Origin of the sequence: Streptococcus mitis subsp. hohhotensis (assembly GCF_000722775.1) — a bacterium.
Classification (GTDB): domain Bacteria; phylum Bacillota; class Bacilli; order Lactobacillales; family Streptococcaceae; genus Streptococcus; species Streptococcus carlssonii.
Genome location: NZ_JPFZ01000014.1, coordinates 1 through 54,745, shown reverse-complemented (window position 1 = coordinate 54,745; position 54,745 = coordinate 1). Strand labels below are relative to the sequence as shown.

40 protein-coding genes and 3 pseudogenes are annotated in these 54,745 nt (G+C 39.2%); 38 read left to right on the top strand and 5 right to left on the bottom strand.

Features of this window, described 5'->3' with window-relative positions; genetic code table 11:
• The coding region (locus tag SK608_RS10005; RefSeq protein ID WP_033678734.1) for an ABC transporter permease at positions 1-1,645 on the top strand (1,645 nt) is incomplete at its 5' end.
• Positions 1,646-1,751: 106 nt separating this feature from the next.
• Here SK608_RS10005 and SK608_RS10000 read toward each other — a convergent pair.
• The 3 genes from SK608_RS10000 to hslO are packed head-to-tail and all read right to left on the bottom strand — an operon-like array spanning position 1,752 to position 4,144.
• Positions 1,752-2,303 (bottom strand): cysteine hydrolase family protein, encoded by a 552-nt coding sequence (locus SK608_RS10000; protein ID WP_033678732.1) that lies wholly within the window; start codon positions 2,301-2,303, stop codon positions 1,752-1,754.
• 1 nt (position 2,304) lies between these two features.
• Positions 2,305-3,285 (bottom strand): tRNA dihydrouridine synthase DusB, encoded by a 981-nt coding sequence (gene dusB, locus SK608_RS09995; protein ID WP_033678731.1) that lies wholly within the window; start codon positions 3,283-3,285, stop codon positions 2,305-2,307.
• Positions 3,272-4,144, bottom strand: coding sequence for an Hsp33 family molecular chaperone HslO (hslO, locus tag SK608_RS09990; RefSeq protein ID WP_033678729.1), 873 nt, complete (start codon positions 4,142-4,144; stop codon positions 3,272-3,274). Before hslO ends, dusB begins: the two co-directional genes overlap by 14 nt.
• Positions 4,145-4,308: 164 nt before the next feature.
• Here hslO and SK608_RS09985 point away from each other — a divergent pair, with 164 nt between their 5' ends.
• From SK608_RS09985 to adcA, 16 genes are all read left to right on the top strand, one after another.
• Positions 4,309-5,736, top strand: coding sequence for an AcpB/EbpR/MafR family transcriptional regulator (locus SK608_RS09985; RefSeq protein WP_033678727.1), 1,428 nt, complete (start codon positions 4,309-4,311; stop codon positions 5,734-5,736).
• A 159-nt stretch (positions 5,737-5,895) separates the two neighbouring features.
• On the top strand, positions 5,896-7,404 hold the full coding sequence (gene glpK / locus SK608_RS09980; RefSeq protein WP_000076788.1) for a glycerol kinase GlpK: 1,509 nt from the start codon (positions 5,896-5,898) through the stop codon (positions 7,402-7,404).
• A gap of 41 nt (positions 7,405-7,445) precedes the next feature.
• Positions 7,446-9,272, top strand: a complete 1,827-nt coding sequence (gene glpO, locus SK608_RS09975; protein WP_033678724.1) for a type 1 glycerol-3-phosphate oxidase — start codon at positions 7,446-7,448, stop codon at positions 9,270-9,272.
• A gap of 69 nt (positions 9,273-9,341) precedes the next feature.
• Entirely contained in the window at positions 9,342-10,046 is a 705-nt protein-coding gene (locus SK608_RS09970) for an MIP/aquaporin family protein (RefSeq protein ID WP_000980823.1), read from the top strand.
• Between the two features lie 145 nt (positions 10,047-10,191).
• Positions 10,192-11,055, top strand: a complete 864-nt coding sequence (locus SK608_RS09965) for a helix-turn-helix domain-containing protein (protein WP_033678723.1) — start codon at positions 10,192-10,194, stop codon at positions 11,053-11,055.
• Positions 11,056-11,412: 357 nt separating this feature from the next.
• Positions 11,413-12,990, top strand: coding sequence for an ATP-binding cassette domain-containing protein (locus tag SK608_RS09960; RefSeq protein ID WP_000670463.1), 1,578 nt, complete (start codon positions 11,413-11,415; stop codon positions 12,988-12,990).
• 210 nt (positions 12,991-13,200) lie between these two features.
• The gene (locus SK608_RS09955; protein WP_033678721.1) at positions 13,201-14,379 is read left to right on the top strand and encodes a ryptide export MFS transporter; all 1,179 of its coding nucleotides are present in this window, start codon (positions 13,201-13,203) and stop codon (positions 14,377-14,379) included.
• A 368-nt stretch (positions 14,380-14,747) separates the two neighbouring features.
• Positions 14,748-14,879 (top strand): teichoic acid D-Ala incorporation-associated protein DltX, encoded by a 132-nt coding sequence (locus SK608_RS09950; RefSeq protein WP_000813667.1) that lies wholly within the window; start codon positions 14,748-14,750, stop codon positions 14,877-14,879.
• A 20-nt stretch (positions 14,880-14,899) separates the two neighbouring features.
• A complete protein-coding gene (gene dltA / locus SK608_RS09945; RefSeq protein WP_033678719.1) occupies positions 14,900-16,450 on the top strand; it encodes a D-alanine--poly(phosphoribitol) ligase subunit DltA in 1,551 nt (516 codons plus the stop codon).
• The gene (gene dltB, locus SK608_RS09940; RefSeq protein WP_033678717.1) at positions 16,447-17,691 is read left to right on the top strand and encodes a D-alanyl-lipoteichoic acid biosynthesis protein DltB; all 1,245 of its coding nucleotides are present in this window, start codon (positions 16,447-16,449) and stop codon (positions 17,689-17,691) included. The genes dltA and dltB overlap by 4 nt, the downstream gene beginning before the upstream one ends.
• Before the next feature lie 13 nt (positions 17,692-17,704).
• The gene (gene dltC / locus SK608_RS09935) at positions 17,705-17,944 is read left to right on the top strand and encodes a D-alanine--poly(phosphoribitol) ligase subunit DltC (protein WP_000351967.1); all 240 of its coding nucleotides are present in this window, start codon (positions 17,705-17,707) and stop codon (positions 17,942-17,944) included.
• The gene (dltD, locus tag SK608_RS09930) at positions 17,937-19,205 is read left to right on the top strand and encodes a D-alanyl-lipoteichoic acid biosynthesis protein DltD (RefSeq protein WP_033678715.1); all 1,269 of its coding nucleotides are present in this window, start codon (positions 17,937-17,939) and stop codon (positions 19,203-19,205) included. Before dltC ends, dltD begins: the two co-directional genes overlap by 8 nt.
• A 152-nt stretch (positions 19,206-19,357) precedes the next feature.
• Positions 19,358-19,798, top strand: a complete 441-nt coding sequence (adcR, locus tag SK608_RS09925) for a zinc-dependent transcriptional regulator AdcR (protein ID WP_001249312.1) — start codon at positions 19,358-19,360, stop codon at positions 19,796-19,798.
• Entirely contained in the window at positions 19,798-20,502 is a 705-nt protein-coding gene (locus SK608_RS09920; RefSeq protein ID WP_033678712.1) for a metal ABC transporter ATP-binding protein, read from the top strand. Before adcR ends, SK608_RS09920 begins: the two co-directional genes overlap by 1 nt.
• Positions 20,495-21,301: a metal ABC transporter permease gene (locus SK608_RS09915; protein ID WP_000950030.1), complete on the top strand. Its 807-nt coding sequence runs from the start codon at positions 20,495-20,497 to the stop codon at positions 21,299-21,301. Before SK608_RS09920 ends, SK608_RS09915 begins: the two co-directional genes overlap by 8 nt.
• A 9-nt stretch (positions 21,302-21,310) precedes the next feature.
• A complete protein-coding gene (gene adcA, locus SK608_RS09910; RefSeq protein WP_033678711.1) occupies positions 21,311-22,816 on the top strand; it encodes a zinc ABC transporter substrate-binding lipoprotein AdcA in 1,506 nt (501 codons plus the stop codon).
• A 1,514-nt stretch (positions 22,817-24,330) separates the two neighbouring features.
• Here adcA and SK608_RS09905 read toward each other — a convergent pair.
• Positions 24,331-25,104, bottom strand: a complete 774-nt coding sequence (locus tag SK608_RS09905; RefSeq protein WP_033678709.1) for a DeoR/GlpR family DNA-binding transcription regulator — start codon at positions 25,102-25,104, stop codon at positions 24,331-24,333.
• Positions 25,105-25,279: 175 nt separating this feature from the next.
• On the opposite strand from SK608_RS09905, the gene SK608_RS09900 reads away from it, so the two are divergent.
• The 19 genes and pseudogenes from SK608_RS09900 to SK608_RS12005 form a co-directional block, all read left to right on the top strand.
• On the top strand, positions 25,280-26,683 hold the full coding sequence (locus SK608_RS09900) for a rhamnulokinase (protein WP_033678707.1): 1,404 nt from the start codon (positions 25,280-25,282) through the stop codon (positions 26,681-26,683).
• Between the two features lie 114 nt (positions 26,684-26,797).
• Positions 26,798-27,436 (top strand): L-fuculose-phosphate aldolase, encoded by a 639-nt coding sequence (locus SK608_RS09895; protein ID WP_033678705.1) that lies wholly within the window; start codon positions 26,798-26,800, stop codon positions 27,434-27,436.
• Between the two features lie 11 nt (positions 27,437-27,447).
• Positions 27,448-27,888, top strand: coding sequence for an RbsD/FucU family protein (locus SK608_RS09890; protein ID WP_000912113.1), 441 nt, complete (start codon positions 27,448-27,450; stop codon positions 27,886-27,888).
• Entirely contained in the window at positions 27,881-28,312 is a 432-nt protein-coding gene (locus SK608_RS09885) for a PTS sugar transporter subunit IIA (RefSeq protein ID WP_033678738.1), read from the top strand. Before SK608_RS09890 ends, SK608_RS09885 begins: the two co-directional genes overlap by 8 nt.
• Entirely contained in the window at positions 28,303-28,773 is a 471-nt protein-coding gene (locus SK608_RS09880) for a PTS sugar transporter subunit IIB (protein ID WP_033678702.1), read from the top strand. Before SK608_RS09885 ends, SK608_RS09880 begins: the two co-directional genes overlap by 10 nt.
• Before the next feature lie 24 nt (positions 28,774-28,797).
• A complete protein-coding gene (locus tag SK608_RS09875; protein ID WP_033678700.1) occupies positions 28,798-29,571 on the top strand; it encodes a PTS mannose/fructose/sorbose/N-acetylgalactosamine transporter subunit IIC in 774 nt (257 codons plus the stop codon).
• Positions 29,568-30,368, top strand: a complete 801-nt coding sequence (locus tag SK608_RS09870; RefSeq protein WP_000981723.1) for a PTS system mannose/fructose/sorbose family transporter subunit IID — start codon at positions 29,568-29,570, stop codon at positions 30,366-30,368. Before SK608_RS09875 ends, SK608_RS09870 begins: the two co-directional genes overlap by 4 nt.
• A gap of 57 nt (positions 30,369-30,425) precedes the next feature.
• Entirely contained in the window at positions 30,426-32,720 is a 2,295-nt protein-coding gene (locus SK608_RS09865) for a glycoside hydrolase family 95 protein (RefSeq protein ID WP_033678699.1), read from the top strand.
• 9 nt (positions 32,721-32,729) lie between these two features.
• On the top strand, positions 32,730-35,846 hold the full coding sequence (locus SK608_RS09860; RefSeq protein WP_033678697.1) for a glycosyl hydrolase family 98 C-terminal domain-containing protein: 3,117 nt from the start codon (positions 32,730-32,732) through the stop codon (positions 35,844-35,846).
• 57 nt (positions 35,847-35,903) lie between these two features.
• Positions 35,904-37,670, top strand: a complete 1,767-nt coding sequence (locus tag SK608_RS09855) for an L-fucose isomerase (RefSeq protein ID WP_033678695.1) — start codon at positions 35,904-35,906, stop codon at positions 37,668-37,670.
• 145 nt (positions 37,671-37,815) lie between these two features.
• Complete coding sequence (locus SK608_RS09850) at positions 37,816-38,967, top strand: iron-containing alcohol dehydrogenase (RefSeq protein ID WP_033678693.1); 1,152 nt, start codon at positions 37,816-37,818, stop codon at positions 38,965-38,967.
• 149 nt (positions 38,968-39,116) lie between these two features.
• Positions 39,117-40,001, top strand: coding sequence for an SPFH domain-containing protein (locus SK608_RS09845; protein ID WP_004237018.1), 885 nt, complete (start codon positions 39,117-39,119; stop codon positions 39,999-40,001).
• Positions 40,002-40,290: 289 nt separating this feature from the next.
• A complete protein-coding gene (locus tag SK608_RS09840) occupies positions 40,291-44,079 on the top strand; it encodes a glycoside hydrolase family 2 TIM barrel-domain containing protein (protein WP_050489940.1) in 3,789 nt (1,262 codons plus the stop codon).
• A 1-nt stretch (position 44,080) separates the two neighbouring features.
• The gene (locus SK608_RS09835) at positions 44,081-45,769 is read left to right on the top strand and encodes an alpha-L-fucosidase (protein WP_033678691.1); all 1,689 of its coding nucleotides are present in this window, start codon (positions 44,081-44,083) and stop codon (positions 45,767-45,769) included.
• 100 nt (positions 45,770-45,869) lie between these two features.
• A complete protein-coding gene (locus SK608_RS09830; RefSeq protein ID WP_033678689.1) occupies positions 45,870-46,760 on the top strand; it encodes an Rpn family recombination-promoting nuclease/putative transposase in 891 nt (296 codons plus the stop codon).
• Positions 46,747-47,211: pseudogene (locus tag SK608_RS11525) on the top strand (Rpn family recombination-promoting nuclease/putative transposase); the annotation flags it as partial. The gene SK608_RS09830 and the pseudogene SK608_RS11525, both read left to right, overlap by 14 nt.
• A 416-nt stretch (positions 47,212-47,627) precedes the next feature.
• A complete protein-coding gene (locus tag SK608_RS09820; protein WP_033678685.1) occupies positions 47,628-51,179 on the top strand; it encodes a sialoglycan-binding domain-containing protein in 3,552 nt (1,183 codons plus the stop codon).
• Positions 51,167-51,664, top strand: a complete 498-nt coding sequence (locus SK608_RS12010) for a DUF1542 domain-containing protein (RefSeq protein WP_350353735.1) — start codon at positions 51,167-51,169, stop codon at positions 51,662-51,664. The genes SK608_RS09820 and SK608_RS12010 overlap by 13 nt, the downstream gene beginning before the upstream one ends.
• A 5-nt stretch (positions 51,665-51,669) precedes the next feature.
• A pseudogene (locus SK608_RS12005) lies at positions 51,670-51,957 on the top strand (DUF1542 domain-containing protein); the annotation flags it as partial.
• A gap of 251 nt (positions 51,958-52,208) precedes the next feature.
• Here the strand turns inward: SK608_RS12005 and SK608_RS11845 are convergent.
• Entirely contained in the window at positions 52,209-52,358 is a 150-nt protein-coding gene (locus SK608_RS11845) for a hypothetical protein (RefSeq protein WP_160165263.1), read from the bottom strand.
• Here SK608_RS11845 and SK608_RS12000 point away from each other — a divergent pair.
• Together SK608_RS12000 and SK608_RS09805 are read left to right on the top strand one after the other, a co-directional pair.
• Positions 52,297-53,007 (top strand): annotated as a pseudogene (locus tag SK608_RS12000) (DUF1542 domain-containing protein); the annotation flags it as partial. The gene SK608_RS11845 and the pseudogene SK608_RS12000 overlap by 62 nt on opposite strands.
• A gap of 324 nt (positions 53,008-53,331) precedes the next feature.
• On the top strand, positions 53,332-54,745 hold a 1,414-nt coding region (locus tag SK608_RS09805), incomplete at its 3' end, for a DUF1542 domain-containing protein (RefSeq protein WP_033678681.1).

The following is a 54,745-nucleotide window of genomic DNA, read 5'->3' as shown; positions in this document are numbered from 1 at the left end:
TGCCTTAGAAATTTATGGCTCTAAGATAGATTTGCGAGGAGATTTAGAGTCTATTTTTGGGGGCGATTTAATTTCTTATCAAGATCAAAAAAGTTTAACTGAAATATCAGAAGCTACCGATCGAGTTGGGCAAATTAGAAACTTATCTTACTTATTTTCTTTTATCTTTATTTTGTTAGCTATTTTGGCTATGTTTACAACCATTCAGCGTTTGATTGATGGCCAAACAAAAGAGATTGCTGTATTAAAGGCTTTAGGTTTTTCAAATCAGGCTATCAGTTTACATTATATTTTATTTGGCTTAGTAGTAAGTTTATTAGGAAGTTTTGCAGGCTTTGCTATTTCTCCCTTGATGTCATGGTTTGTACTAGAAACTCAAAAGTCAATGTTTACACTTCCAAATTGGCAAATCTCTTATTCATCTTCATCAATAGTCGTTGGTATTGTAGTCATTATTATTTGTGTTTTAGCTGCCTATTTAGCTTCTAGAGAGTCAGCTAGAGGCTTACCAGCAATATTTTTAAGAGGTAAAGAAAAAGTTGCTAAATCTGTCTTTGTAGAAAGATTTTCCTCTATCTGGCAACGAATTTCTTATCCTTCAAGATGGGCAATTCGGGATGCCTCGTTTAATCGTATTCGAGTTTTGATGGGAATCGTGGGAGTTGCAGGAAGTATGATGTTACTGATTGCTGGAATTGGTATGCCTGTGTCCATGAATCATCTTGTTGATAAGGCATACAATGAAGATTTTTCTTATTCAAAACGACTGACCGTAGCTGATTATACATCTTCTAAGTCTAGATATGGTGGGCAAGGTGTACAAATTTCACAGGCACATTTTAATCCAGATGATGGCTACAACCGTTTATTGATTATATTTGATGATGGAGATATGATCCAAGCAAAAACAGAGAGTGCTGATTCTTTGAAAGATGATGGTTTGTATGTAACTAGATCATTTGCCCGTTTAGCAGGTATTAAAGTCGGAGATTTTTTAAATGTGACTCCCTATCAAGATGGTCATACTTACAAGTTTGAAGTAAAAGGGATTGTCACAAGTGAAACCAATCAAGGGGCTTATCTTCATGCTAGAGTCTTTGAAAAAGCAGGGGGAGATTTTACTCCACATACTTTATTAGTTGGGCCGGAGGTGGACCAAGATACTATTAAGCTAGACAAAGGTGTTCTATCTGTCATTGAAAAAGGGAGCCAAGAAAAAAATGCCTATGATTTTGTAGCTAGTTTGATGAGTGTATTTCTAATGATTATTGGCTTTGCTTTATTACTGGTTATTATTGTTCTCTATAATCTGGGTTCTTTAAACTTTGTAGAGAGAATGAGAGACTATGCTACATTGCAAGTATTAGGATTTTCTAATCAATATCTACAGATGCTAACTCTTTTTGAGACTATACTAACTACCTTTATTGGGTGGCTAGTAGGAATTCCTTTAGGCATATGGTTTTTGAAAGAATATGTGGCAACATTTTCGACGATTCGAATTGAGTATACCGCTTATGTCAGTATGTATGTCCTTGCTTCTGCTACGTTATTAGTTTGGTTTACATCTTTAGGGACTGCTTATTTTATTAGTCTTCGTATGAGAAAGATTGACATGATTAGCGCTCTAAAGGGGGTAGACTAGTATGATCAGTTCTGAGTGAATCTATAGACATTTATGAATAATTGTTAATCATCAGTTCTAATATTCAAAGAAAATCCGTCAGCTCAATAAGAGTTGACGGATTATTTTATACTTGTACTTGGGTTAAAAATTCTTCTGTAGTAAGAATTTGAGCAAACTCATCTTGTAGAGAAAGGAGATTAATCTCATGGATAGTCTCAGGAGAGATGGCCTGACCGTTTTTGTTAGATAGGGTAAAACTGGCAGTGGCATCTGCTAGTAAAGTGACTTCAAAACCAAGATTTGCTGCCATTCGTGTCGTAGTAGATACACAATGAGGCAGGGTCAAACCAACAACGACTAAATGACAAATCTGATTTTTTCGTAAATATGTTTCAAGATTTGTTCCAATAAAGGCGCTATTAACCGTTTTTTGAAAGACAGGTTCTGAGGTGACTGGCTCAAATCCACTTTTAAACACCTGATTTTGTTTGTTATGAAATTGCGACTGGGGATTGTCAGATATGTGTTGAATGTGTAAGACTGGAAGAGCGTGTTTACGAAAGTATGCTAGCACCCTCAATGCTTGGTGTTCAGCTTGAGGGTTGTTTCGTTCTCCCCAGATAGGGTTATCAAATGCTTTTTGCATATCGATAATCAGTAGAGCAGTATGAACCATTTTAAGCCTTATCCAACTGCAAGAGAGCCTCAATCTCTGCCAGAGTGCTAGCTTGTGAAATGGCTCCACGGAGTTTGGCAGCGCCAGATGTTCCACGGAGGTAGTGAGGAGCGAGGCCACGGAACTCACGAACTGCTACGTTTTCTCCTTTGAGGTTAATCAAGCGTTTCAAATGTTCGTAGGCGATTTTCATCTTGTCCTCAAAGGTCAAATCAGGTAGGATTTCTCCTGTTTCAAAGTAATGGTTGATTTGGTTGAAGAGGTAAGGATTTCCCATGGCAGCGCGGCCGATCATGACTGCATCAGCACCGACTTCTTCGATGCGTTGTTTGGCTTCTTGGACAGTACGGATATCACCGTTGGCGATAAATGGAATCTTGGTCAAAGCTTGAGCTACGTCGTGTAAGGTCTCAAGGTCTGCATGACCTGTATACATTTGTTCGCGGGTACGGCCATGCATGGCGAGGGCAGAAACGCCTGCAGCTTCAGCAGCGAGGGCATTTTCAACTGCCAGAGATGGGTCGGCCCAGCCGGTACGCATCTTGACAGTAAGTGGAATATCAAGGACAGACTGGACCTTGTTGATGATAGAGTAAATCTTATCTGGATCCTTGAGCCACATAGCGCCAGCTTCGTTCTTCACGATTTTGTTAACTGGGCAGCCCATGTTGATATCCACGATATCGGTTTTGGTGTTTTCTTGGATGAATTCTGCTGCGCGTGCTAGGCTGTCTTCGTCACTACCAAAAAGTTGGATAGAGACAGGGTTTTCGCCTTCATCGATATGAAGCATGTGCAGGGTTTTTTCGTTGTTGTATTGGATTCCCTTGTCAGAGACCATTTCCATGACAACGAGTCCAGCTCCGAGCTCTTTTGCGATAGTACGAAAGGCTGAGTTTGTCACGCCAGCCATAGGCGCTAAAACAGTACGATTGGGAATCTCAACATTGCCAATCATAAAAGGTGTATTAAGATTTGTCACGAATGAGTTCCTCCAGGTCGTTTTCATCAAAGTTGTAAGTAGTTTGGCAGAATTGACAAGTGATTTCTGCCCCGTGGTCTTCCTCTTTCATTTCCTGTAGGTCTGAGCTTGGAAGGCTGGCAAGAGCGTTCATAAAGCGTTCATGGCTACAGTCACATTGGAAACGGATTTCTTCTTCAGAAAGAAGCTTGTAGGCCTCGTCACCGTAGATAGCCTTGAGGAGGGCTTCGATATGGTCTTCACTTTCCAGAAGGGTTGAGATAGCTGGCATTTCTTGGATGCGTTTTTCAAAGCGAGCAATCTCTTCTTCCTTGGCTCCCGGCAAGACTTGAACTAGGAAACCACCTGCAACCTTGACCTTGTCTTCTTCGTCCAAAAGGACATTGAGGCCGACTGCAGAAGGGGTTTGTTGGCTTTCAGTCAGGTAAAAGGCAAGGTCTTCACCGATTTCCCCAGAAATGAGGGGAGTCATAGAGTTGTAAGGATTTCCAGTACCGTAGTCTGTGATAACGAGGAATTGACCATTGCCGACAAAAGGTCCAACTAAAACTTCACCAGTTGCAGTCTTTTTGATGTCAACACCAGGATTTTGAACGTAACCTTTGACATTCCCCTTGGTATCAGCGACGGTGATGATAGCACCTAGGGAGCTAGATCCCAGCACCTTAACTGTTAGTTTAGTATTTCCTTTTTCATTGGCTGCGAGAATCTGGCTAGCGATAAGAGTTCGACCAAGCGCTACAGTTGAGCTAGCTTGGGTTTGGTGTTTTTCTTGAGCAGTGCGGACGGTTTCTGTGCTGTCAAGGGCAAAAGCACGAAAGGCTCCGCTTTCTGATATTGTTTTAATAATTTTATCCATAGCTACTATTTTAGCATAAAAATGCCCAAAGGGGGAGCCGTGTGTTTGCTGATTTTTAGGATAATGGACCAGGAAATCAGCATGAAAATAAAAAGAGAAACAGATTATTTCAGCATTTGTAAGATTTATGCTATGCTTAAGGTAGAAAATGAAAGGGGTAACAAATGTATTTAGGAGATTTGATGGAAAAGGCTGAATCTGGCCAATTTTCAATCCTTTCCTTTCTATTACAAGAGTCTCAGACGACTGTCAAGGCTGTAATGGAGGAAACAGGATTTTCAAAAGCAACCCTAACCAAATATGTCACCCTGCTCAATGACAAGGCTTTGGACAGTGGCTTAGAGCTGACTATTCACTTAGAAGATGAAAATCTGCGTCTATCGATCGGTGCAACTACCAAGGGGAGAGATATCCGGAGCTTGTTTTTGGAGAATGCTGCTAAATACCAGATTCTTGTTTATCTTCTCTACCACCAACAGTTTTTAGCCCATCATCTGGCTCAAGAATTGATGATTAGTGAGGCTACGCTTGGTCGCCACTTGGCTAGTTTAAATCAGATTTTGTCAGAATTTGATTTATCCATCCAAAATGGACGGTGGCGAGGTCCAGAGCATCAGATTCGCTATTTCTATTTCTGTCTTTTCCGCAAGGTCTGGTCCAGTCAGGAGTGGGAAGGTCACATGCAGAAGCCGGAGAGAAAGCAGGAGATTGCTTGCTTAGAAGAAATCTGCGGTGCAAGTTTGTCTTCGGGTCAGAAATTGGATTTGGTTCTCTGGGCTCATATCAGTCAACAGCGTCTTCGGGTCAATGCCTGTCAGTTTCAAGTCATAGAAGAAAAAATGCGAGGGTATTTTGACAATATTTTCTACCTTCGTTTGCATCGAAAGGCTCCGTCATTTTTCGCTGGACAACACCTTCCTCTAGAAACTGAGGATGGGGAGATGATGATTTTCTTCTCTTTCCTCCTATCCCATCGCATTCTTCCTCTTCATACTATGGAATATATCCTTGGTTTTGGAGGGCAGTTGGCAGATTTACTGACGCAATTGATTCAAGAAATGAAGAAGGAGGAGTTGCTGGGTGATTATACAGAGGATCACGTTACCTATGAACTCAGTCAGCTTTGTGCTCAAGTCTATCTCTATAAGGGCTATATTTTACAGGATCGCTACAAGTACCAGTTAGAGAATCGTCATCCTTATTTGCTGATGGAACATGATTTTAGGGGAACGGCAGAGGAGATTTTTCATGCTCTACCGGCCTTTCAGCAGGGGACAGATTTAGATAAGAAAATTCTCTGGGAATGGCTTCAGTTAATCGAATATATGGCTGAAAATGGTGGTCAGCATATGCGGATTGGTCTGGATTTGACATCTGGTTTTCTTGTCTTTTCAAGGATGGCAGCCATTTTGAAACGGTATTTGGAATACAATCGTTTTATTACCATTGAAGCCTATGACCGAACTCGGCATTATGATTTGCTGGTTACAAATAACCCGATTCATAAGAAGGAACAGACACCAGTTTATTATTTAAAAAACGACTTGGATATGGAGGATTTGGCAGGGATTCGTCAGTTATTATTTACTTAAAAGGCTTGGTTGTTCCAGGTCTTTTTTGTGAAATTCACACAATCTACTCACATTTTTTAAAAAATTAAAAAAAGTTGATGAACAAGAAAGCGCTTTATTTTGTATACTAGTTACTGTAAAGAGGAAACATCCTCAAGATCTTTATCAGGAGGACAGCACATGTCACAAGAAAAATACATTATGGCCATTGACCAGGGAACTACAAGTTCTCGTGCCATTATTTTCAACAAAAAAGGAGAAAAGGTCAGCTCGAGTCAAAAAGAGTTTACCCAGATTTTCCCTCAGGCAGGTTGGGTAGAGCACAATGCCAATGAAATTTGGAACTCGGTTCAGTCAGTTATTGCGGGTGCTTTCATCGAAAGTGGTGTCAAGCCAAATCAAATCGAAGCAATCGGGATTACTAACCAGCGTGAAACAACTGTTGTCTGGGATAAGAAAACAGGACTTCCTATCTACAATGCTATCGTTTGGCAGTCACGCCAGACAGCTCCTTTGGCTGAACAACTAAAAAGTCAAGGTTATGTAGAAAAATTCCATGAAAAGACTGGTTTGATCATCGATGCTTACTTTTCTGCTACCAAGGTTCGTTGGATTTTAGACCATGTAGAAGGAGCTCAAGAGCGAGCAGAAAAGGGTGAATTGCTCTTTGGTACCATCGATACTTGGTTGGTTTGGAAATTGACTGACGGTGCGGCTCACGTGACGGACTACTCAAATGCAGCTCGTACCATGCTTTATAACATTAAAGAACTCAAATGGGATGATGAGATTTTGGAAATCCTCAACATTCCTAAGGCTATGTTGCCAGAAGTTCGTTCTAACTCTGAAATTTACGGTAAGACAGCGCCATTCCATTTCTATGGTGGACAAGTGCCAATCTCAGGTATGGCTGGGGACCAACAAGCAGCCCTCTTTGGTCAGTTGGCCTTTGAACCTGGTATGGTTAAAAATACTTATGGAACAGGTTCTTTCATCATCATGAATACTGGGGAAGAGATGCAGTTGTCTGAAAACAACCTTTTGACAACGATTGGTTACGGAATCAATGGCAAGGTTTACTATGCCTTGGAAGGTTCTATCTTCATCGCAGGAAGTGCCATTCAGTGGCTTCGTGACGGTCTTCGCATGGTCGAAAATTCACCAGAATCTGAAAAATACGCTCGTGACTCTCACAACAATGATGAAGTTTATGTCGTTCCAGCCTTTACAGGTCTAGGAGCTCCATACTGGAACCAAAACGCTCGCGGTTCTGTCTTTGGTTTGACTCGTGGAACAAGTAAAGAAGACTTTATCAAGGCGACTTTGCAATCTATCGCTTATCAAGTCCGTGATATCATCGACACCATGCAAGTAGATGCTCAGACAGCTATTCAAGTCTTGAAAGTAGACGGTGGTGCAGCTATGAACAATTTCCTCATGCAGTTCCAAGCTGACATTTTGGGAATCGACATCGCACGCGCCAAAAACTTGGAAACAACAGCTCTAGGGGCAGCCTTCCTAGCAGGTTTGTCAGTAGGTTACTGGAAAGACTTGGATGAGTTGAAACTCTTGAACGAGACAGGAGAACTCTTTGAACCATCTATGAACGAATCTCGTAAGGAACAACTCTACAAGGGCTGGAAGAAGGCTGTAAAAGCAACCCAAGTCTTTGCGGAAGTAGACGACTAATACTGGAAGAATAAAGCGACTCAGTTAGAAAGTGTGTAAATATGGAATTTTCAAAGAAAACACGTGAATTATCAATTCAAAAAATGCAGGAACGTACCTTGGACCTCTTGATTATCGGTGGAGGAATCACAGGGGCTGGTGTAGCTTTGCAGGCGGCAGCCAGTGGTCTAGATACTGGTTTGATTGAAATGCAAGACTTTGCAGAAGGAACATCTAGCCGTTCAACAAAATTGGTTCACGGAGGTCTTCGTTACCTTAAGCAATTTGACGTAGAAGTAGTATCAGATACGGTTTCAGAACGTGCAGTGGTACAACAAATTGCTCCACACATTCCAAAACCAGATCCAATGCTCTTGCCAGTTTACGATGAAGATGGAGCGACCTTTAGCCTCTTCCGTCTGAAAGTAGCCATGGATTTGTACGACCTTTTGGCAGGGGTTAACAATACGCCTGCTGCAAACAAGGTTTTGAGCAAAGAAGAAGTCTTGGAACGCCAGCCAAACTTGAAGAAAGAAGGTTTGGTAGGAGGTGGGGTTTACCTTGACTTCCGTAACAACGATGCGCGTCTCGTGATTGAAAATATCAAACGTGCCAACCAAGACGGTGCCCTCATTGCTAACCACGTGAAGGCAGAAGGCTTCCTCTTTGACGAAAGTGGCAAGATTACAGGTGTCGTAGCTCGTGATTTGTTGACAGACCAAGTCTTTGAAATCAAGGCTCGTCTGGTTATCAACACGACAGGTCCTTGGAGCGACAAGGTACGCAATTTGTCTAATAAGGGAACACAATTCTCACAAATGCGTCCAACTAAGGGAGTTCACTTGGTAGTGGATTCAAGCAAGATCAAGGTTTCACAGCCAGTTTACTTTGACACAGGTTTGGGTGATGGCCGTATGGTCTTTGTTCTCCCACGTGAAAACAAGACTTACTTTGGTACAACTGATACAGACTACACAGGTGATTTGGAACATCCAAAAGTGACGCAGGAAGATGTAGATTATCTACTTGGCATTGTCAACAACCGCTTCCCAGAAGCCAATATCACCATTGATGATATCGAAAGTAGCTGGGCAGGTCTTCGTCCATTGATCGCAGGCAATAGCGCTTCTGACTACAATGGAGGAAATAACGGAACCATCAGTGATGAAAGCTTTAACAACTTGATTGCGACTGTTGAATCTTACCTCTCTAAAGAAAAAACTCGTGAAGATGTAGAGGCTGCTGTTAGCAAGCTTGAAAGCAGTACCTCTGAGAAACATTTGGATCCATCTGCAGTTTCACGTGGTTCGAGCTTGGACCGAGATGACAATGGCCTCTTGACCCTTGCTGGTGGTAAAATCACAGACTACCGTAAGATGGCTGAAGGAGCTATGGAGCGCGTGGTTGACATCCTCAAAGCAGAATTTGACCGTAGCTTTAAACTCATCAATTCTAAGACTTACCCTGTTTCAGGTGGAGAATTGAACCCAGCAAATGTGGACTCAGAAATCGAAGCCTTTGCGCAACTTGGAGTATCACGTGGCTTGGATAGCAAGGAAGCTCATTACCTAGCAAATCTTTACGGTTCAAATGCACCGAAGGTCTTTGCCCTTGCTCACAGCTTGGAACAAGCGCCAGGACTCAGCTTGGCGGACACCTTGTCTCTTCATTATGCAATGCGCAATGAGTTGGCTCTTAGCCCGGTTGACTTCCTCCTTCGCCGTACCAACCACATGCTCTTTATGCGTGATAGTTTGGATAGCATCGTTGAGCCAGTTTTGGATGAAATGGGACGATTCTATGACTGGTCAGAAGAAGAAAAAGCAGGCTACCGAGCAGATGTCGAAGCAGCTCTCGCTAACAACGATTTAGCAGAATTAAAAAATTAAGAAAAAATAAAAGAGGTGGAGGGCAGCATTCCTTGCCGCCCGCCCCTTCTTTTTAATGGAGACAGAAAGATGATGAATGAATTATTTGGAGAATTTTTAGGGACTTTAATCCTGATTCTTCTAGGAAATGGTGTTGTTGCAGGTGTGGTTCTTCCTAAAACCAAGAGCAACAGTTCAGGTTGGATTGTGATTACTATGGGTTGGGGGATTGCAGTTGCGGTTGCAGTATTTGTATCTGGCAAGCTCAGTCCAGCTCATTTAAACCCAGCTGTGACCATTGGTGTAGCCTTAAAAGGTGGTTTGCCTTGGGCTTCCGTTTTCCCTTATATCTTAGCTCAGTTTGCAGGGGCTATGCTCGGTCAGATTTTGGTTTGGTTGCAATTCAAACCGCATTATGAGGCAGAAGAAAATGCAGGAAATATCCTGGCAACCTTCAGTACTGGTCCAGCCATCAAGGATACTGTATCAAACTTGATTAGCGAAATCCTTGGAACCTTTGTTTTGGTGTTGACAATCTTTGCTTTGGGTCTTTACGATTTTCAGGCAGGTATCGGAACCTTTGCAGTGGGGACTTTGATTGTCGGTATCGGTCTATCACTAGGTGGGACAACAGGCTATGCCCTGAACCCAGCTCGTGACCTTGGACCTCGTATCATGCATAGTATCTTGCCAATTTCAAACAAGGGAGACGGAGACTGGTCTTATGCCTGGATTCCTGTTGTGGGACCTGTTATCGGAGCAGCCTTGGCCGTGCTTGTATTCTCACTTTTCTAATCTAGAAAACAATTATGTTGATAGAGCTTGAGATGAGTATCTCAGGCTTTTTTATGTGAAAAATCTCACTTTTATTTTCTGCTATTTTATGCTAAAATATTAAAAATCAAAAACTGTTCCCATATATGCTTGTTGGAGAGATATTATGAAAAAATTTGGAGAAATTTTTAAAAAGTTTCGAGAATCTAGAGGTTTTCGCTTGAAAGATGTCGAAAAAGCTGGTATATCAACATCACAGCTCTCACGTTTTGAAAAGGGAGAGACTGATTTAACCATTTCAAAATTTATGGCTATTTTGGATGAAATTAACATGCCCATTGATGAATTTATGTATGCTGTTCATGATTTTCATCGTGATGAACTGAATGAACTCTTATCAAAGGTTAGGCATTTTGTATCAAATCATGATGTTGATGGGTTGAAAAAACTACTTTATTCTCAGATGGAGTCAGATTCTAAACAAGAGAAATTTCATAAGCTTAACATTATTTTATTAAAAATTCGTTTACAAGATTTATCGGGAGAAGCTTATTATTCTGGTGATGATTTATCTTATCTAACTGATTATCTATTTAGTGTTGAATATTGGGGATACTATGAATTATTGATTTTTTCAAATACGTTAGATGTCCTAAAACACGATGTCTTCATGCTTTTGGCTAGAGAGATGTCTAGACGTTCTGATTTTTATAAAGAAATTCCTAATAATAGACGATTGATTTCATCTATGCTATTAAACGGATATATCACATGTATTGAAAGAGGAAAATTTCTTGATGCTTTATATTTTGAAAAGCAACTGAATCAATGCTTTTTCACCGAGATAGAAATTTATGAACGGTTGGTGTTTCAGTATGCACAACATCTGTATCGATACAAAAAAGAGATGGATTGTAAAGCAATTATTGAAATGAGGAAGTGTATTGGAGCAATGAAATTAGCGGGAAGTAACCATTTGGCAAAGAATTATGAAAGGCACTTAGAAAAAATTTTAGCAAGTAAAAAGTAATACGCAGATATGGGAAAGGAAGTATCTCGAAGTAATATTTTGGTAGAATTGTCTTTAGAAATTTCAATTACGGTTGTTTTATCAGTTCATTGTATTTGAGCGATAGGATTTTTCGAAGTTGTCACCATAATTATGAATTTTGAGGTATTTAATATGCAAGTTCTATCTCCATATATTTTAAGAAAGAAAAGTGAAACAGGAGAATTATTTTTCAATAGTAACAATAATCACTCTTAATAAACAGCATCATATATAGGTTAATTAAATTATTGTATAGTCTCAGTTGGAGTTAATTTATTTATAACTTTTAGACTGAGGCTTTTATATCTATTCGCTTTCTTTTAGATAGGCTTATTTATGAAATTTCTAAAATACATTAAAACTAATATTTTTATCTATTTTTTAATAGGAGTGCTTTTGAATAGCGGAATGGCTCTAATAAAGCCATTGTTATTGGATAAGCTATTGAATATTCGTGAAGAGCAACTTACAATTGGTACAATTTCATACTTTGTTTTATATGGCCTGTGTTTACACCTGTTTTTTTATAGCACGATGTTGCTAGCAAATTTTGTCAGTAATAATCTGCAGCGTCATCTGCAAATTCGGTTAAAAGATCAGCTTATTAAGAAACTATTTTTGAAAGAAAACGTTGTATATGATGAAAAAGTTTCAATTGTTACACAAGATATGGAACTGCTCTATAATCGCTTCTTTTTACCCCTGGATATGATAGTTGGAAGAGTTTTTATACTTTGTACAACGATTGTTTTTATTTTGGTGCAAAATTTTTGGCTTGGTCTTGTTTTTATCGTGTTTTCTTTTCTTCGACCATTACCTCAATGGGTAATGAATAATCGTTTAATGAAAAGTGGTGCAAATTTTTCGGAAATGCAAAAAGCTTTTCATCTATCTGTAGGAGATTTTTTTAAGGGGGCAGATACGATCTATTTTTATGGCGCTAGTAAAGAAAACTTTGCTAAGATGAGAAAAAACAACGAGTGTTACGAGAATGCTCGTTGGAAAAATGAATGGACTAGTAATGTCGTTTATTTTTTCAATGGTCCTTTAGAATTCCTTAGTCAGGTACTACCTCTTGCACTTGGTCTTTTATTACAAAAGAGTGGTATAGAGTTAACAACAGCTAGTTTGGTCTCTATGTATATAGCTACAATGAATCTTAGCGGACCTATTCAAAGAATTATGTATAGCATATCTGATATACAGCGATCGCAAACAGTGAAAGAAAAAATATTTTCATTATTGGAAGAATCTTGTTTAGAAACATCATATCCGACAGTCGAATCTTTAGCTGAGCTAGTTTTGGAGGGCGTTTCAAAACAGGTTGGAGAGCAAGTGCTCTTTTATGATTTGTCACTTAGACTAACTAAGCCAAGTAAAGTTTTAATAAAGGGAGCTAGTGGTACCGGAAAGTCAACTCTCCTACAATTGGTAGCAGGAAAGATAAGTCCGAATAGTGGTAGAATTATCGTACGTGATAAATCAGGTCGAGAATTTACTCATTATCAAGGGAATATCGCTTATATCTCTCAGAATCCATTTTTCAGACATGGGACAATCCGAGAAAATTTAACATTAGGACAGGAGATTTCAGATAAAGAATTACTCTGTTGCCTAGAACAAGTTGGTTTAACGAATGAAATCACCAATATCTTGGATTATCAACTGGTAAATAATGGAGAAAACATTTCAGGTGGACAACGTTTACGACTTGAATTAGTTCGCTGTCTGCTTCGACAAAAAGACATTGTGTTGGCGGATGAGGTCACATCATCCTTAGACAAGGACAATGCATATCAAGTGCGCCAGTTACTTTTGCAGTTGCCTATCATTTTGATTGAAGTTGCTCATCATATTGATTCAGAAACGGTTTATAATCAAGTAATTGATTTGGGAAAATATAGAATAAAATAAATAGACTTGTTCGGCATCTTGCTAGATATAATATATATGTATATTACGTATTGTTTTAGCTGATTTAAAGATGTGAAAACTAAAAACTATGGCTAAGTTGGAATGTTAAAAATTCAATTTCTGACCACCTAATCTTGTGTCAAATAGTTATCAAACAAAGTCTAGTCTACCATTTATCAGTTAAATATTTTTATGTTATGGGAGCGTTACATGTCTAATTCATTTATTAAGTTGTTAGTCTCTCAATTGTTTGCAAATTTAGCAGATATTTTCTTTAGAGTAACAATCATTGCTAACATATACATTATTTCAAAATCAGTAATTGCCACGTCACTAGTTCCCATTTTAATAGGGATATCCTCTTTTGTTGCGAGTCTTTTAGTTCCTTTAGTTACTAAAAGGATAGCGCTCAATAGGGTTTTATCTTTATCCCAATTTGGAAAGACTATATTATTGGCGATACTGGTAGGAATGTTTACCGTAATGCAATCCGTAGCGCCTTTGGTAACCTATCTATTTGTTGTGGCAATTTCAATATTGGATGGTTTTGCCGCACCTGTTTCTTATGCAATTGTGCCGCGCTATGCGACCGATTTGGGTAAGGCTAACTCAGCTTTGTCAATGAGTGGTGAAGCTGTTCAATTGGTGGGTTGGGGATTAGGTGGACTCTTATTTGCAACAATTGGTCTGTTACCTACCACGTTTATCATTTTAATCTTGTATATCATTTCTAGCTTTTTGATGTTATTTCTTCCTAAGGCTGAAGTGGAGGTGCTAGAGTCAGAGACTAATCTTGAAATTTTGCTCAAAGGTTGGAAGTTAGTTGCTAGAGATCCTAGATTAAGACTTTTTGTATCAGCAAATTTATTTGAAATTTTCTCAAATACGATTTGGGTTTCGTCTATCATACTTGTCTTTGTAACTGAGTTATTAAATGAAACAGAAAGTTACTGGGGATATTCTAATACAGCATATTCTATCGGGATTATAATTAGTGGCTTAATTGCTTTTCGGCTATCTGAAAAGTTTCTTGCTCTTAAGTGGGAAAGTATTCTTTTTTCTCTTATAGCCATGGCAATAGTGACGCTGACTATTCTATTTTTTCCAAATGCACAGATGTTTTTAGTATTTTCAGCTTTACTTGGTATGTTATCGCAGCTAAAAGAAGTTCCTGAAACTGTATTTCTTCAGGAAACAGTAGAGGAAAATAACTTGGTTAATGTCTATTCCGTTCTGGAAGTGATTTCGACACTAGCATTTTCAGTATTTGTTTTGCTAATGAGCTATATTACTGAGAATTTTGGTATTAGCATCAGTTTTTGGATATCAGCCATTTGTCTGATGATAGAAGCTATTTTAATTTATATCAGACGAGATTATTTTAAATAAGAGACTGGGTAAGAAGTCTCTAAAAATCAGAAAAGCGCATAGTATCAGGTGTTGAAATGAACTGCACCCCAAAAGTTAGATTTTTTCTGTCTAACTTTTTGGGGTCAGTACAAAAAAACTTGATATTGTGCGTTTTATTATGGAAAGCTTCCCTTCATTTTCTACTGAAATTGAGTTTTTGCCCAGGAACACTCTATTTGAAATATACATAGAAAAACCGCATAATCCTTAAAATAAACTGAAATCTACTGAAAATCTACGGCAAACAATTGAAAAATTATCCTAGAAAGTGGTACAATAGTAGAAAAATACTATAGTAAGAGTTCATCTTATTTAGCAAAAATTACAGAAATGAATGGTTTTTCTTGATGAAACAGAGAAAAGAATTGTACCTCTTTCTTGGTCGGACAGCCTTGTATTTTCTTATCTTTCTAGGGCTGCTTTACTTCTTTAGCTATCTTGGACAGGGTCAAGGAAGCTTTATCTATAATGAATTTTAACTTGAAGGAGAATCCCTATTGTGTCAAATAAACCAATAGTAGATATGATTGAAACCATTGAGCATTTTGCTCAGACACAGCCTAGCTATCCTGTTTACAATGTTTTGGGGCAGGAACATACTTATGGAGATTTGAAGGCTGATTCGGATAGTTTAGCTACAGCCATTGACCAACTAGGCTTGCCTGAGAAGTCTCCTGTGGTCGTTTTTGGTGGCCAAGAATATGAAATGTTGGCAACTTTTGTAGCCTTGACTAAGTCAGGTCATGCCTACATTCCCATTGATAGCCATTCGGCCTTGGAGCGAGTTTCAGTTATTTTAGAAGTAGCGGAGCCAAGTTTGATTATTGCCATCTCAGACTTTCCATTGGAGCAGGTTTCGACACCGATGATGACTCTAGCTCAGGTTCAAGAAGCCTTTGCTCAAGGGAATAACTATGAAATCACGCATCCAGTCAAGGGCGATGATAATTACTACATCATCTTTACTTCTGGTACAACTGGTAAGCCTAAGGGAGTGCAGATTTCCCATGATAATCTCCTCAGCTTTACCAACTGGATGATTACGGATAAGGAATTTGCGACGCCAAGTCGTCCGCAAATGTTGGCTCAGCCACCTTATTCTTTTGACCTGTCTGTCATGTACTGGGCGCCGACCTTGGCATTAGGTGGTACGCTCTTCGCTCTTCCTTCAGCTATTACTCAGGACTTTAAGCAACTCTTTGCTACCATCTTTTCATTGCCGATCGCTATCTGGACATCAACCCCTTCTTTTGCGGATATGGCCATGTTGTCAGAAGACTTTAATAGTGAGAAAATGCCTGGAATCACGCATTTCTACTTTGATGGCGAAGAATTGACGGTTAAAACAGCTCAAAAACTACGCGAACGTTTCCCACAGGTCCGTATTATCAATGCCTACGGTCCAACAGAAGCGACAGTAGCCCTATCAGCAGTTGCTGTGACAGACGAGATGTTGGCGACTCTCAAACGCCTACCAATCGGCTATACCAAGGCTGATTCTCCAACCTTTATCATTGACGAGGAAGGCAATAAATTGCCAAATGGCGAACAGGGAGAAATCATTGTTTCTGGGCCAGCTGTTTCAAAAGGATATATGAATAATCCTGAAAAAACAGCGGAAGCCTTCTTTGAATTTGAAGGACTGCCAGCCTATCACACAGGTGATGTGGGAACCATGACAGATGAGGGCTTGCTTCTCTACGGCGGACGCATGGACTTCCAGATTAAGTTCAACGGTTACCGCATTGAGCTAGAAGATGTCTCTCAAAATCTTAATAAGTCTCGTTATATCGAGTCTGCTGTCGCAGTACCGCGTTATAACAAGGACCACAAGGTACAAAATCTACTGGCCTATGTCATCTTAAAAGACGGTGTTCGTGAGCAGTTTGAGCGTGATATCGATATTACTAAGGCCATCAAGGAAGATTTGACAGACATCATGATGTCCTACATGATGCCGTCTAAATTCCTTTACCGAGACAGTTTGCCACTGACTCCAAATGGAAAGATTGACATCAAAGGATTGATCAACGAGGTGAACAAGAGATGATGGAGTTCTTTCAACAGCTTCCTCATTTAGAGCCATATGGGAATCCTCAGTATTTTGTCTATGTGATTGCTGCAACCTTGCCCATCTTTATCGGTCTCTTTTTCAAGAAACGCTTTGCCTGGTATGAAGTGCTGGTAAGTCTCTTCTTTATCGTTACCATGTTGGTAGGTGGGAAGACAAATCAATTGGCCGCCTTGGGTACTTACCTTTGCTGGGAAGTATTGCTCGTACTCTTCTACAAGCATTATCGAAAAAGTAAGGATGGTAAGTGGGTTTTCTACCTAGTTAGTTTTCTATCCCTCCTTCCGATTATCTTTGTCAAGGTGCAGCCAGCTATCAATGGAACACAGTCTTTGCTTGGATTTTTGGGTATTTCTTACCTGACCTTTCGTTCGGTTGGGATTATCATCGAGCTGAGAGATGGAGTGATTAAGGATTTTACCCTCTGGGAATTCCTTCGTTTCCTTCTCTTCATGCCGACTTTTTCAAGTGGTCCAATCGATCGCTTTAAGCGATTTAATGAAAATTATCAGACCATTCCTGAGCGGGATGAGTTGATGGATATGCTGGATGAATCTGTTCGCTATATCATGTGGGGCTTTTTGTATAAGTTTATCCTAGCTCATGTTTTAGGAGAGACTTTACTACCTCCTCTGAAGAATCTAGCCTTGCAGTCAGGTGGCTTCTTTAACCTCTATGCCTTGGCAGTTATGTATACCTTTGGTCTGGAACTCTTCTTTGACTTTGCAGGTTATTCTATGTTTGCCTTAGCCATCTCAAACTTAATGGGAATCCGTAGCCCTATCAACTTTAACAAGCCCTTTTTATCAAGGGATTTAAAGGAGTTTTGGAATCGTTGGCACATGAGTCTTTCTTTCTGGTTCCGTGATTTTGTCTTTATGCGGATGGTGATGGTATTGACCAGAAAGAAAGTCTTTAAAAATCGTAATGTAACCTCAAGTGTGGCCTACGTTGTAAATATGCTGATTATGGGATTTTGGCATGGAGTGACCTGGTACTATATTGCCTATGGACTCTTTCATGGACTGGGCTTGGTCATCAATGATGCCTGGGTTCGCAAGAAAAAAACGCTCAATAAGGAACGGAAAAAAGCAGGGAAAGCTGCCCTACCTGAGAATCGCTGGGTTCAGTTGCTTGGCATGGTTGTCACCTTCCATGTCGTCATGCTGTCATTCTTAATCTTTTCTGGATTCTTGAATGATCTATGGTTTAAAAAATAAAAGGAAATAAAATATGGATATCAAATCAGAAGTTATCGAAATTATTGATGAGTTGTTTATGGAAGATGTTTCTGACATGATGGATGAAGATCTTTTTGATGCAGGTGTCTTGGATAGTATGGGAACGGTTGAATTGATTGTGGAGATTGAGAACCGTTTTGACATTCGTGTCCCTGTAACAGAGTTTGGTCGCGATGACTGGAATACGGCTAATAAAATCATAGCTGGTATTGTGGAGCTACAAAATGCTTAAACGCTTATGGATGATCTTCGGGCCGGTCTTGATAGCTGGTTTGTTGGTTTGTCTGCTCATTTTCTTTTATCCTACTGAGATGCATCATAATCTAGGAGCTGAAAAGCGTTCAGCGGTGGCTACTACTATCGATAGTTTTAAGGAGCGAAGTCAAAAAGTCAGAGCACTATCTGATCCAAATATGCGTTTTGTTCCCTTCTTTGGCTCTAGTGAATGGCTTCGTTTTGACGGTGCTCATCCTGCGGTATTAGCTGAGAAATACAATCGCTCCTACCGTCCTTATCTTTTAGGACAGAGGGGAGCTGCATCGCTTAACCAGTATTTTGGAATGCAACAGATGCTGCCACAGCTGGAGAATAAACAAGTTGTGTATGTTATCTCACCTCAGTGGTTCAGTAAAAATGGCTATGAGCCAGCAGCTTTTCAGCAGTATTTTAATGGAGACCAGTTGACCAGTTTTCTGGAACATCAATCCGGAGATCAGGCTAGTCAATATGCAGCGACTCGCTTACTACAGCAGTTTCCTAACGTAGCTATGAAGGATTTGGTTCAGAAGTTGGCAAGTGAAGAAGAATTGTCGACGGCAGACAATGAAATGATTGAATTATTGGCTCGGTTTAATGAACGCCAAGCTTCCTTTTTTGGTCAGTTTTCAGTTAGAGGCTATGTCAATTATGATAAGCATGTAGTTAAGTATTTAAAGACCTTGCCAGACCAGTTTTCTTATCAATCTATAGAAGATATTGTTAAAGCAGATGCAGAAAAGAATACTTCCAATAATGATCTGGGAATGGAAAATTATTTCTATAATACGCAGATCAAGAAGGATTTGAAGAAATTAAAGGACTCTCAGAAAAGCTTTACCTATCTCAAGTCGCCAGAGTATAATGACTTGCAGTTGGTTTTAACACAGTTTTCTAAATCTAAGGTCAACCCGATTTTTATCATTCCACCTGTTAATAAAAAATGGATGGACTACGCTGGTTTACGAGAGGACATGTACCAACAGACGGTGCAGAAGATTCGCTATCAGTTAGAAAGTCAAGGGTTTAACAATATCGCAGATTTTTCTAAGGACGGCGGGGAGCCATTCTTTATGAAGGACACCATTCACCTTGGTTGGTTGGGTTGGTTGGCTTTTGACAAGGCAGTTGATCCTTTCCTATCCAATCCCACACCAGCTCCGACTTACCATCTGAATGAGCGCTTTTTCAGCAAAGATTGGGCGACTTATGATGGAGATGTCAAGGACTTTCAATAGATCATAATATAGAAGAGTTCAAGAATGAAGCCTATTTTCACGTTTTTTCTTGACTCTTTTTTTGCTTGTGATATAATTAACTGGTAAATAAAATGTCAAATAATAGTATTTTTCTCTTAAAAAAGAGAATTCTAAAAGGAAAGGAGTCAGATATGAGACAGCTAGCGAAGGATATCGATGGCTTTTTGAATGAGGTGATTTTGCAGGCAGAAAATCAGCATGAAATCCTAATAGGTCATTGTACTAGCGAGGTAGCTCTGACCAATACCCAGGAGCATATCCTCATGCTCTTGTCGGAGGAATCTTTAACAAATTCAGATTTGGCTCGTCGTCTCAATGTCAGTCAGGCGGCAGTTACCAAGGCCATTAAGTCTTTGGTCAAGGAAGGGATGTTGGAAACATCTAAAGATCCTAAGGATGCGCGTGTGATTTTTTATCAGTTGACTGATTTGGCTCGTCCAATCGCTGAGGAGCATCATCATCACCATGAGCATACGCTTTTAACCTATGAACAAGTGGCGACTCAGTTTACTCCAAATGAACAAAAAGTGATCCAGCGGTTTTTGACTGCTTTAGTAGGAGAAATCAAATAATGAGATATATTACGGTAGAGGAGTTATCCTTCTATTATGATAAGGAGCCTGTTCTTGAACATATCAATTATAGTGTTGATAGTGGGGAATTTGTTACCTTGACGGGGGAGAATGGGGCAGCTAAGACGACACTCATCAAGGCCAGTCTTGGAATCCTCCAACCACGCATTGGCAAGGTAACCATTTCAAAGACAAATACGCAGGGTAAGAAATTGAGAATAGCCTATCTTCCTCAACAGATTGCCAGTTTTAATGCAGGTTTTCCAAGTACGGTTTATGAGTTTGTCAAGTCGGGTCGCTATCCACGAAAGGGTTGGTTCCGTCGTTTGAATGCTCATGATGAGGAGCATATCAAGGCTAGTTTGGACTCAGTTGGTATGTGGGAACACCGAGACAAACGCTTGGGGTCTCTATCTGGAGGACAAAAGCAGCGAGCGGTGATCGCGCGTATGTTTGCCTCTGACCCAGATGTATTTATCCTAGATGAGCCGACAACGGGAATGGATGCAGGAAGTAAAAATGAATTTTACGAACTCATGCACCACAGCGCCCATCATCATGGCAAGGCTGTTTTGATGATTACCCATGACCCTGAAGAAGTTAAGGACTACGCGGACCGCAATATCCATCTAGTCCGTAACCAAGACTCACCATGGCGTTGTTTCAACGTTCATGAGAATGATCAGGAGGTGGGCCATGCTTAGTTTGTTATCTTATGACTTTATGCAGCGTGCCTTTCTAGCTGTTATTGCTATGAGTCTTTTCTCGCCAGTTCTTGGAACCTTCCTCATCTTGCGTCGTCAGAGTTTGATGAGCGATACCCTCAGTCACGTCTCACTTTCAGGTGTAGCCTTTGGTCTGGTTCTGGGGATTTCTCCGACTATTTCCACTATTGCTATTGTCTTGATTGCGGCGGTCTTTCTGGAGTATCTCCGTACGGTTTACAAGAGCTTTATGGAAATCGGGACAGCCATCCTTATGTCAACAGGTCTGGCTGTTTCTCTGATTGTCATGAGCAAGGGTAAAAGCTCGAGTTCTATGAGTTTGGACCAGTATCTTTTTGGTTCGATTGTGACTATCAGCGAAGAACAGGTTATTTCCCTCTTTGTCATTGCGGCGGTTGTTTTGATTTTGACCTTCCTCTTCTTGCGTCCAATGTATATCTTGACCTTTGATGAGGATACGGCCTTTGTGGATGGCTTGCCAGTTCGTACCATGTCTATTCTTTTTAACATGGTGACAGGGGTGGCTATTGCCCTTATGATTCCTGCTGCGGGAGCTCTTCTGGTATCGACCATTATGGTCTTGCCAGCTAGTATTGCCCTGCGTCTGGGGAAAAACTTTAAATCGGTTATGCTGCTAGCTAGTGCTATTGGATTTTTGGGAATGGTGGCAGGACTCTACATTTCCTACTATGCAGAAACACCTGCAAGCGCAAGTATTACCATTATTTTTGTAACTGTCTTCTTACTGATCAGTTTAGTAAGACGTTTTATCAAATAGGAGACTAACGTGAAAAAAATTAGCTTCTTGCTAGCCAGTCTATGTGCCTTGTTTTTAGTGGCTTGTTCTAATCAAAAGCAGGCAGATGGCAAACTAAATATTGTGACAACCTTTTACCCTGTCTATGAATTTACCAAGCAAGTCGCAGGAGATACTGCAAATGTAGAACTCCTAATCGGTGCTGGTACAGAACCTCATGAATACGAACCGTCTGCCAAGGCAGTTGCCAAAATCCAAGACGCAGACACCTTCGTTTATGAAAATGAAAATATGGAAACATGGGTTCCTAAATTGCTAGATACCTTGGATAAGAAAAAGGTCAAAACCATCAAGGCGACAGGCGATATGTTGCTCTTGCCAGGTAGCGAGGAAGAAGAGGGAGACCATGACCATGGCGAAGAAGGCCATCACCATGAGTTTGACCCCCATGTTTGGTTATCACCAGTCCGTGCCATTAAACTTGTAGAGCACATCCGTGACAGCTTGTCAGCAGATTATCCGGATAAAAAAGAGACCTTTGAGAAGAATGCAGCTACCTATATCGAAAAATTGCAAGCCTTGGATAAGGCTTATGCAGAAGGCTTGTCTCAAGCCAAACAAAAGAGCTTTGTGACTCAACACGCAGCCTTTAACTATCTTGCATTGGACTATGGACTCAAACAAGTCGCAATCTCAGGCCTTTCTCCAGATGCAGAGCCATCAGCTGCACGTCTGGCAGAATTGACAGAGTACGTCAAGAAAAATAAAATTGCCTATATCTACTTTGAGGAAAATGCTTCACAAGCCCTTGCTAATACACTTTCAAAAGAAGCAGGTGTCAAAACAGATGTCCTCAATCCTTTAGAAAGTCTGACAGAAGAAGATACCAAGGCGGGAGAAAATTATATCTCTATCATGGAGAAAAACCTCAAAGCTTTGAAACAAACAACAGACCAAGAAGGTCCAGCTATCGAGCCTGAAAAGGCAGAGGATACCAAGACAGTCCAAAATGGTTACTTCGAAGATGCAGACGTCAAGGATCGCACCTTGAGCGACTATGCAGGCAACTGGCAATCAGTTTATCCTTTCCTTGAAGATGGTACGTTTGACCAAGTCTTTGACTACAAGGCTAAGTTGACTGGTAAGATGACTCAGGCTGAGTACAAGGCCTACTATACAAAAGGCTATCAGACAGATGTTACTAAGATCAATATTACTGATAATACTATGGAATTTGTTCAAGGTGGACAAAGTAAGAAATATACTTACAAGTATGTTGGTAAGAAAATCTTGACTTATAAGAAAGGAAATCGTGGCGTGCGCTTCCTCTTTGAAGCGACAGATGCGGATGCTGGACAATTCAAGTATGTTCAGTTTAGTGACCATAATATCGCCCCAGTTAAGGCAGAACATTTCCATATCTTCTTTGGAGGCACAAGCCAAGAAGCTCTCTTTGAAGAAATGGATAACTGGCCAACCTACTACCCAGATAATCTATCTGGCCAAGAAATTGCCCAAGAAATGTTGGCGCATTGATGAGAAACCGACTAGTTCATAGGAGCTAGTCGGTTTTTGGATACTAGATAGCTAACTCTATTAGAGACCTTTCAGATACCTAAGGAACTTTAAACAATGAATAAAACTCTTGAAATATCTGGACCTGTATGTTAGAATAATTTTATCGGGCAAGGTTCATTAGAACACCAAATCCCTTAACTATGGCCGTAGTTAAGGGATTTTTTGACGTATCTTAGCGATTTAACGGGTGTTGATAGGCTAGCCATTCGGTCTACTTCTTACCATCTAGCCATTTGCAAACGAAATACAAGATGATTCCTGCTATGACGTCCGCTACAATAGTAAGAACGAGCTCTGGGGCAAAGTTCATTAGTTTCACCTCCTCTCACGAACCGTAAGGAACGTAATCGGTAACCGATGACAAAAATAGTATATCACATTAAATTTAGATCATCAACATTGCTTAATGCTTGAAATATTAGGACTTATATGCTAGAATGTAGCTAGTGTATAAGGTTCATTAGAACACCAAAGCCCCTAACTATGGCCGTAGTTAAGGGCTTTTTTGACGTATCTTAGCGATTTAACGGGTGTTGATAGGCTAGTCATTCGGTCTACTTCTTACCATCTAGCCATCTGCAGACGAAATACAAGATAATTCCTGCTATGACGTCCGCTACAATAGTAAGAACGAGCTCTGGGGCAAGGTTCATTAGTTTCACCTCCTCTCACGAACCGTAAGGAACGTAATCGGTAACCGATGACAAAAACAGTATACTACAATAAATTTAGACCATCAACCTTACTTAATGCTTGAAATATTGTAGATTATATGCTAGAATATAGTTAATTGATAAGGTTCATTAGAACACCAAAGCCCCTAACTAGTGCGATAGTTAAGGGCTTTTTCGACGTATCTTAGCGATTTAACGGGTGTTGATAGGCTAGTCACTCGGTCTACTCCTTACTATCTAGCCATCTGCAGACGAAATACAAGATAATTCCAGCTATAACATCCGCTATAATAGTAAGAGCGAGCTCTATGATAAGGCTCATTAGTTTCACCTCCTCTCACGAACCCATAGGAACGTAATCGGTAACCGATGACAAAAATAGTATACCACAATAAATTTAGATCATCAAGGTCACTTAATTCTTGAAATATAGGGTCTAGGTGACAAAGTCTTTAAAATCAGAAAAACGCATCATATCAGGTGTGCAAAACCTTGATATTATGCGTTTTATTGTGGGAAGATTTACTCCATTTTCTCCTGAAATTGAGTTTTTGTCCAGCCTCTGTTTTTGGGGTTGCTGAGAAAATAATGTCATGTGGTGAGTATTTGTAGATCAGTCAGCAGACAGAACGAATATTCTTCGAAAATCTCTTCAAACCATGTCACCTTCGTCTTTCCGTATATATGTGACTGACTTCATCAGTTCTATCTACAACCTCAAAACAGTGTTTCGAGCTGACTTGATCAATTTTCAAATCTGTACTTTGAGCAACCTGAGACTAGCTTCCTATTTGATTTTCATTGAATATCAGAAACCCATTCTCCATCAAATAATTCGACTGCGTCTAATAATTTTTGATCTGGCAAGGTGTCAGAAATAAAGGTTGTGTATTTGGAGAGGGGATTAATTTTAAAAAATCCAGTCTTGTAAAATTTAGAACTATCAATCAGTAAGATGGTTTCATGGGCTTTGTCAATAATATTCTTTTTTGAAATAGCTTGGCTGAGAGAAGCTTCATAAACATATTGATCATCAATACCTCTTGCTGAACAAAAAGCCAAATCGATATTAAAGTGATCTAATAAAGAATTTTCTTTATCATAGTTAATAACTGAACAAGATTGATGTTTTACTTCTCCAGAAGTAATAAAAATTTTAGAACTATCTCTAACAGTTTCAGATAAGGTTTGTGCTGTATGTAGACCATTTGTAAAAATAATCAAATTATCAAGTTCAGAAAGATAGGGACAAAGTTCGTAGGTAGTAGTACTAGAATCCAGATAGATACACATACCTGACCGAATAAAGTCTTTAGCGAGACTAGCGATTAATCTTTTTTGCCTAGTACTTTCTCCTTCACGTATTTGATGGGAAAGTTCAATTGTATTCATGGAGGACAAGGTCACGTATCCGTGCTTTCTTTTGATAAGACCTTGATTTTCTAAGAAAATTAAATCACGACGTAAGGTACTTGTGCTGGAGAAAGTGATTTCTGCCAACTCTTTTACGGCAATTCTTTTTTTCTTTTTGATAATTTCAATCAATTCAAGTACACGTTCATCTTTTATCATAAGCTCCTCCTAATTTATCATCTCAACTATATTATAGCAAAAATTGGAGGAATTTGAATTATTTTTATGTTTATGGCGCAAATATATGAATTTTATTCAAGTAAGCGTTCACATATTGAAAAAATAAAATGCGAGGATTATAATAAACTTAATTAAGGACGAAGAGAGGAGAGAAATGGAAGCGGTTTTAGCAATAGATTTAGGTGCGACTTCTGGAAGAGCAATCGTTGGTTACCTTTCTGAAAATAAACTAGTAATGGAAGAAATAAATCGTTTTTCTAACCTACCTATTAGAGTAAAAGGGCATTTATCTTGGGATGTTGACTTTCTACTAGCTAAAATTCTTGAAAGTATCCGATTGGCTAATACTAGTTACAAGATTTTATCTGTCGGTATTGATACATGGGGTGTTGATTTTGGATTGATTGATAATGAAGGAAAACTGTTATCACAACCTGTTCACTATCGTGATGAAAGAACAAAGGGAGTGTTAAAGGAAATATCTGAAATTACTGAATTAGAAAAACTGTATTCAGAGACAGGAAATCAGATTATGGAGATAAATACCTTGTTTCAACTCTTTAAGGCACGTCAAGAATCTCCTGACTCTTTCTATAAGACCAATAAGATTCTTTTAATGCCAGATTTGTTTAATTATCTGTTGACAGGTAAGTTTGCTTCAGAAAAAAGCATTGCTTCAACAACCCAACTCTTTGATCCGAGAAGTCAAAAATGGAATCAGAATATTTTAAAACTATTTGAATTGGAGTCATCTTTACTTCCTGAAATTGTTTCAGAGGGAAATGTCCTTGGAAGGATAAAAGAGGAGTATGGTTTAGGCGATATTCCTGTTGTGAATGTTTGTAGTCATGATACAGCAAGCGCGATTGTCTCAGTACCTAAGACAGAAGATAGTTTATTTATTTCATCAGGGACTTGGTCTTTGGTTGGAGTGGAGCTTTCTTCACCTGTTCTTAGTACCGAATCCTTCAGTTATGGATTTACAAATGAAGTCGGTAAAGATGGAGTGATTACATTTCTGAAGAATTGTACAGGGTTGTGGATCATAGAGGAGCTAAGACGTTCATTTGAACGAAGAGGGAAAGCATATTCTTTTGGTGATATAAAAACAATGGTGGAGAAAGAAAAAGAAGATCTTCCTTTGATTGATACTGAATCAACTGAATTTGCAACAGAATCTGACATGTACAAGACTTTGACAGAATATCTAGCTTATCATCATGAAACTAGAGAGTGGACAGATGGACAACTATTTAAGATCGTTTATGAAAGCCTAGCTGAAACGTATAGGAAAACGATAGAGTTATTAGAAGGGCTAACTCATAAGGTTTATAAGAGGATATATGTGATTGGAGGAGGTGCTAGAGCCAGTTACTTTAATCAAATGATTGCTGATAGAACTGGTAAAGAGGTTCTTACAGGTTCAACTGAGGCTACAGCTGTGGGGAATATTGTTGTGCAGCTCATAGCTATGGGACAATTAAAAGGGATGGAAGAAGCTCACCATGTTATTGAGGAGTTCCTACAATTAGAGAGTTATTACTCCCAAAAGAATTAAAAAGATTGAGAGTTTGTAAATTTGCCTCCCTCCCCCTTCTTAAGTTTTGTACAAGAAGGGGGGATAATTGGTGAATTGAAAAATATTTAGTGTTTTGATATGAGGAGGACAAGAATGTCAGATGTAAAACAAGAATTAATTAAGTATGGCAAGAAGCTAGTAGAAACAGATTTGACGAAAGGAACAGGTGGAAATCTCAGTGTTTTCGATCGTGAAAAACAATTGATGGCAATTACCCCGTCGGGTATTGATTTCTTTGAAATCAAAGAATCCGATATTGTAGTGATGGACATTAATGGAAATATTGTAGAGGGAGAACGCTTGCCATCTAGCGAGTGGTATATGCATTTGATTCAATATCAAACTCGTGATGATATCGATGCAATTATCCATGCTCATACAACTTATGCAACAGTATTAGCTTGTCTCAGAGAACCACTTCCGGCGAGTCATTATATGATTGCAGTGGCAGGAAAAGATGTTCGGGTAGCTGAGTATGCAACATATGGTACGAAAGAATTAGCTGTGAATGCAGCTAAAGCAATGGAAGGTCGTAGAGCAGTTTTACTAGCGAATCATGGAATTTTAGCAGGTGCACAAAATTTATTGAATGCATTTAATATTGTTGAAGAAGTTGAATATTGTGCAAAAATTTATTGTTTAGCTAAGAATTTTGGAGAGCCAGTAGTCCTTCCTGATGAGGAGATGGAATTGATGGCAGAAAAATTTAAAACATACGGTCAGAGAAAATAGGGAGGATATTAATGTTAAAACATATACCGAAAAATATTTCTCCAGATTTATTGAAGACTTTAATGGAAATGGGACATGGAGATGAAATAGTATTAGCTGACGCGAATTATCCTTCTGCTTCATGTGCAAATAAACTAATTCGTTGTGATGGTGTAAATATTCCAGAATTATTAGATTCCATTCTGTATTTAATGCCATTAGATAGTTACGTCGATAGTTCAATTCAGTTTATGAACGTTGTTTCGGGTGATGATATTCCTAAGATATGGGGTACCTATAGACAGATGATTGAAGGTCATGGTACAGATCTTAAAACGATTACTTATCTTAGAAGAGAAGACTTTTATGAACGTAGTAAGAAAGCTTATGCTATTGTTGCTACAGGAGAAACTTCACTTTATGCTAATATTATCCTTAAGAAAGGAGTAGTTGTTGAAAGAGAAAATGTTTAATAGAGGAATTTTAGTTGCCAGTCATGGTGATTTTGCTAGCGGAGCTCTCATGACCGCAGAAATGTTTGTTGGTGAGACAACAAATGATAGAGTTAGGACATTAGGTTTGATGCCTGGAGAGAATATTGTAGAGTTTGAGCATTATTTTAAAAATCAAGTGGATGAACTGTTAGACTCAAATCAAGAGGTTATCGTTTTGACTGACTTGATTGGAGGAAGTCCTAATAATGTGGCTTTGTCACAGTTTTTAAATTTGGATTCAGTTGATATTGTAACAGGTTTTAATATTCCTCTCCTAGTGGAATTAATATCAAGTTATGATTCAAAAATCAATTTAGAAGAAATTGTTCACAATGCTCAAAATAGTTTGTTTAATGTTAAACAACAACTTAACGTAGAGGAGGAAGAAGATTTATGTCTATAGAGTTTGTTCGTATTGATGACCGTCTGGTACATGGTCAAGTTGTCACTACATGGCTAAAAAAGTATGATATTGAGCAAGTTATCATTGTTAATGATCGCATCTCAGAAGATAAAACACGACAATCTATTTTAAAGATTTCTGCACCGGTAGGTTTAAAAATTGTTTTCTTTAGTGTAAAACGGTTTGTGGAAGTTTTAAACTCTGTGCCAATAAAAAAGAGAACAATGCTGATATATACCAATCCAAAAGATGTGTATGACTCTATTGAAGGAAATTTAAAATTGGAGTACCTCAATGTAGGACAGATGAGTAAAACGGAGGAAAATGAAAAGGTAACTGGAGGTGTAGCTCTAGGTGAAGAAGACAAATATTATTTTAAGAAAGTAGTTGATAAGGGAACGAGAGTTGAAATTCAAATGGTTCCCAATGATAAAGTTACAATGTTGGAAAAATTTTTATAAAAATAATTTAAGGAGGTACAGTATATGCTATTCACACAAGCATTACTGGTGACATTAGTTGGGATTATTGCCACTATTGACTATAATGGACCGTTATTTATGATTCACCGTCCGTTAGTTACAAGTGCAATGGTTGGCTTAGTCTTAGGAGATTTCACCCAAGGTGTTCTTATTGGTTCAGCTCTTGAATTAACTTGGCTCGGTGTAACAGGTATTGGAGGCTACACTCCACCAGATACTATTTCAGGTGCGATTATTGGTACTGCATTTGGTATTTTATCTGGGCAAGGAGAAACTGCTGGTATCGCTATAGCGGTTCCAATTGCAGTTGCTACCCAACAGTTGGATGTTCTTGCAAAAACTTTAGATGTTTATTTTGTGAAAAAAGCTGATAATGATGCTAAAAACGGAGATTACTCAAAGATTGGTTTTTATCATTATTCAAGTTTGATTTTAATCACGTTGTTTAAAATTGTGCCAATTTTCCTAGCTATTATGCTTGGAGGGGAATATGTGGCAGACTTGTTTGCTAAGGTTCCACCAATCGTTATGCAGGGACTTAACTCTGCAGGTGCTTTACTACCTTCAATTGGTTTTGGTATGCTTTTAAATATGATGCTCAAGAAAAATATGTGGGTATTCTTGTTGATTGGCTTCATTTGTTCTGTGTATGGAGGAATGTCAACCATTGGAATCTCACTAGTTGGTATTGCGGTAGCATACTTCTACGATATGATTGGAAGTAAACCACAAGAAACAACTTCAAATAGTGATGTTGAGGAGGACCTTGATCTATGATGAATAATAAAGTAACTAAAGTTGAACTTAAAAAAGTTTTCAAACGAAGTTTTATGTATGGTTCTTCATGGAACTATGAGAGAATGCAGAACCTTGGTTTTCTATATACAATTCTTCCAGTATTGAAAAAACTATATCCAGACAAAGATTCAGCTTCTCCTGCTATGAAACGTCACCTTGAGTTTTTCAATACTCATCAAACAGCGGCACCATTTATTCTTGGAGTTACTTCCGCTATGGAAGAACAAGAAGGAAATGAAGGTGCAGATTCAATTACTGGTATTAAAGTTGGCTTGATGGGGCCACTGGCTGGTCTAGGAGATAGTTTGTTCTGGCTGACACTAGTTCCTATCTGTTTTAGTATTGGTGCGTCTTATTCTAAAGACGGCGGTGCTTTAGGTATCTTTATCGCCTTAATATTGTTTAATGTTATTAATATTCCTGTTAAATATTTCGGTTTGAAATATGGCTATACTAAGGGTTCTAGTCTTATCCAAGAAAATAATACAAAAGGAACATTGAATCGCGTTACGAGTATGGCGACAGCATTAGGGCTAGTACTAGTGGGTGGTTTGATTCCATCAATGGTTGGTATTAATTTTGGATTAGAATTTAAGCAGGGGGAACTTGTTATTTCTGTTCAAGAAATGATTACAAAATTAATTCCAGGATTTATCCCTATGGCTTTGACTTTATTAATGTGTAAATTAATTAGAAAAGGGAAAAATCCGGTTGTACTAATCTTTAGTGTTATGGCTATTGGAGTTATCCTAGTTGTTTTAGGAATTTTGAAGTAGTAGAAAGTGTGGAGGTGGTATTGGGATATCACCTCCATTTTGGAAGAGAGGTAAAGAGTGAAATTATGGTATAAGAAAGCTGCCTCAAATTGGAATGAAGCCTTGCCGATTGGGAACGGTCATTTAGGTGGTATGATTTATGGTTCAGCTACAAAAGAATGTATTCAACTAAATGATGAGACTATTTGGTATAGAGGAAAGTCAGATAGAAATAATCCAGACTCACTATTGCATCTTAAAAAAATTCGGGAATATCTTTTAGATGGAGAAGTTCAGAAAGCCGAAGAATTGATAAAGTTAACAATGTTTGCTACCCCAAGAGATCAAAGCCACTATGAATTACTTGGGGAACTTTACATTGAGCATATAGATATTCAGTCTTCTGCTCTTTCATTGTATGAAAGAGAGCTAGATTTAGATACAGCTATTTCTAATGTTGTGTTTGAGCCTAATGGTTGTAATTTACAAATAAAAAGAGAATATTTTACGAGTTTTAATAAGAATATTTTATGTTGCCGTATAGTGTCATCAGTTCAAAACACATTAAATTTAAACATTAATTTGGGTAGAAATAAACGGTTTAATGATGAAGTATCTAAACTGGATTCAAGTACAATTTTAATGTCGGCCTCTGCCGGAGGTAGAAAAGGTGTTCAGTTTAAAGTAGTATGTCATTCTAAGGTTACGGATGGTGAAGTAAGTGTATTGGGAGAGACAATAGTTATTCGGAATGCTACAGAGGTATTTCTTTATCTCAAATCAATGACGGATTATTGGGGAGACATAGATATTTCTTCTCTTCAGGGAGAATTTAGTAGCATTGATTACTTTACAGAAAAAGATGAACATGTAAAAAAATATCAGGAGCAATTTAATAGAGTTGATTTTAAACTGGACTATAGTAAAGATTGTCTTAGCATTCCAACGAATCTACTTCTTGAAAACACTAAAAAGTATAGTAACTACTTGACTAACTTGTTATTTCATTATGGAAGATATCTGTTAATATCGTCTAGTCAGCCGAATGGTTTACCTGCCAATCTTCAAGGAATATGGTGTGATGAATTAAATCCAATTTGGGGTTCTAAATATACGATTAATATTAATACTCAAATGAATTATTGGATGGTAGGTCCATGTGATTTACCAGAAGTAGAATATCCATTATTTGATATGCTCGAAAGAATGAGAGAGCCGGGAAGACTAACCGCTAAGAAAATGTATGGAGCTAGAGGTTTTACAGCACATCATAATACGGATGGTTTTGGCGATACGGCTCCCCAATCTCATGCCATGGGGGCTGCAATTTGGGTATTAACTATTCCATGGTTATGTACACATATTTGGGAACACTATTTATATTTCCAAGATGAGCGTATTCTTACGGAACATTTTGAAATGATAAAAGAAGCATTTCTTTTCTTTGAAGATTATTTATTTGAGGTGGATGGTTACTTGATGACAGGTCCAAGTGTTTCACCGGAAAATAAATATCGTTTAAAAAATGGTACTGAAGGAAATGCTTGCCTATCATCTACAATTGATAATCAAATTCTAAGATATTTTTGTGATTCATGCATTGGAATCGCAAAACAATTAGGAGACAATTCGGATTTTATTAGTCGTGTGAAGGAGTTAAAAAAGAAACTACCTAAAACAAAAATAGGTAGTAATGGGCAAATACAAGAATGGCTAGAGGATTATGAAGAAGTAGAGCCTGGTCATAGACACATTTCACCTCTATTTGGGCTTTATCCTTATAATGAGATTGATATTTATAAAACTCCTGAATTAGCAGAAGCAGCGGAAATCACTATAAATAGGAGATTATCAAATGCTAACTTTTTATCTTCGCAGGATAGGGAACAAGCGATTAATAATTGGTTAGTAAGTGGTTTGCATGCTAGTACACAAACAGGTTGGAGCGCTGCATGGTTGATTCATTTTTTTGCGAGACTATATCAAGGTGAGCCTGCTTATAACCAGATTAATGGTTTGTTAAATAATGCGACTCTTGGGAATTTATTTCTTGACCATCCACCATTTCAAATTGATGGTAATTTAGGTTTGGTGAGTGGAATTTGTGAATTATTAGTACAGAGCCATCATAATTGGTTATCACTAATTCCAGCTTTACCTTCTGCTTGGTCAGAAGGAGAAGTGAAAGGCCTCAGAGTAAGAGGAGGATATAAGGTATCATTTGCTTGGGAAAATGGGGATATAACATTTCTAAAATTGGAAGGAGGAAACAAAGATCAAAAAGTAAGAGTAAGAATATATGGCAAAAATACTGATGTACAAAATATTGAATTGGTATTTAATTCAGAAAAAATTATTGAGTTAAATTTTTAGGTATAAGTCATGAATAAAGAAAAAATAAAAAGAAAATTAATCACAATACTGTTTGTATGTATTGGGATGTTATGTTTTGGATTGTTAGCAGGAGTTAAGGCTGATAATCGTGTTCAAATGAGAACGACGATTAATAATGAATCGCCATTGTTGCTTTCTCCGTTGTATGGCAATGATAATGGTAACGGATTATGGTGGGGGAACACATTGAAGGGAGCATGGGAAGCTATTCCTGAAGATGTAAAGCCATATGCAGCGATTGAACTTCATCCTGCAAAAGTCTGTAAACCAACAAGTTGTATTCCACGAGATACGAAAGAATTGAGAGAATGGTATGTCAAGATGTTGGAGGAAGCTCAAAGTCTAAACATTCCAGTTTTCTTGGTTATTATGTCGGCTGGAGAGCGTAATACAGTTCCTCCAGAGTGGTTAGATGAACAATTCCAAAAGTATAGTGTGTTAAAAGGTGTTTTAAATATTGAGAATTATTGGATTTACAATAACCAGTTAGCTCCGCATAGTGCTAAATATTTGGAAGTTTGTGCCAAATATGGAGCGCATTTTATCTGGCATGATCATGAAAAATGGTTCTGGGAAACTATTATGAATGATTCGACATTCTTTGAAGCTAGTCAAAAATATCATAAAAATTTGGTGTTGGCAACTAAAAATACGCCAATAAGAGATGATGCAGGTACAGATTCTATCGTTAGTGGATTTTGGTTGAGTGGCTTATGTGATAACTGGGGTTCATCAACAGATACATGGAAATGGTGGGAAAAACATTATACAAACACATTTGAAACTGGAAGAGCTAGGGATATGAGATCCTATGCATCGGAACCAGAATCAATGATTGCTATGGAAATGATGAATGTATATACTGGGGGAGGCACAGTTTATAATTTCGAATGTGCCGCGTATACATTTATGACAAATGATGTACCAACTCCAGCATTTACTAAAGGTATTATTCCTTTCTTTAGACATGCTATACAAAATCCAGCTCCAAGTAAGGAAGAAGTTGTAAATAGAACAAAAGCTGTATTTTGGAATGGAGAAGGTAGGATTAGTTCATTAAACGGATTTTATCAAGGACTTTATTCGAATGATGAAACAATGCCTTTATATAATAATGGGAGATACCATATTCTTCCTGTAATACATGAGAAAATTGATAAGGAAAAGATTTCATCTATATTCCCTAATGCAAAAATTTTGACTAAAAATAGTGAGGAATTGTCTAGTAAAGTCAACTATTTAAACTCGCTTTATCCAAAACTTTATGAAGGAGATGGGTATGCTCAGCGTGTAGGTAATTCCTGGTATATTTATAATAGTAATGCTAACATCAATAAAAATCAGCAAGTAATGTTGCCTATGTATACTAATAATACAAAGTCGTTATCGTTAGATTTGACGCCTCATACTTACGCTGTTGTTAAAGAAAATCCAAATAATTTACATATTTTATTGAACAATTACAGGACAGATAAGACAGCTATGTGGGCATTATCAGGAAATTTTGATGCATCAAAAAGTTGGAAGAAAGAAGAATTAGAGTTAGCGAACTGGATAAGCAAAAATTATTCCATCAATCCTGTAGATAATGACTTTAGGACAACAACACTTACATTAAAAGGGCATACTGGTCATAAACCTCAGATAAATATAAGTGGCGATAAAAATCATTATACTTATACAGAAAATTGGGATGAGAATACCCATGTTTATACCATTACGGTTAATCATAATGGAATGGTAGAGATGTCTATAAATACTGAGGGGACAGGCCCAGTCTCTTTCCCAACACCAGATAAATTTAATGATGGTAATTTGAATATAGCATATGCAAAACCAACAACACAAAGTTCTGTAGATTACAATGGAGACCCTAATAGAGCTGTGGATGGTAACAGAAATGGTAATTTTAACTCTGGTTCGGTAACACACACTAGGGCAGATAATCCCTCTTGGTGGGAAGTCGATTTGAAAAAAATGGATAAAGTTGGGCTTGTTAAAATTTATAATCGCACAGATGCTGAGACTCAACGTCTATCTAATTTTGATGTGATTCTATATGACAATAATAGAAACGAAGTTGCTAAGAAACATGTTAATAACTTGTCGGGTGAATCTGTTAGTCTAGATTTCAAAGAAAAAGGAGCAAGGTATATTAAAGTTAAATTACTAACGAGTGGTGTACCTTTGAGTTTAGCAGAAGTAGAGGTTTTTAGAGAATCAGATGGTAAGCAATCTGAAGAAGATATAGATAAAATAACAGAAGATAAAGTAGTTTCTACAAATAAGGTAGCTACTCAAAGTTCAACTAATTATGAAGGTGTGGCTGCCTTAGCAGTTGATGGTAATAAAGACGGAGATTACGGACATCATTCAGTGACTCATACTAAGGCAGATTCTAATGCTTGGTGGCAGGTCGATCTGGGAGAAGAGTTTACAGTTTCTAAAGTTGATATTTATAATAGAACAGACGCCGAACCTCAGCGTTTATCTAATTTTGATGTTATTTTTCTATCTTCATCAGGAGAAGAAGTTTTTAGAAGACATTTTGATAAAGTAGTTGATGGTCTGTTATCTTTAAAAGTACCTTCTGTAGGGGCTAAGCTAGTCAAAATAGAATTAAAATCATCAGCTATTCCGTTAAGTTTAGCGGAAGTTGAAGTCTATGGTTCAAAGAGAACTCCGAAGAAACTTTCCAATATTGCGTTAGCAAAAGAAACTAGACAGAGTTCAACGGATTACAATGGTTTTTCTCGTCTAGCAGTTGATGGAAATAAAAACGGAGATTATGGTCATCATTCGGTGACTCATACCAAAGGAGATTCTCCTTCATGGTGGGAGATAGATTTAGCACAAACCGAAGAATTAGAAAAGTTAATTATTTATAATAGAACAGATGCTGAAATTCAGAGATTATCAAATTTTGATATTATTATATATGATTCAAATAATCATGAAGTTTTTAAACAACATATTGACAGTTTAGAAAGCAATAATCTATCCATAGGCTTAAAAGGACTGAAGGGAAAAAAGGTTAGAATTTCTTTGAGAAACGCAGGAATTCCTTTAAGTTTGGCAGAGGTAGAGGTTTATACTTATAAGTAATTTTAAAAATTATCATACGGTAGTATAAAAGAAACAGAAAAATAAGAGGAAAGTATTATGATCCAACATCCACGTATTGGTATTCGTCCGACTATTGATGGTCGTCGTCAAGGTGTACGCGAATCACTTGAAGTACAAACAATGAACATGGCTAAAAGTGTGGCAGATCTTATTTCAAGTACATTGAAATATCCAGATGGAGAACCTGTGGAATGCGTGATTTCTCCATCTACTATTGGTCGTGTTCCAGAGGCTGCAGCTTCACATGAATTGTTTAAAAAATCAAATGTTTGTGCAACAATTACAGTCACACCATGCTGGTGTTATGGTAGTGAAACTATGGATATGTCTCCAGATATTCCTCATGCTATTTGGGGATTTAATGGGACAGAACGTCCAGGAGCTGTCTATCTTGCAGCTGTTCTAGCTTCACATGCTCAAAAAGGGATTCCAGCGTTTGGAATTTATGGAAGAGATGTTCAGGAAGCTAGTGACACAGCTATTCCAGAAGACGTCAAAGAAAAACTTTTACGCTATGCGCGTGCAGCTCTTGCAACTGGCTTGATGAGAGACACTGCTTACCTATCAATGGGTAGTGTTTCGATGGGGATTGGTGGTTCTATTGTGAATCCAGATTTCTTCCAAGAATACCTAGGAATGAGAAATGAATCAGTAGATATGACGGAATTTACACGTCGTATTGACCGTGGTATTTATGACCCAGAAGAGTTTGAACGTGCTATGGTTTGGGTAAAAGAACATATCAAAGAAGGAGTTGATCGAAATCGTGAGGATTTGATTCTTTCTAAAGAAGAGAAAGAAAAACAATGGGAATTTGTGGTAAAAATGTTTATGATTGGTCGAGATCTTATGCAGGGGAATCCTCGTTTAGCAGAGCTTGGTTTTGAGGAAGAAGCAGTTGGTCACCATGCTCTAGTAGCTGGTTTTCAAGGCCAACGCCAGTGGACAGACCATTTCCCAAATGGGGACTTTATGGAAACTTTCCTCAATACTCAGTTTGACTGGAATGGTATTCGAAAACCATTTGTATTTGCGACAGAGAATGATTCACTAAATGGTGTGTCTATGCTCTTTAATTATCTATTAACAAATACTCCACAAATCTTTGCTGATGTGCGTACTTATTGGAGTCCAGAGGCTGTTAAACGTGTAACGGGACATACTTTAGAGGGTCGTGCTGCAGATGGATTCTTACATCTAATCAACTCGGGCTCTTGTACATTAGATGGTACTGGCCAAGCTACTCGAGATGGCAAACCTGTTATGAAACCATTCTGGGAGTTGGAAGAAAGTGAAGTGCAGGCTATGCTTGAAAATACAGACTTCCCACCAGCAAACCGCGAATACTTCCGTGGAGGAGGATTCTCAACTCGTTTCTTGACGAAGGGGGATATGCCAGTAACAATGGTACGTCTCAATCTTCTAAAAGGGGTTGGTCCAGTGCTACAAATTGCAGAAGGTTACACACTTGAACTTCCTGAAGATGTTCACCATACTTTAGATAATCGTACAGATCCAGGATGGCCAACTACTTGGTTTGCTCCACGTTTGACAGGAAAAGGTGCTTTCAAGTCTGTCTATGACGTCATGAATAATTGGGGAGCTAATCACGGAGCCATAACATATGGCCACATTGGAGCAGACTTGATTACCTTGGCTTCTATGTTGAGAATTCCTGTCAATATGCATAATGTACCTGAGGAAGATATCTTTAGACCTAAAAATTGGTCCTTATTTGGAACAGATGATCTAGAATCAGCAGACTATCGTGCATGTCAGTTGTTGGGGCCACTACATAAATAAAATTTGTTTATATAGGAGGTGAACTTACGTCCCTCCTATCCTTTTAAAAATATTTGTTAGATATTTCACAAATGATTGAAAGCGAATACAAAAAGTAATATAATGATGTTAAATAGATAGCGCGAAGGCGCAGGAGGAAAATTATATGGCTACATTTTATGTTCCGGCAGTCAACCTTATTGGTAAAGGTGTTGTAAATGAAGTGGGTCCTTATATCAAGGAACTTGGCTATAAAAAGGCACTTTTGGTGACAGATAAGTTCATCGAAGGCAGTGACATTTTGCCTAAGGTTTTAAAACCGCTAGATACAGAAGGAATCGAATATGTCATCTTTAGCGATGTAGAGCCAAACCCTACTTGTAAGAATGTCACAGATGGGGTAGCTGCTTTGCAAGAACATGGCTGTGACTTTATCATCAGTCTTGGTGGGGGTTCTCCACAGGATGCAGCTAGTTGTATCTCTATCATGGCTACAAATGGTGGAAAACCACAGGATTATGAAGGGCTTCATAAGTCTGCTAAAAAAGGCTTGCCAGTTGTGGCTATCAATACAACGGCAGGAACTTCTGCAGAAATTACTATTAATTATGTGATTACTGATGAAGAACGCAAGGTTAAGATGGTAATGGTTGATAAGAATAGCCTTGCTCTTATCTCTGTTAATGACCCTGAACTCATGCTTTCCAAACCTCAAGCTTTGACTGCAGCGACAGGTATGGATGCTCTGACTCACGCTGTTGAAGCTTTGGTAACACCTGGTGCTTATGATGTGACCAAGAAATTATCTATCGGAGCAATTGAGCTTATCAAGGAATATCTTCCTCGTGCTGTAGCAAACGGACACGACATTGAAGCGCGTGAAGGTATGGTCAATGCTATTTTCCTTGGTGGTATGAGCTTTAATAATGCTGGTCTGGGCTATGTTCACTCAATGGCTCACCAACTTGGCGCAGTATATAATTTGCCACACGGTGTTTGCTGTGCCATGTTGCTACCAGTTATCGAACGTGAAAATGCTAAACGTGTTCCGAAAGCTTTCCGCAATGTTGCCAAGGCCTTGGGACTTCATGTGGAAGGTAAATCAGATGAAGAGTGTGCTGATTATGCAATTGCTGAGATTGAGAAGCTTTCTGAAACAGTAGGTATTCCTAAGAAATTGACTGAACTTGGTATTGAAGAAAAAGATTTCGACTTTGAATACCTTTCTAAGAATGCCTTGATTGATGCATGTGCGCCAGGAAACCCATTTATGCCAACCTTAGAAGAAACGATTGCCTTTTATAAAGAGTTATTTTAGCAAGAGATTAGACGATAATGTGACAATTCACCTCTAATTATTGACATTTCAGGAAAAATCGCAGTAAAAACTGCACAACCTTCTTTAAATGTGCTATAATACAGGAAAAAATAATGATGGAGGTCGTCGCGATGATAACAACATTTTTGATGATTTTTGTGGTGGTTTGTGTGCTCCTATTGCTGATAGTCACACTGAGTACAGTCTATGTGGTTCGTCAGCAGTCGGTGGCGATTATTGAACGCTTTGGGAAATACCAAAAGGTTGCCAATAGCGGTATTCATATTCGATTGCCTTTTGGAATTGACTCGATTGCAGCTCGGATTCAGTTGCGTTTGCTGCAAAGTGATATTGTGGTTGAGACTAAGACCAAGGACAATGTGTTCGTTATGATGAATGTAGCGACTCAGTACCGTGTCAATGAACAGAGCGTGACAGATGCCTACTATAAACTTATGCGTCCAGAATCTCAGATTAAATCTTATATCGAAGACGCTCTTCGCTCTTCTGTTCCAAAATTAACCTTGGATGAATTGTTTGAGAAAAAAGATGAGATTGCCCTTGAAGTCCAACACCAAGTAGCAGAAGAAATGACTACTTACGGTTATATTATTGTGAAAACCTTGATTACCAAGGTCGAACCAGATGCAGAAGTTAAGCAATCCATGAATGAAATCAATGCGGCGCAACGTAAGCGGGTCGCAGCGCAAGAATTGGCGGAAGCTGACAAGATTAAAATTGTCACTGCAGCTGAAGCCGAAGCAGAAAAAGACCGCCTTCATGGTGTGGGGATTGCCCAACAACGTAAGGCGATTGTGGATGGATTGGCAGAGTCTATCACAGAACTCAAGGAAGCCAATGTTGGCATGACAGAAGAGCAAATCATGTCCATCCTTTTGACTAACCAGTACTTGGATACCTTGAATACCTTTGCCTCTAAAGGAAATCAAACCATCTTTTTACCAAATACGCCAAATGGTGTGGATGATATCCGTACACAAATCTTGTCAGCCCTTCGCGCTGAGAAGAAATAATAGACTAATACTCTTCGAAAATCAAATTCAAACCACGTCAGCGTCGCCTTGCCGTACTCAAGTACAGCCTGCGGCTAGTTTCCTAGTTTGCTCTTTGATTTTCATTGAGTACAAAGAGCTTGGCAACAGGCTCTTTTTGTTTTACCCTTGTAGCTTTGAGGACTAAATCCTCCTCTACAAATTATAGAATCTTTTCTGAGTATTTAGGGAGTGATGGAGGAAGTCTTGAAAGCGCTTTTGTTTTATGATATAGTCAAATTGATAGACTTGTTTAAAGAGGAATGCTTGTATGAGAAGAGAAGAAGTTTTACGAAATCACTGGTTTTTTAGCCAAGAGGTGGGGAAGGAAGAGGCCTTGGCACCGGATTTTCAGAGGGGAAATTGGCAGGCTATTCAAGTGCCACACGACTGGAGTATTTACAATGATTTTGACCAGTATTCGCCAGCGCAAAATGAGGGTGGTCAGTTAAATGGAGGTCAGGCTTGGTACCGGACGCAGTTTTACTTGGAAGAAGATGCCAGTCTTGTATCGGTGCGTTTGCTCTTTGACGGGATTTACATGAATTCCCAAGTCTATATCAACGGGCAAGTGCTGGGCTATTATCCCAATGGCTACACACCCTTTTCTTATGATATCACGCCTTATCTAAGAAATGATGGGACAGCCAATCAGCTCGCAGTTTTTGTGGAAAATCAGCAACCTAGCAGTCGTTGGTATTCGGGCAGTGGTATCTACCGAGAAGTAAAATTGTTGATTACAGATGCAGTTCATCTAGATTTGTATGGGATTAAGATAGTAAGTCCCAAGCTAAAGGAACAAAGAGATGGATGGGTGGAAACTCAGCTTACAAGCAAGATTTCAAATGATGGGCCTCAGTCTGTGTCGGTATATTTGGAACAGAGTATCTGGCATGAAGGGCAGCAGATTTCTGACTGGCAGTCGACAGATTCTGTAGTGATTGAGTCTGGGGGAAAACATCATTTTCAACAAGCGATATCAATTTTTCAACCCTTGCTTTGGGATATTGATCATCCTCATCTCTATCAGTTGAAGACTCGAATCTACAAAAATGGCATTTTGGTTGATGAAGAAGAGGAGACCTTTGGTTATCGCTATATGGATTGGCAAGCGGATAAGGGCTTCTTTCTAAATGGTTGCTGGTTGAAGATTCATGGGGTTTGTTTGCACCATGACTATGGAGCGCTGGGAGCTGTGGAAAACAGGTCAGCTGCTGAGAGACGCTTGCGCCAGATGAAGGAAATGGGCGTCAATGCGATTCGAATCACCCATAATCCAGCTAGTAGTATTTTGCTGGATGTGGCTGCCAAAATGGGGCTACTCATCCAAGAAGAAGCCTTTGATACCTGGTATGGAGGCAAGAAAGAATATGATTATGGTCGCTTTTTTGAGGAAGAAGCGACTCATCCAGAAGCGAAAGCAGGCGATTTCTGGTCAGATTATGATTTGCGCACTATGATTGAGCGTGGCAAGAACAATCCAGCGATTTTCATGTGGTCCTTGGGAAATGAAGTTAGTGAAGCAAATGGCGATACTCATTCATTGAAGACGATCAAACGCTTGCTAGAAAGGGTTAAGGAGGTTGATGATAGCCGTTTTGTGACCATGGGAATGGACCAGTTTCGCTTCGGAGATGGTTCTGGAGGTCATGAAAAGATAGCCAATTTGCTGGATGTGGTGGGCTTAAATTACTCGGAAGATAATATTGATGGTATTCGCAAAAGACATCCCAAGTGGCGACTTTATGGGTCTGAAACCTCATCGGCTACCCGAACGCGTGATAGCTATTTTCGCCCAGATAAGGAATGGGTTGGGGATAATCGTAGCGTGCGGAATTTTGAACAGTCAGACTATGGCAATGATCGGGTTCCTTGGGGGAAGACGGCGACGGCTTCTTGGATAGCAGATAGAAATCGGCTAGACTATGCAGGTCAGTTTATCTGGACAGGAGTGGACTATATCGGTGAGCCGACTCCTTGGCACAATCAAAATGACACGCCTGTCAAGAGTTCTTATTTTGGGATCGTGGACACAGCAGGGAGTCCTAAAAATGATTATTATCTCTATCAAAGTCAGTGGTTGGAGCTAGATCAGCATCCTATGGTTCATATTTTACCCCACTGGAATTGGGAAATCCACAAGAGTTATCAACAAGTTGTGGATAAGTATGGGGATATCCCTGTTCGAGTGTATTCAAATGCCCGTTCTGTAGAGCTATTTCTCAATGAAAAATCCCAAGGTAGGAAGACCTTTCAGGAAAAATGGACTTCAGATGGTAGAAAATACCAAGAGGGAGAAGGTTCTGATCAACTCTATCTTGAATGGCGTTTGGCTTATCAACCGGGAGAATTGCGTGCTGTGGCCTATGACCATCAAGGTCAGCTTGTGGCAGAAGATAGGGTGGTGACTGCAGGTAAGCCAGCCAAAATCGGGTTACATGCCGAGAAAACACAACTGGAGCCAGATGGGCAAGACCTCCTTTATCTCTATTTTGATGTATTGGACAAGGATGGAAATTGGGTGCCGAGTGCTTCCAATCAGCTTCGTTTTAAAATTGAAGGCCCTGCTCGCATTGTGGGTGTTGATAATGGCAGGCAGGCCAGTCGTGAACGTTATCAGGCTCAGAAAAATGGTCGGTTTAAGCGGAAAGCCTTTCATGGCAGAGGTGTCCTCTTAGTTCAGAGCTTGGAGCAGGTAGGTCAAGTAAGAGTAAAGGCCAGTGCCAGAGGGCTAGAGCCGGCAAGTTTTGATCTCTTAGTGGGAGAGGCTTTTGATTGCAAGCCAGTGAAAAATCGGCGCTTATTTGAGATTCGAGTGGACAAGCAGGCAGGCTTACAAGAAGGGGATTCCCCAGCTATTGGACTTTATCCACAAACTGTGGATAACCCTGTGAACAAGGTGGGGAATAGTGAAGTGATTTGGGAGACGAGTGGTAGTGCCCACGCCATTATCAAGCAGGGAGTGCTTCATTGCTTGTCTGCAGGCGACTTGGTTATCAGTGCTATTTATCAAGGGAAAACCTATCAAACTCATTTGCAGGTTGCAGAAAATACCTCACTGGGGCAGGTAGTTTCTGTACGACCTCTTCGCTTGTATACAGATAAGGGTACTTATCCACAGTTGCCATCTTCAGTTTTGGTGGACTATGAGTCCGGTAGTGCAAAACGAGTAAAGGTTGTTTGGGAGGCAATCTCCGAAGAAGATATGGCAAGCTTTCATGAGTTTACGGTATCTGGTCAGCTAGAGTGTTTGGATTTAAAGGCTTCTGCTCAGGTTTGTGTCCAAGGGATTTGCGCTATTGAGCCTGAAAAGGTTTGGACGCTTGTCAAGGAAGTTCCACATTTACCAGACCGAGTCAAGCTAGTCTTATCAGATGGCAGACGAGATACGGCCAAGGTGACTTGGGATGAACTCGAACCTCAAGTCTATGCTCAGGTAGGAGAAAGTGTGCTCACAGGACAAGTAGCGGGCTGTGAGTTGCCAGCAACAGTCACCATTCATGTGACAGATGTCAGTGTAGATGGGGAAGTTATTTCCAATCAGTGGACAGGATCTAACCTGCCTCTGGTCTTTGCTTCCCACTCAGAGCCAAATCACCCAGCCTCTTACCTCAATGACAAGGTCATTGCTCGGAAAAAATCGACAGCCAATACTTGGATTACCAAGTCAGAGCAAGCCAGCGTGGGCATTCTTTTTGGAGATGCAGGGATTTTAAAACCGCGATTTGTGGATAACGTGACCTTGTATTATGTTGAGAATCAAGAATATGTGGCTATTGATCCGGCCTTTATTGATTATTATGTAGGGAATGAGCCTACCTTGCCTCGGACTCCAAATCATTTGGATAAGGATTCCCTGCTCAAGCAAGAGGAGAATTGGCGCCCTGTATCAGCTATCCGAAAAGTTTCAAGCGACAAGGATGAAGAGCTTCGTTTTGAATTTGACAAGGTGGAAACCTATGCCCTTCGTCTTCGATTTGAAAATTTGACCAGTCCCCTAGCGTTAACAGAATTGCAAGTGTATGCAAAAAAAGTAAAGAAAAATGTAGATAGGAAGTAATATGGTAAGAGAAATAAAACCGCATGGCCCCTTGCCTAGTCAGGCCCAGCTAGCTTATTTAGAGGATGAACTAGCAGCCTTTATCCATTTTGGTCCCAATACCTTTTATGACCAGGAATGGGGTACAGGTCAGGAGGATCCTGGACGATTTAACCCGACAAGGTTAGATGCGCGTGAGTGGGTTCGCGTGCTCAAGGAAACGGGCTTTAAAAAGTTGATTTTGGTGGTCAAGCACCACGACGGCTTTGTCCTCTATCCGACAGTTCACACAGATTATTCGCTCAAGAGCAGTCCTTGGAGGAATGGAGAGGGAGATTTGCTCCTTGAAGTATCCCAAGCTGCCACAGAGTTTGATATGGATATGGGGGTCTACCTATCACCCTGGGACGCCCACAGCCCCCTCTATCATGTGGATCGAGAAGCGGACTATAATGCCTATTATCTGGCTCAGCTGAAGGAAATTTTATCAAATCCTGCCTATGGAAATGGAGGGAAATTTGCTGAGGTCTGGATGGATGGTGCCAGAGGAGAGGGCGCTCAAAAGGTCAATTATGAATTTGAAAAATGGTTTGAAACCATTCGTGAACTGCAGGGAGATTGCTTAATTTTTTCAACAGAAGGCACTAGTATCCGCTGGATTGGCAATGAACGAGGGTATGCAGGTGATCCACTGTGGCAAAAGGTGAATCCTGACAAACTAGGAACAGAAGCAGAGCTGGATTATCTTCAGCATGGAGATTCTTCAGGCACTATTTTTTCAATCGGTGAGGCAGATGTTTCCATCCGGCCGGGTTGGTTTTACCATGAAGAGCAGGATCCTAAGTCACTTGAGGAGTTGATCGAAATCTACTTTCACTCGGTGGGTCGGGGAACTCCACTCTTGCTTAATATTCCGCCGAATAAAGATGGGCTCTTTGATGCAAAGGATATTGAACGCCTCTATGAATTTGCGGCCTATCGCAATGAGCTCTATAAAGAAGATTTGGCTCTGGGAGCTGAGGTATCTGGTCCTGCTCTTTCCGCAGACTTTGCTTGTCGCCATTTGACAGACGGCCTTGAAACTAGCTCTTGGGCAAGCGCTGCAGACTTTCCAATCCAGTTAGAACTCGACTTAGGGTCACCTAAAACTTTTGATGTAATTGAGTTAAGAGAAGATTTGAAGCTAGGGCAACGAATCGTTGCTTTTTATGTGCAAGTAGAGGTGGATGGTGTCTGGCAGGAATTTGGCAGGGGCTTCACAGTTGGTCATAAGCGTCTCCTGCGAGGTCCGCTAGTAGAGGCACAGAAGGTGCGCGTGATGATTACAGAGGCACAATCTATTCCTGTATTGACCAAGATTTCCCTCTATAAAACTCCTAGCTTATCACAAAAAGAAGTTGTTCAGGGACTAGCATTTGCAGAAAAAAGTCTAGCTGTAGCAAAGGGAGAGACTCTTCATTTTAGGATTGAACGTAGCGAAAGTGATACTCCTTTAGAGGCTAAGATTTCGATTCAACCGGGGACAGGTGTCCATGGTGTCGCCTATCAGGACGAGATTCAAGTCCTTCAATTCCAAGCTGGGGAAAGCAAAAAAGATTTGACCATACCAACCCTGTATTTTGCTGCTGATAAGACCTTGGATTTCTATCTGAATCTGACTATTGATGGACAACTGATTGATCAAGCTCATATTTTAGTTGAAACGAGATAAAATATCTTCACAATTCATTTCCTTTCCGAATAAATAGATAGAGCCATCGAATCTAACAAAATTAGATTTCAAACTATGGTATAATAGAAGGAGGAAATGGATGATTTTAAGACATCCGGGCATCAGTCCAACCAATGACTTGGTTGCTAAGAAAATCTTTAGCAATCCAGAAATCACTTGTCAATTTATCCGCGATATGTTGGATTTACCAGCAAAAAATGTGACCATTTTGGAGGGAAGCAATATTCATGTCTTGCCTTCCGTACCTTACTCGGCACAGGATTTCTATACCAGTATAGACGTCTTGGCGGAGTTGGATAATGGCACTCAGGTAATTATTGAGATTCAGGTGCATCATCAGAATTTTTTCATCAATCGCCTGTGGGCTTATTTGTGCAGTCAGGTCAATCAAAATCTTGAAAAAATTCGTCAACGTGAAGGTGACACCCACCAGAGTTACAAACACATCGCACCAGTTTATGCTATTGCAATTGTGGACAGCAATTATTTCTCAGATGACCTAGCTTTTCATAGCTTTAGCATGCGCGAGGACACGACAGGTGAGGCTTTAACAATTACAAACAACGGTCAGGAAAACCATCTAGTCAAGATGGCGTTCTTGGAATTAAAAAAATATAGAGAAACCAGCAAAGATAGCATTCGCAAACCGTGGTTGGAGTTTTTCGGGAATAAGCCCTTTACCCAAGAACCTGAGCGAGCCATCAGCCAAGCAGATCAACTGCTAGACTACAAGAGCTGGTCTGAGGAGGACAGGAAGATGTTTAGTCAACTACGTATGCGCGAAGAACAAGCATTGTTAGCACAAGACTATGCTTTGGAACAAGCTGAAGAAAAAGGTTTAGAACGTGGGAAAATTTTTACCTTTCTAGATTTAGTACGCCAACATGTTCTAACTTCCGAATTTGCGAGTGAGCAATTAGGCATGACCGTGGCTGAGTTTGAGGCGCTATTGAAAGACTATCACAAATAATGGTCAAGAAAATCATCTGGTCAAGATGGCATTCTTGGAATTAAGAAAGTACAGAGAAACCAGCAAGGATAGCGTTCGCAAGCCGTGGTTGGAGTTTTTCGGGAATAAGCCCTTTACCCAAGAACCTGAGCGAGCCATCAGCCAAGCAGATCAACTGCTAGACTACAAGAGCTGGTCCGAGGAGGACAGGAAGATGTTTAGCCAACTACGTATGCGAGAAGAACAAGCCTTATTAGCGCATGACTATGCCTTGGAACAAGCTGAGGAAAAGGGCTTAGAGCGTGGTCTTGAACGTGGTCGTGCAGAGGGTCGTGAACAAGGACGAGAAGAAGGCATTGAACAGGGATTAAAAGTAGGTTTAGTAAATCTAGTACGTCAAGGTCTTCTGACTTCCGAGATAGCTAGCCAGCAATTAGGTATGACCGTCGCTGAGTTTGAGGCCTTGTTGTAAGTAGAAAACGATGACATGTTACCGAAATGAGGTAGCATGTTTTATTTTTGGTTCATGTGTTTTACGGATAATTTTTTCTTATGCGGTGCAAAAATAGTTTGTTTCACCCATCAAACTTATTTATTTTACTACCAATCCTATATGAATGCGCTATCTTTATGGATGGAATTAAAACAAAAGCAAATTTGTTATAAAAACATGTGAATTATTTATTTACAAAAACAAGAAAATATACAAAACCAATTTATCTGAAAATTCCTTACTTTCCCAAAACGCTTTTTTTTTTTGCGAAAATTTTAATTCAAATCATTTGCATATATATTGAAAATAAGATAAAATGTAAATTGTAGATCTCTACATATAGGTGTCATGTGGAAATCAAATTAATTAACCTTACAAAAGGAGAAAAGAAAATAATGGAAAACAAACCATCTATGAGTCGTGTTGAACGTCTGCACCGTGAGAAGGTCACTCGTTACTCGATCCGTAAATATAGTTTTGGGGCGGCTAGTGTAGCTGTCGCTGCTCTTTTCATGTTCTTAGGGAATGGAGCTGTATCTGTTCAAGCGGATCAAATCCAACCTGTCCAACCTGGAGACACAGCTGCTGCGCCAGCAACTCCAACTTTGGACAAGACCCAACTTGAAAGCTACATTTCAGAAATTGAGACAAAACTTTCTAACGGTTCTTACGATAACAAAACGGAAGAAAGTGTTGCAGTATTAAAAGCTGAACTAGAATCTGCAAAAGCTACATTAGCGAACGCAACTACTCAAGCTGAACTAAAAAAAGCTTACAGCAAACTTGTCACTACAGCTAACTCTAAATTAAAAAACAAACCTGTAGAGAAAAAAGAAACTCCAGCAGTAGATACAACTGAAGGTAAAGAAACTGTAGGTAAAACAGCAGAAAACACTGAGAAAAACCCAGAATCTAACTCAATCGAAAACACAGGATCTAATGATGCTCGTAACGGTAAAGCATTAGATAAAAACAATGCTTTCCGTGCAGAAACTGCTGATACAGAAAGACCAAAAGTATCAATTGACTATGATGATGCAGCATCTAGAACAATTTGGGTAACACCAACAGAAGAAACAAATATCACTGGACGTATCAAAATTACAGATAACAGCGGTAAGATTGTTAAAGGTTGGATGCAAAAAATGGGTAGTGGATCTGAAACTGATATAGGGTATGGATTACACAACTCTAATATTGATCGTGAAGCAACAGCCACAGCTGACCATCCAGCGACACTTAGCATTACTGGAAAATTACAAGCGCGCCTTAATGGAAATCCGTGGAAAAATGGTTCAACCGTAGTATCACGTAAAGTTCGTGCTAAAGATGCAAGTAACAATGAAATGGACAACGAAGGTTCATCTGATCCAGATGCTCAAGTATGGTTCAAAGTTCGTTCACAAAACGTAAAATACACAGAAGATTTAGCAAATAAAGCTGCAAACTTTGATAAGGTTGCTGTAGCTGATCCAGCACAACTTCAACAACCAGAATTGGATCAAATTAAAGCTAAATTACAAGAAGGTGACGGAAACAACCTTAACGGTAAGATTGCTACAGTTACTCAATCAGGAGATAAAGTTGTTATTACTTATAACGATGGAACAACAGCTGAAAGACCAGTAACTGACTTCACACGTGTAAACCAAGCACCAACAGCGGAATTTCCTTTCTCCAATGCAGCAGCTAAAGAAATTTATGTTTACGGTGCAGAAGAAAACTCATTTGATATTAAAATCAAAGATGATAGCGGAAAAATTTCAAGTGCAACAGTAAGACGAGGTGGTAACAGAGAATTTGATCCAGTTCCGGGTGCAACAAATAAAATTAGTACTCAATATGGATACACAGCGACTACTATTACTACTGAGACGCCAGCAACAGATGCAAATCCAGCGGTAATCACTTACTCAGGTACACCAGCGGCGACAGATGGTTTAAAACAAGATAAGTTAGATGCAGCGACTAGAGGAGAAACCCCAGCAGGTTTAACTTTAGGATGGCGTTTCCTACGAGTTGCAGATGCTGATGGAGGAGAAATTGGAGGAAGCGCAACAGGTGCAGATGATCCAGGTTCTTTCGTTGTTATCCTTAAACCACAAACTCAAAAATACGATGTTACAACACCTGAAAACGAAGCTGCTAAAGTACCAGTAGCTGATGCTAATAATGTAACAGCTGAAGAGTTCGCAAAAATAGTTGGTGCAAACAATGCAAACATCAAACTTCACTATTCTAAAACGAATACAGATGCTAACTTAGTTGCGAAACAAGGTCAAAATGTTGACGATAAAGATGCTAAGATTAAATCTGTTACAAAAGTAGATAACAATATGGTGGTAACGTATAAAGATGGATCTACAGATACATTACCATTAACTAAATTTGCCCGTACAAACGCAGCTCCAACAGTAGAAATTCCTTACTCTGTAGAGGGTAAAAAAGACGTTTACGTGTATGCGAACGAAGATTTTGAAATTCCTGTTAAATTTACAGATGATTCAGGAAAAGTAGCATCTGCTACAATTAAACGTGGTGGAAATCAGGATTCACCAGCTAAAGATGCATCTAATCCTGATGTTTTAGATAATCAGTACAATACAACAGTTGAAAAAATCTCTACAGAAACCCCAGCAACTGCTGAAAATCCAGCTATTGTAAAAATTAAAGGGAACATTTCAAAAGATAACTCTGGAATTGCTGAGAATAAATTCCCTAAAGAAGCAGGTCAAGAACTTACAATTGTAACTCGTTATGCAACAGCTACAGATACTGATGGTGCATTTATCGAGAATACTGCAACTTCTAATTCATATGCGACTGACCCAGGTTCATTCACTATCAAACTAAAAGCTCAAACAGCCAAATATGATATTAAAACTCCAGCTACAAAAGTTCCTGTAGTGGATGCTAATAATGTCACAGAAGCTGAGTTTAATGAGATTAAGAAAAATATTAAAATTCAATACTCTACCGAAAACCCAGATAAAAATCTAGCTGATAAAAAAGGTACAGAAGTAGAAAATCAAGATGATCGTATTGAATCTATTACAAAAGATGGGAACAATGTTGTAGTAACCTATAAAGACGGTTCTAAAGATAGCAGACCATTAACTGACTTTGCACGTACAAATCCAGCTCCAACAGTTGAACTTCCATACTCAAACCCAGATAAGAAACAAATCTATGTTTGTACTGGTGAAAATACTGACTTAACATTCAAAGCTTCAGATGATGCAGAAGTTAAAGATTTGTACCTACGTGGACCAGGTGGTGTTGGAACTGATAACACTGCAGGTTATGGATTTACAACAGGTAAGATTGATAACGATGTAGTTACAAATGGCGAAGGAACAGTATCTGACGATAAGAGAACAGCAACTATCAAGATGACTGGTGTTACAACACTTACAGCTCCAAACCAACGGACAAGTTTTGTTGTTGCTAATGACAATGATAATGCTAGCTCATTCCCAACGGATCAGAACTTTGATGCTTCGACTGATGACGCAGTACGTCAACAAAAACCAGGATACGTTCAGTTCATCGTTAAATCTCAAACAGACAAGTACGATATCAAGGCGCCAACTGAAAAAGTAGCTGTAACAGATCCAGCTAACGTTACAGAAGCAGAATTAGCTAAAATCAAAGAAAAACTACAACTTGAGCACAATAAGAATAATGACGATGCAAATATCTCAAAAGATGCTCCAGTTACAGATAAAGATGCTAAAATTGCTTCAGTAACAAAAGATGACCAAGGAAATCTTGTAGTAACATACGCAGATGGTTCAAAAGATACAAGACCATTATCAGAGTTTGTAACTCTAGACAAACAACCTGCTATCGATGCGGTTAATAAAGCAGCTGACAAACAAATCCAAGCTATCAATGATAACGCAGCAGCAACTCAAGAAGAAAAGATGCAGCAATCGCTAAAGTAAATGCAGATAAAGCTAAAGCTCTTGAAAATATTGCTAACTCTAATGCTACAACTAAACCTGAGTTAGATAAAGTAGAAAAAGCAGGAACCGATGCAATTGCAAAAGATAACCCAGTAGTATCTGCAAAACCAGAAGCTAAGAAAGCAATTGACGAGGCTGTTAAAGCTAAAGAAGCAGCAATTGACGCTCGTACTGATTTAACTCCAGAAGAGAAAACTAAAGCTAAAGAAGCAGCAAAAGCAGCAGCTGATAAAGCTAAGGAAGCTGTCGATGCAGCAACAACAGATGCAGAAGTTACTAAAGCTAAAGAAGCTGGAACTAAAGCAGTTGCAGATGTAACTCCAGTAGCCAAAGCGGAAGCTAAGAAAGCAATTGCAAAAGCATTAGAAGATAAAAATAGCGAAATTGATAAGCGTACAGACTTAACTGATGAAGAAAAACAGCAGCTAAGAATGAAGCAAAAGATAAAGCTGATGCACAATTAGCGAAAATTAAAGAACAACCTGATGCAGCAGCTACACCAGAAGCAGCTAAAACAGCTCAAGATGTAGTAGATGCAGCTAAGGAAACAGGTGTAGATGAAGTTACTGCAGTAAATCCAGTAGCTAAAGCTAAACCAGAAGCTAAAAAAGCAATCGATAAAGCGTTAGAAGCTAAAAACCAAGAAATCGATGCTCGCACAGATTTAACTCCAGAAGAGAAAACTAAAGCGAAAGAAGTAGCAAAAGCGCAAGCAGATGTAGCTAAAGATGCTGTTGATGCAGCAACTACAAATGCAGCAGTTGATAAAGCTAAAACAGATGGAACTACAGCAGTTGCAAATGTAACTCCAGTAGTTAAAGAAGCGGCTAAAAAAGCAATCGCAGATGAATTAGCAGAAAAAGAAAAAGCAATCGATGCACGTAAAGACTTAACAGATGCAGAGAAAGCAAAAGCTAAGGAAGAAGCACAAGCGAAAGCAAAAGAAGCAACAGACGCTATTAACAAGCAGCCAGATGTAGCAACTACACCAACAGCAGCTAAAACAGCTCAAGATGCAGTAGATGCAGCTAAAGCTAAAGGTGTAGCAGATGTTAAAGCTGTAAACCCAGTAGCGAAAGAAGCAGCTAAGCAAGCAATCGCAGATGAATTAGCTAAGAAAGTTGGAGAAATCGATGCACGTCCTGACTTAACTGACAAAGAAAAAGATGTAGCTAAGAAAGATGCTCAAGCAAAAGCTAAAAAAGCGACAGATGCTATTAACGCACAGCCAGATAACGCAGAAACACCAGAAAAAGCAGCAGAAGCACAAACAGCAGTAGATGGTGCAAAAGATAAAGGTGTAGCAGATGTTAAAGCTGTAAATCCAGTAGCGAAAGAAAAAGCTAAAGAAGAAATTGCAAAAGAGTTAGCTAAGAAAGAAGAAGCAATCGACGGGCGTAAAGACTTAACTGACGAAGAAAAAGATGCAGCTAAGAAAGATGCGCAAGCGAAAGCAAAAGAAGCAACAGATGCAATCGACGCTCAACCATCTATCGCAGAAACACCAGAAAAAGCAGCAGAAGCTAAAAAAGCAGTAGATGGTGCAAAAGATAAAGGTGTAGCAGATGTTAAAGCTGTAGATCCAGTAGCGGCTAAGAAACCAGAAGCTAAAAAAGCAGTAGATGAAGCTCTTAAAGCTAAAGTAGACGCAATTAACGCACGTGAAGACTTAACTCCAGCAGAAAAAGATGAAGCTAAGAAAGCAGCAGAGAAAGCAGCAGATGACGCTAAGAAAGCAATCGATGCAGCAACAACAGATGCAGCAGTAGATGCAGCGAAAAATGCTGGTACTGGAGAAGTTGCGAAAGTAAATCCAGTAGCGAAAGAAAAAGCTAAAGAAGAAATTGCAAAAGAGTTAGCTAAGAAAGAAGAAGCAATCGACGAGCGTAAAGACTTAACTGACGAAGAAAAAGCAGCAGCTAAGGAAGAAGCTCAAGCTAAAGCGAAAGAAGCAACAGATGCAATCAACGATCAACCAGCTAATGCAGAGACACCAGAAAAAGCAGCAGAAGCTCAAAAAGCAGTAGATGGTGCAAAAGCTAAAGGTGTAGCAGATGTTAAAGCTGTAAATCCAGAAGCAGTAACTAAACCAGCAGCCAAGAAAGCAATCGAAGATAAATTAGCAAAACAATTGGAAGATATTGCTAATACTCCAGATGCTACTGATGAAGAGAAGAAAGTTGCAGCAGATGCAGCTAAAGCTCAAGCAGAAGAAGCTAAGGAAGAAATCGATAAAGCTGGAACAGATGCAGATGTTAAGCAACTTCAAGAAGCAGCTGAAGGTGAAATTGAAAAATCTGTACCAGTTGTAGAAGATAAACCAAATGCTCGTAAAGCAATTGATGAAGAAGCAACAGCTAAGAAAGCAGAAATCGATGCGCGTAACGATCTAACTCCTGAAGCTAAAGCTAAATTAAAAGCTAAAGTAGATAAAGCTGCGGAAAAATCTAAAGCAGCAATTGATGCAGTAAGTAGTGTAGACGATGTTAATACAATAGAAGAAGCTGATAAGGCGGCTATTAAAGCAATTGGAGAAGTAAACAGACCAATTGATAAAGTATTAGTAAAAGATCCAAGTGCATTAACAGATGAAGAAAAAGCTAAAATCTTAGAAGAAGTTAAGAAAGTTAACCCAACAGCTAAAGAAGTTAAATATGATGAAAATGGAAACATCGAAGTAACAACAGAAGCTGGCGATAAAGGAATTATCAATCCGACAAAATTAGTGAAAACTGAGGACCAGTTAGATAACGGTAAAGGTGGAAATGACATTAACAAACCACTTGATAAAGTTATCGTAAAAGATCCATCGAACTTAACTGACGAAGAGAAAGCTAAGATTGTTGCTAAAGTTGAAGAGGTAAATCCAGATGCTATCGTAACAATCGATGAAAATGGAACTGTTTCTGTTTCTACTCCAGAAGGTAAAACTGCAGCAATTCCAGCATCAGAATTAGTAAGAACTAAAGAAGATACTTCTAACCCAGATGCAGGAAATAGTAAAATTGTTAAACCAGCAGACAAAGTAGCCGGTGAAGCAAATGATCCGGATGATCAAGCTAAAGTAGAAGAAAAATTAAGAGAATTAAACCCAGAAACTAAATCTGTTAAATTTGATGAAGATGGTAATGCGACAGTTACACTGAAAGATGGAACTACTGCGACAATCCCATCAGAAGATTTATTCAAATCAGAAGTAGATGCAACTAAACCAAATGCAGGTAACGACATCGTTAAACCAGCAGATAAGACAGTAGTAGCAAATCCAGAAAAACTTACAGACGCTGAGAAGAAAGCGATCGAAGATAAAGTTAAAGCTGTAAATCCAGATGCAACAGTAGTTGTAGATGATAAAGGAAATGCGACAGTCACAACTCCAGAAGGTAAGACAGCTGTAATTCCAGCAGCAGATTTGACGAAAGATCCAGAAGCTGCAACTAAACCAAATGCAGGCAACGACATCGTTAAACCAGCAGATAAGACAGTAGTAGCAAATCCAGAAAAACTTACAGACGCTGAGAAGAAAGCGATCGAAGATAAAGTTA

Coding starts and splice junctions, on each gene's coding strand:
- SK608_RS09905 (WP_033678709.1), bottom strand. CDS start 25,104: ATGATAAAAGATGAACGTGTACTTGAATTGATTGAAATTATCAAAAAG.
- dltD (WP_033678715.1), top strand. CDS start 17,937: ATGCTTAAACGCTTATGGATGATCTTCGGGCCGGTCTTGATAGCTGGT.
- SK608_RS09885 (WP_033678738.1), top strand. CDS start 27,881: ATGTTTAATAGAGGAATTTTAGTTGCCAGTCATGGTGATTTTGCTAGC.
- dltB (WP_033678717.1), top strand. CDS start 16,447: ATGATGGAGTTCTTTCAACAGCTTCCTCATTTAGAGCCATATGGGAAT.
- SK608_RS09970 (WP_000980823.1), top strand. CDS start 9,342: ATGATGAATGAATTATTTGGAGAATTTTTAGGGACTTTAATCCTGATT.
- SK608_RS09900 (WP_033678707.1), top strand. CDS start 25,280: ATGGAAGCGGTTTTAGCAATAGATTTAGGTGCGACTTCTGGAAGAGCA.
- glpO (WP_033678724.1), top strand. CDS start 7,446: ATGGAATTTTCAAAGAAAACACGTGAATTATCAATTCAAAAAATGCAG.
- SK608_RS09960 (WP_000670463.1), top strand. CDS start 11,413: ATGAAATTTCTAAAATACATTAAAACTAATATTTTTATCTATTTTTTA.
- adcR (WP_001249312.1), top strand. CDS start 19,358: ATGAGACAGCTAGCGAAGGATATCGATGGCTTTTTGAATGAGGTGATT.
- SK608_RS09915 (WP_000950030.1), top strand. CDS start 20,495: ATGCTTAGTTTGTTATCTTATGACTTTATGCAGCGTGCCTTTCTAGCT.
- SK608_RS09835 (WP_033678691.1), top strand. CDS start 44,081: ATGGTAAGAGAAATAAAACCGCATGGCCCCTTGCCTAGTCAGGCCCAG.
- SK608_RS09890 (WP_000912113.1), top strand. CDS start 27,448: ATGTTAAAACATATACCGAAAAATATTTCTCCAGATTTATTGAAGACT.
- SK608_RS09840 (WP_050489940.1), top strand. CDS start 40,291: ATGAGAAGAGAAGAAGTTTTACGAAATCACTGGTTTTTTAGCCAAGAG.
- SK608_RS09875 (WP_033678700.1), top strand. CDS start 28,798: ATGCTATTCACACAAGCATTACTGGTGACATTAGTTGGGATTATTGCC.
- SK608_RS09845 (WP_004237018.1), top strand. CDS start 39,117: ATGATTTTTGTGGTGGTTTGTGTGCTCCTATTGCTGATAGTCACACTG.
- SK608_RS09870 (WP_000981723.1), top strand. CDS start 29,568: ATGATGAATAATAAAGTAACTAAAGTTGAACTTAAAAAAGTTTTCAAA.
- SK608_RS09850 (WP_033678693.1), top strand. CDS start 37,816: ATGGCTACATTTTATGTTCCGGCAGTCAACCTTATTGGTAAAGGTGTT.
- SK608_RS09955 (WP_033678721.1), top strand. CDS start 13,201: ATGTCTAATTCATTTATTAAGTTGTTAGTCTCTCAATTGTTTGCAAAT.
- hslO (WP_033678729.1), bottom strand. CDS start 4,144: ATGGATAAAATTATTAAAACAATATCAGAAAGCGGAGCCTTTCGTGCT.
- glpK (WP_000076788.1), top strand. CDS start 5,896: ATGTCACAAGAAAAATACATTATGGCCATTGACCAGGGAACTACAAGT.
- SK608_RS09920 (WP_033678712.1), top strand. CDS start 19,798: ATGAGATATATTACGGTAGAGGAGTTATCCTTCTATTATGATAAGGAG.
- SK608_RS10000 (WP_033678732.1), bottom strand. CDS start 2,303: ATGGTTCATACTGCTCTACTGATTATCGATATGCAAAAAGCATTTGAT.
- SK608_RS09950 (WP_000813667.1), top strand. CDS start 14,748: ATGAAACAGAGAAAAGAATTGTACCTCTTTCTTGGTCGGACAGCCTTG.
- SK608_RS09820 (WP_033678685.1), top strand. CDS start 47,628: ATGGAAAACAAACCATCTATGAGTCGTGTTGAACGTCTGCACCGTGAG.
- SK608_RS09965 (WP_033678723.1), top strand. CDS start 10,192: ATGAAAAAATTTGGAGAAATTTTTAAAAAGTTTCGAGAATCTAGAGGT.
- SK608_RS09860 (WP_033678697.1), top strand. CDS start 32,730: ATGAATAAAGAAAAAATAAAAAGAAAATTAATCACAATACTGTTTGTA.
- SK608_RS09830 (WP_033678689.1), top strand. CDS start 45,870: ATGATTTTAAGACATCCGGGCATCAGTCCAACCAATGACTTGGTTGCT.
- dltC (WP_000351967.1), top strand. CDS start 17,705: ATGGATATCAAATCAGAAGTTATCGAAATTATTGATGAGTTGTTTATG.
- SK608_RS09855 (WP_033678695.1), top strand. CDS start 35,904: ATGATCCAACATCCACGTATTGGTATTCGTCCGACTATTGATGGTCGT.
- SK608_RS09880 (WP_033678702.1), top strand. CDS start 28,303: ATGTCTATAGAGTTTGTTCGTATTGATGACCGTCTGGTACATGGTCAA.
- SK608_RS09985 (WP_033678727.1), top strand. CDS start 4,309: ATGTATTTAGGAGATTTGATGGAAAAGGCTGAATCTGGCCAATTTTCA.
- SK608_RS09895 (WP_033678705.1), top strand. CDS start 26,798: ATGTCAGATGTAAAACAAGAATTAATTAAGTATGGCAAGAAGCTAGTA.